At 51.6% G+C, this 57,671-nt stretch carries 42 protein-coding genes and 1 pseudogene (1 of these 43 only partly in view); 17 read left to right on the top strand and 26 right to left on the bottom strand.

Annotated features, from left to right (window positions below):
- From mutS to HMPREF6485_RS03135, 9 genes are all read right to left on the bottom strand, one after another.
- On the bottom strand, positions 1-2,128 hold the 5' portion of the coding sequence (gene mutS, locus HMPREF6485_RS03180; protein ID WP_004344633.1) for a DNA mismatch repair protein MutS. 542 nt of this gene lie to the left of the window's left edge; only the first 2,128 of its 2,670 coding nucleotides appear in the window; the start codon lies at positions 2,126-2,128; its stop codon lies beyond the left edge, outside the window.
- Positions 2,129-2,678: 550 nt separating this feature from the next.
- On the bottom strand, positions 2,679-3,758 hold the full coding sequence (locus HMPREF6485_RS03175; protein WP_004344632.1) for a hypothetical protein: 1,080 nt from the start codon (positions 3,756-3,758) through the stop codon (positions 2,679-2,681).
- A 138-nt stretch (positions 3,759-3,896) separates the two neighbouring features.
- Positions 3,897-4,733 carry a LytTR family DNA-binding domain-containing protein gene (locus HMPREF6485_RS03170; protein ID WP_044125778.1) on the bottom strand — a complete coding sequence of 279 codons (837 nt, stop codon included), beginning with the start codon at positions 4,731-4,733 and terminating at the stop codon, positions 3,897-3,899.
- A 211-nt stretch (positions 4,734-4,944) separates the two neighbouring features.
- The gene (locus tag HMPREF6485_RS03165; protein WP_004344628.1) at positions 4,945-6,534 is read right to left on the bottom strand and encodes a PAS domain-containing protein; all 1,590 of its coding nucleotides are present in this window, start codon (positions 6,532-6,534) and stop codon (positions 4,945-4,947) included.
- Between the two features lie 143 nt (positions 6,535-6,677).
- Positions 6,678-8,057: a glycoside hydrolase family 28 protein gene (locus HMPREF6485_RS03160; protein WP_004344627.1), complete on the bottom strand. Its 1,380-nt coding sequence runs from the start codon at positions 8,055-8,057 to the stop codon at positions 6,678-6,680.
- A 56-nt stretch (positions 8,058-8,113) separates the two neighbouring features.
- Positions 8,114-8,926: a DUF3108 domain-containing protein gene (locus tag HMPREF6485_RS03155; protein ID WP_248622330.1), complete on the bottom strand. Its 813-nt coding sequence runs from the start codon at positions 8,924-8,926 to the stop codon at positions 8,114-8,116.
- Positions 8,927-8,945: 19 nt separating this feature from the next.
- On the bottom strand, positions 8,946-10,943 hold the full coding sequence (locus HMPREF6485_RS03150; protein ID WP_004344625.1) for an Ig-like domain-containing domain: 1,998 nt from the start codon (positions 10,941-10,943) through the stop codon (positions 8,946-8,948).
- A 167-nt stretch (positions 10,944-11,110) separates the two neighbouring features.
- Positions 11,111-12,646, bottom strand: a complete 1,536-nt coding sequence (locus tag HMPREF6485_RS03145; protein ID WP_004342020.1) for a GH3 auxin-responsive promoter family protein — start codon at positions 12,644-12,646, stop codon at positions 11,111-11,113.
- Positions 12,647-13,486: 840 nt separating this feature from the next.
- Positions 13,487-14,344: an enoyl-ACP reductase FabI gene (locus tag HMPREF6485_RS03135; protein ID WP_004342023.1), complete on the bottom strand. Its 858-nt coding sequence runs from the start codon at positions 14,342-14,344 to the stop codon at positions 13,487-13,489.
- A 303-nt stretch (positions 14,345-14,647) separates the two neighbouring features.
- Here HMPREF6485_RS03135 and HMPREF6485_RS03130 point away from each other — a divergent pair, with 303 nt between their 5' ends.
- Positions 14,648-15,703 (top strand): class I fructose-bisphosphate aldolase, encoded by a 1,056-nt coding sequence (locus HMPREF6485_RS03130; RefSeq protein ID WP_044126227.1) that lies wholly within the window; start codon positions 14,648-14,650, stop codon positions 15,701-15,703.
- A 67-nt stretch (positions 15,704-15,770) separates the two neighbouring features.
- Positions 15,771-16,517, top strand: a complete 747-nt coding sequence (gpmA, locus tag HMPREF6485_RS03125; protein WP_004344620.1) for a 2,3-diphosphoglycerate-dependent phosphoglycerate mutase — start codon at positions 15,771-15,773, stop codon at positions 16,515-16,517.
- Positions 16,518-16,719: 202 nt separating this feature from the next.
- Here gpmA and rnc read toward each other — a convergent pair whose 3' ends face one another.
- The 3 genes from rnc to HMPREF6485_RS03110 form a co-directional block, all read right to left on the bottom strand.
- Positions 16,720-17,835 (bottom strand): ribonuclease III, encoded by a 1,116-nt coding sequence (gene rnc, locus HMPREF6485_RS03120; protein ID WP_004344618.1) that lies wholly within the window; start codon positions 17,833-17,835, stop codon positions 16,720-16,722.
- Positions 17,825-19,087: a beta-ketoacyl-ACP synthase II gene (gene fabF, locus HMPREF6485_RS03115; RefSeq protein WP_004342030.1), complete on the bottom strand. Its 1,263-nt coding sequence runs from the start codon at positions 19,085-19,087 to the stop codon at positions 17,825-17,827. The genes rnc and fabF overlap by 11 nt, the downstream gene beginning before the upstream one ends.
- Before the next feature lie 118 nt (positions 19,088-19,205).
- Complete coding sequence (locus HMPREF6485_RS03110) at positions 19,206-19,442, bottom strand: acyl carrier protein (protein WP_004342032.1); 237 nt, start codon at positions 19,440-19,442, stop codon at positions 19,206-19,208.
- A 223-nt stretch (positions 19,443-19,665) separates the two neighbouring features.
- Here HMPREF6485_RS03110 and HMPREF6485_RS03105 point away from each other — a divergent pair, with 223 nt between their 5' ends.
- From HMPREF6485_RS03105 to HMPREF6485_RS03090, 4 genes are all read left to right on the top strand, one after another.
- Positions 19,666-20,271 (top strand): DUF4254 domain-containing protein, encoded by a 606-nt coding sequence (locus HMPREF6485_RS03105; protein WP_004342036.1) that lies wholly within the window; start codon positions 19,666-19,668, stop codon positions 20,269-20,271.
- A 45-nt stretch (positions 20,272-20,316) separates the two neighbouring features.
- The gene (locus HMPREF6485_RS03100) at positions 20,317-21,375 is read left to right on the top strand and encodes a glycosyltransferase family 9 protein (RefSeq protein WP_004344616.1); all 1,059 of its coding nucleotides are present in this window, start codon (positions 20,317-20,319) and stop codon (positions 21,373-21,375) included.
- Positions 21,376-21,977: 602 nt separating this feature from the next.
- Positions 21,978-22,967 carry a quinolinate synthase NadA gene (gene nadA, locus HMPREF6485_RS03095; protein WP_004344614.1) on the top strand — a complete coding sequence of 330 codons (990 nt, stop codon included), beginning with the start codon at positions 21,978-21,980 and terminating at the stop codon, positions 22,965-22,967.
- A gap of 8 nt (positions 22,968-22,975) precedes the next feature.
- Complete coding sequence (locus HMPREF6485_RS03090) at positions 22,976-23,872, top strand: glycosyltransferase family 2 protein (RefSeq protein ID WP_004344613.1); 897 nt, start codon at positions 22,976-22,978, stop codon at positions 23,870-23,872.
- A gap of 570 nt (positions 23,873-24,442) precedes the next feature.
- On the opposite strand, the gene HMPREF6485_RS03080 is transcribed toward HMPREF6485_RS03090, so the two are convergent.
- From HMPREF6485_RS03080 to HMPREF6485_RS03055, 6 genes are all read right to left on the bottom strand, one after another.
- Entirely contained in the window at positions 24,443-25,465 is a 1,023-nt protein-coding gene (locus HMPREF6485_RS03080) for an acyltransferase family protein (RefSeq protein WP_004344610.1), read from the bottom strand.
- Positions 25,466-25,538: 73 nt separating this feature from the next.
- The gene (gene porZ / locus HMPREF6485_RS03075) at positions 25,539-27,566 is read right to left on the bottom strand and encodes a type IX secretion system anionic LPS delivery protein PorZ (protein WP_004344609.1); all 2,028 of its coding nucleotides are present in this window, start codon (positions 27,564-27,566) and stop codon (positions 25,539-25,541) included.
- The gene (locus HMPREF6485_RS03070; protein ID WP_004344608.1) at positions 27,559-28,461 is read right to left on the bottom strand and encodes a glycosyltransferase family 2 protein; all 903 of its coding nucleotides are present in this window, start codon (positions 28,459-28,461) and stop codon (positions 27,559-27,561) included. The genes porZ and HMPREF6485_RS03070 overlap by 8 nt, the downstream gene beginning before the upstream one ends.
- A 68-nt stretch (positions 28,462-28,529) precedes the next feature.
- Positions 28,530-29,150, bottom strand: coding sequence for a non-canonical purine NTP diphosphatase (locus HMPREF6485_RS03065; protein ID WP_004344607.1), 621 nt, complete (start codon positions 29,148-29,150; stop codon positions 28,530-28,532).
- A gap of 16 nt (positions 29,151-29,166) precedes the next feature.
- Positions 29,167-30,138, bottom strand: coding sequence for a YitT family protein (locus HMPREF6485_RS03060; RefSeq protein WP_004344605.1), 972 nt, complete (start codon positions 30,136-30,138; stop codon positions 29,167-29,169).
- A gap of 21 nt (positions 30,139-30,159) precedes the next feature.
- Entirely contained in the window at positions 30,160-33,063 is a 2,904-nt protein-coding gene (locus tag HMPREF6485_RS03055; protein ID WP_044126225.1) for a leucine--tRNA ligase, read from the bottom strand.
- A gap of 240 nt (positions 33,064-33,303) precedes the next feature.
- Between HMPREF6485_RS03055 and HMPREF6485_RS03050 the strand changes: the two genes are divergently transcribed.
- From HMPREF6485_RS03050 to HMPREF6485_RS03010, 7 genes and pseudogenes are all read left to right on the top strand, one after another.
- Entirely contained in the window at positions 33,304-33,954 is a 651-nt protein-coding gene (locus tag HMPREF6485_RS03050; protein ID WP_004342051.1) for an MgtC/SapB family protein, read from the top strand.
- Positions 33,955-34,040: 86 nt separating this feature from the next.
- The gene (locus HMPREF6485_RS03045) at positions 34,041-36,560 is read left to right on the top strand and encodes a hypothetical protein (protein ID WP_004344602.1); all 2,520 of its coding nucleotides are present in this window, start codon (positions 34,041-34,043) and stop codon (positions 36,558-36,560) included.
- Positions 36,561-37,138: 578 nt separating this feature from the next.
- A pseudogene (gene rhuM / locus HMPREF6485_RS03030) lies at positions 37,139-37,972 on the top strand (RhuM family protein); the annotation flags it as partial.
- 143 nt (positions 37,973-38,115) lie between these two features.
- Positions 38,116-38,484, top strand: a complete 369-nt coding sequence (locus tag HMPREF6485_RS03025) for a hypothetical protein (protein ID WP_004344599.1) — start codon at positions 38,116-38,118, stop codon at positions 38,482-38,484.
- 19 nt (positions 38,485-38,503) lie between these two features.
- On the top strand, positions 38,504-40,852 hold the full coding sequence (locus HMPREF6485_RS03020) for a pectate lyase family protein (protein ID WP_004344598.1): 2,349 nt from the start codon (positions 38,504-38,506) through the stop codon (positions 40,850-40,852).
- Between the two features lie 413 nt (positions 40,853-41,265).
- The gene (locus tag HMPREF6485_RS03015) at positions 41,266-42,486 is read left to right on the top strand and encodes a C10 family peptidase (protein ID WP_082231294.1); all 1,221 of its coding nucleotides are present in this window, start codon (positions 41,266-41,268) and stop codon (positions 42,484-42,486) included.
- Between the two features lie 5 nt (positions 42,487-42,491).
- The gene (locus HMPREF6485_RS03010) at positions 42,492-43,094 is read left to right on the top strand and encodes a hypothetical protein (protein WP_004344596.1); all 603 of its coding nucleotides are present in this window, start codon (positions 42,492-42,494) and stop codon (positions 43,092-43,094) included.
- Positions 43,095-43,248: 154 nt separating this feature from the next.
- Here the strand turns inward: HMPREF6485_RS03010 and HMPREF6485_RS03005 are convergent, their stop codons facing one another.
- The 7 genes from HMPREF6485_RS03005 to HMPREF6485_RS02975 form a co-directional block, all read right to left on the bottom strand.
- Positions 43,249-44,376, bottom strand: a complete 1,128-nt coding sequence (locus HMPREF6485_RS03005) for a DEAD/DEAH box helicase (RefSeq protein WP_004344595.1) — start codon at positions 44,374-44,376, stop codon at positions 43,249-43,251.
- A gap of 402 nt (positions 44,377-44,778) precedes the next feature.
- The gene (locus tag HMPREF6485_RS03000; RefSeq protein WP_004344594.1) at positions 44,779-45,747 is read right to left on the bottom strand and encodes an aldo/keto reductase; all 969 of its coding nucleotides are present in this window, start codon (positions 45,745-45,747) and stop codon (positions 44,779-44,781) included.
- Between the two features lie 9 nt (positions 45,748-45,756).
- Entirely contained in the window at positions 45,757-47,643 is a 1,887-nt protein-coding gene (locus HMPREF6485_RS02995) for a 4-hydroxy-3-methylbut-2-en-1-yl diphosphate synthase (protein ID WP_004344592.1), read from the bottom strand.
- 46 nt (positions 47,644-47,689) lie between these two features.
- Positions 47,690-48,199, bottom strand: a complete 510-nt coding sequence (gene purE / locus HMPREF6485_RS02990) for a 5-(carboxyamino)imidazole ribonucleotide mutase (RefSeq protein ID WP_004344591.1) — start codon at positions 48,197-48,199, stop codon at positions 47,690-47,692.
- A gap of 51 nt (positions 48,200-48,250) precedes the next feature.
- Positions 48,251-48,877, bottom strand: a complete 627-nt coding sequence (locus HMPREF6485_RS02985; RefSeq protein ID WP_004344590.1) for a phosphatase PAP2 family protein — start codon at positions 48,875-48,877, stop codon at positions 48,251-48,253.
- A gap of 37 nt (positions 48,878-48,914) precedes the next feature.
- Positions 48,915-50,426 carry an RNA polymerase factor sigma-54 gene (gene rpoN, locus HMPREF6485_RS02980; protein ID WP_004344589.1) on the bottom strand — a complete coding sequence of 504 codons (1,512 nt, stop codon included), beginning with the start codon at positions 50,424-50,426 and terminating at the stop codon, positions 48,915-48,917.
- A gap of 63 nt (positions 50,427-50,489) precedes the next feature.
- Complete coding sequence (locus HMPREF6485_RS02975) at positions 50,490-51,134, bottom strand: hypothetical protein (protein ID WP_004342062.1); 645 nt, start codon at positions 51,132-51,134, stop codon at positions 50,490-50,492.
- Between the two features lie 218 nt (positions 51,135-51,352).
- Here HMPREF6485_RS02975 and HMPREF6485_RS02970 point away from each other — a divergent pair, with 218 nt between their 5' ends.
- The 4 genes from HMPREF6485_RS02970 to HMPREF6485_RS02955 all read left to right on the top strand — a co-directional run bounded on the left by HMPREF6485_RS02970 (position 51,353) and on the right by HMPREF6485_RS02955 (position 56,480).
- A complete protein-coding gene (locus HMPREF6485_RS02970) occupies positions 51,353-52,645 on the top strand; it encodes a histidine-type phosphatase (RefSeq protein ID WP_004344587.1) in 1,293 nt (430 codons plus the stop codon).
- A 218-nt stretch (positions 52,646-52,863) separates the two neighbouring features.
- The gene (locus tag HMPREF6485_RS02965; protein ID WP_004344586.1) at positions 52,864-54,051 is read left to right on the top strand and encodes a glycosyltransferase; all 1,188 of its coding nucleotides are present in this window, start codon (positions 52,864-52,866) and stop codon (positions 54,049-54,051) included.
- A 68-nt stretch (positions 54,052-54,119) separates the two neighbouring features.
- Positions 54,120-55,133 (top strand): glycosyl transferase family 90, encoded by a 1,014-nt coding sequence (locus HMPREF6485_RS02960; RefSeq protein WP_004344584.1) that lies wholly within the window; start codon positions 54,120-54,122, stop codon positions 55,131-55,133.
- Positions 55,134-55,940: 807 nt separating this feature from the next.
- On the top strand, positions 55,941-56,480 hold the full coding sequence (locus tag HMPREF6485_RS02955; RefSeq protein WP_004342066.1) for a hypothetical protein: 540 nt from the start codon (positions 55,941-55,943) through the stop codon (positions 56,478-56,480).
- A gap of 152 nt (positions 56,481-56,632) precedes the next feature.
- On the opposite strand, the gene HMPREF6485_RS02950 is transcribed toward HMPREF6485_RS02955, so the two are convergent.
- Positions 56,633-57,451, bottom strand: a complete 819-nt coding sequence (locus HMPREF6485_RS02950) for a class I SAM-dependent methyltransferase (RefSeq protein ID WP_004344583.1) — start codon at positions 57,449-57,451, stop codon at positions 56,633-56,635.
- Positions 57,452-57,671 lie beyond the last annotated feature (220 nt).

Genomic DNA, 57,671 nt, shown 5'->3' with positions numbered 1-57,671 from the left:
AGAGCACCAACGACCGCCCCGACACGTTGTTGAGGATGTTGGAAGCCTCCGTCATCTCCACCATGAACGTGGACTCGCCGAGCGAGATGTTGTCCGATGCGCCCACGCGGGTGAAGATCTTGTCCACCAGACCTATCCGGGCGCTCTCCGCCGGCACGAAACAGCCCACTTGAGCGAGCAGCACGATCAAGGCCGTCTGCCGCAGCAGGGCCGACTTACCGGCCATGTTGGGGCCCGTGATCATCATCACCTGCTGCTTCACCGTGTCGAGATACACGTCGTTGGGCACGTATTGCTCGCCTATCGGCAACTGCGTCTCGATCACGGCATGCCTCCCCTGCTTGATGTCGAGCACCTCGCTCTCGTCAATCGTGGGCCGCACGTAGCGGTGCTCCTCCGAAGTCTTGGCAAACGACAGCAGGCAGTCGAGATGGGCCACGAGGTTGGCGTCGATCTGTATTTGCGGAATGAATTCCTGCATGGCCAGTATGAGTTCGTTGAAAAGCTTGGTCTCGAGCATGATGATTTTCTCGTCGGCCCCGAGTATCTTCTCCTCATATTCTTTCAGTTCCTGTGTGATGTAACGCTCAGCCTGCGCCAGCGTCTGCTTGCGCACCCACTCCTCGGGCACTTTGTCCTTGAACGTGTTGCGCACTTCAAGATAATAGCCGAACACGTTGTTGAACCCCACCTTCAAGCTCGTGATGCCCGTCTTCTCGATTTCGCGCTGCTGTATCTCAAGCAGATAGTCCTTTCCGTGGCGGCTGATGGAGCGCAGCTCGTCGAGTTCGGGGCTGTAGTTGTCGGCAATGACATCTCCCTTGTTCAGCAACTGCGGCGGATCGGGCTGTATCTCCTTGTCAATGCGGTCGCGCAACGACTCGCAGAGGCTCAGCTGCTCCCCCACCCGCTTCAAGGCCTCGTTGCCGGCCGAGAGACAGGCCATCTTCACGGGGCGTATGGCTGTGAGGGCGTTCTTCAGCTGCACCACCTCGCGCGGACTCACCCTGCCCACGGCCACCTTGGAGATGATGCGCTCGAGGTCACCCATGCGGTGGAACTCCTCGTCCACACACGCACGGAAGTCGGGCTTCTTGAAGAAATAGTCCACAATGTCGAGCCGCTCGTTGATGGGGCGCACGTCTTTCAGCGGAAACACCATCCAGCGGCGCAGCAGCCGGCTGCCCATCGGCGTGACCGTGCGGTCGATGACATCGAGCAGCGACAGGCCGTCTTCCTGCATGGGTTGGAGGAGTTCGAGCGACCGGGCGGTGAACTTGTCGAGCCTCACAAACTTGTCTTCCTCTATGCGGGCAAGGGCCGTGATATGGCCGATGTGCGTGTGCTGGGTGAGTTCCAGATACTGCATGATGGCTCCCGAGGCTATGACGCCGTTTTTCAGGTGGTCTACACCGAATCCCTTGAGCGACTTCGTGCCGAAATGCTTCAAGAGTTTCTGCCGCGCACTCTGGTCAGTGAACACCCAGTCGTCGAGCTCAAAGGTGCAGAAACGCGTACCGAAATAACGCTCGAAGTCCTGCTTGCGGGCCCGGTCGTAGAGCACCTCCTTGGGTTGGAAGTTGCCCAGCAGTTTCTCCACATAGTCGTAGGTGCCCTCCCCGGTGAGAAACTCGCCCGTGGAGATGTCCAGAAAGCTCACGCCGCAGGCCCCCTTGCCGAAATGTACAGCCGCCAAGAAGTTGTTCTCCTTGTAGTTGAGCACATTGTCGCCCATGGCCACGCCCGGCGTCACCAGTTCGGTGATGCCCCGCTTCACCATCTTGTCCATCTCCGAAAGGCCCTTCTTGCCCTTGATTTGCTCCCGCTTCTTCTTCGGGTCTTCAAGCTGGTCGCAGATGGCCACACGCTTCCCCGCTCTGATGAGCTTGGGCAGGTAGGTGTCGAGGGCATGATGGGGAAATCCCGCCATCTCGGTCACGGCTGTAGACCCTCCGTTGTTGCGGCGCGTGAGTGTGATGCCCAGCACGCGTGCCGCCTCCACGGCATCCTCGCAGTAGGTCTCGTAGAAGTCGCCACAGCGAAACAGCAACAGCGCCTCGGGGTGCTTCGACTTCATGTCGAAAAACTGGCGCATCATCGGAGTAAGTCCTTTTTCGTTTACAGCCATCTGTTTTTTAAATTTAGTTTAGCATGCAAAGATAACGTTTTTAGCCGAGACGGGCAAAACTATCCCCTAAAAAGCTGATGCACCCCAGCCATAAGCCCCATAAAACCTTTACAAAATCACTATCTTCAAAACACGCCAACCAGCACGGAAAAGCCCCTCCCGCACACTCCGAAATCCTTCTTATCCGCCCACCACGCCCCTTTGACCATGCGAAAGGGCCACAGTGAGCGAGCCATTCGGCCTCCGCGAGCGTCCAAAAGAGCCTCTCCTACGCCCTCATCCGGCCTCTTTCAGAGCCCTTTTTGCCCCTTTTAGCTTGTCAATAAATCAGAAGTATTTAACTGTCAACGCATTACAAGTCCCTCATTTTTTCCGTATTTCAAGCCGAGAGAGCTTCCGACCGGAAATATCGCCAAAATGGAGGCCTAAAACATGCAGTATTTTTTAACAATCGAAAAATCAAAAAGAGCGTTCAATAAAGTAAGGAAAAAACGCATACAAAGAAAGAAGCAACTGCGCCCACATCTATTCGCCACTCGAATTCTATGTGTCAAAAACATGGTTCCCACTTCAGTATCGTGGGCGCGTCATAGCCTCTGGTCAGCAACAAATACTGAAAATAATCGATAGTCGACTTTCCCTTTTCCGCAGTCATCTCTCCCACCATAAATGCTACAGGTGACTTATATCCCACAAAATCATCGCCATCTTTGTAGGGAGAGCCTTTTACGTTCAGCCGGTATAAGCAGACGCCCCTCTCGGGCGATGCCTCTCTCAAGTTTTCCACATTCGTGAAATATAACAATGGCCCGTCGGCATTGGCCAGTTTTGTTTTTTCGTCTCTCGGAGTAGGAAAGGGAGACTCTTTCGGGAGATAACACTCGCTGTCGAGCGTGATGTGGGCTATGCTGACCACCTTGTTGGAGGGCTTCCGCTCCAGACAAGTGCCCAAAGACGCAACATGATGCCCCTTGACCACATAAGGGGAACGGTAGATATGCCCCACCCCTGTGGAACAGTAAACCACCCTACCTTTTATGCCTTTCATACAAGCCATGAAGTTGGCCAACATTGCAGAGTCGCGCATTCCTTTATAGTCTTTCTGTCTGCCAAGGAGGGAATGTACGATAATTCGGTGGGCTGAATCGAGACTGCTATTGAAGTTATACAGCCGTTCCCACTTACGGATGAAATCTTCGGTATGGTGCTGCGGAATATTTTCTTTTTCATATTGCAAAAGTTTCCCCAACAAGCCCCTATTCTGACTGGGAGCGTCGAGGAAGCGATTAAGCAGTTCGGCTTCTTCTGTATATATCTCGGTGAAATAGTCTCTCACGCCATAGTTGCGATTCAGATACTCCAACATGGATATGGCAAAATCTTCGGTCTTGGCATATCCGTGAATCTCTCCAAACATATAGATTGTTGTTTTCGATGTATCGGGAGCCTCGATAAAATTCTGCGGAATCTCCAGTCTGCCATTAAGGGCAGTGCTGTTTCTCCGTAGATATTCGATTTTTTCAGTCGACTTACTGCCCGAATAGTAGAGCCAGACACCCCAGATGTAAAGCAGTGGGAGCATAGCCAGAATAATAAATACGATAACTGCGATTCTTATAATTTTTACCATATTCAGATGTTTTGATTTCTGATGCAAAAATAAAAAGGAAATTCAAACCACCCAAATACTCAATCCATACAACTAAGAAAAGTGACAGACGGCTATCGCAATGGCCATTTGACTAAGTTTTGTGACGGATGACTATGCCTATAAATACGATTTCAACTTAGGGACATAAGTACGGGAGACTGGAACTGCCGCCGGACAGTCGGACAATTTCAGTTGATAACCATTCGAATTACCCTTGGCATCGGAAATGTTATTGATGTTAACGACAAACGAGCGGTGGCATTGGAAGATGTTGTGATAGTCCAAATCTGACAATAGGGCTGCCATCGTCAGTCTCATCGTCCTATGAAGCAATTCTCTGCCTTGCTTATAGTAAATGGTCACATCATTTTTCTGCGACTCGGCATAGAGAAATTCATTGAGCCCTATCCGGAGGTCGGAGCCTCTCGCTGCCGTGTCGTGTATCGTCACAATGATGTCTTCCTGCTCCTCCGTGTTTTTCTGTAGCATCCCTGCCAGCTCCGTCTTCAGATAACGATTGTAATTGACGAGAAAGGTCACGATGCCCAAAATGATGCCGATAATGAATGTCCAATAAAGGAAAACGAGAATCACTTTGGCAAAATACTGGGCCCCGATATGAAAGACGACGATGGAATAGATGGCATTGCACAGGCCCAGAAAAAGCCAAAACAGGATGCAGGAAAGGCCTGCGTCGGCTATTGTCCAGATGCTTTTTCTGGCAGCCAAGCGGCTGACACATTTCTGATAGGCAGCCTGACTGATATAGGTGATAAGACTATATCCAAGAACAACTCCCAACAGATTTCCTCCATTCTGCTCATAGATATTGAGGCCAAAGGGAACAAGGAAATAAAGAATCAGGAAGACGATGGCTGAAAGCAGCAGACTATCTTTCCAATTGCCCGGCTTAAATGGATATTTTCGTTGGAGTATTTGGAGCATGGGTGGCATTCAAATTCGTTGTTTGATGACAAAATTACGAAATTTTCCAATAATATTCCATCGTTTATCAGTAAAAACACCCATCATAACCGTGCATGACTGAAAACATACGAAGGTAAGCCGGAAGAAAAAACGGCATGGGCCGTTGGGAAAAAACAAAAATAGCCGGCCCCAAATGAGGTCGGCCATTCCGGTTATAATGCAGAATAAATATACTTGTTTACCCCCCGATGAGCCGCTTGAGCTGCCCGATGAGGGAGTTGAGTTCCACGCCCGAGCGCTCGCTCATCATCCGCACATCGGCCTTGGCAGCGATGATTTTCCCGAGCGGTGAACTGAGCATCTTAAACTCCGGGGCTATCTCCGGAAGCCGCTTTTTGAGGTCGGGATATTGCTTCAGGAGGTCTTTCAGGCGCGTTTCGGGCGTGATGGCGGTGACGGATGGCGCGGGAGAGGAGTCGGACGGACTCTCCGCTTCGGCTTCGGGAGCGGTAGGAGTAGAGCTGCCGGGCCCGCTTCCCTTTGCTTCGGGGGCGGCGGAAGCCTTGTCGGAGACATTTTCGCCAGCCCACGTGAGCAGCGTCTGTGAACCTTCGAGGGCGCGGATATGTGTGCAGTCTTGCATCATCTCAAGCACACCGCGGAACTTGCCGTCTTTGTCGCGCACGGCCACATAGACAATGTAGATGAACAGGCCGGGCTTGTTGATCCAAAACTCTGCCCTGTCTTGCTCGCCGCTGCGCAGCTTGTCAATCACTTCACGCACCACGTGGGCACTCTTCTTGGGGTGGCAGTTCATCACCTCGCGGCCTATCACGTTTTTGCTGCGCGGAAAGATGCGGTGGTCAGTATCGGAATAGAAGCACACGAGTTCGTTTTCGTCGACAAACGAGATATCGATGGGCAGATGCTTGTAGATGAGGTTGATCTGTTCGAGGGTGAGCCGGCCGGTGGTCACATCGAGCTTGTCGCTGCCTCCGGAAGTGTAGCCGTATTTGCCCAACAAGGCCTGCAAATCGGCCGCAAAGCCTGCGGGAACCGCTTCCGGGGCCTTTTCGGCAGTGTGGGCAGTCTCCTCAGGAGCCACATCGAAGAAAGCGAAACCTATCTCCCGGTCGCCCTCCTTCATCTCCTCAAACTCCTTAGGGCTGATCATGGCCATCGAAGTGGGATAGAGAATGGCCTCCTCCTTGTGCATGAGGTCGCGGCAGTAGTCGAGCAGTTCTTGCTGCTTGGCGATGAACTCTTCCTCGCGCATCTCTCCGAGCAGGCGCTCGGAGTCTCTGATGATGTCGCGCACGAGGTCGTCGAAAGTCCACATAGTGGTCGTAGGCCGTGTAAACCCCTTCTTCTCGAGCACAGGATAGAGCTGGTTTTGCTTGCGCTTGTAGTGTATGGGGTAAAGTTTGATACGGTCGTAGAGCTCCAGCCACTGATTCTTGATCATGGGATACTGCATCAGGTCTTCCACGGCCAAGAGCAGCCGGCGCATCTCCTCATTCTCCCGCAGATAGTGCATGATGGGGTGAGTCTCCGGCAGGTTGGGCAGCGAAGTGTCCATCAGTCCGTCGAGCAGATGGAGCGTCTGGTGGATGTCTTCCCTGATACACTCGTCGTCACTTTCCTCGGTCATGGTCTGCTCGACATAGGCAATGTGGTAGGGGTTCACCTTTCCCACCTTTTCGGCCAGTTCCCGACGGGCCTCTTCGAGCGTGAGGTCTCCTGCGTGATACCGGTCTTCGATGTCGTGAAGCCTTTTCATCTTCTCCTGTTCTATCTCGGGGAGATAGTGTTGCATTTTATTTTCCATACGACTTTTATTGTTTGATTCCTTTCCGAATGCAAATATACGCACTAAATCCGTTGACTGTCAGTCACAAATGTTACTTCGGGTAGTTAAATAAACACAAAACTCGACTCTTTCCAACACTCTTGACCGAGCACCACACCGCCCTATCTCTCAAACAGCCGGTCGCCATCGGTCACCTGTGTAGGCACTCCGGCCCGGCCTCCCAAGTGACAATCTTCAAGTGTCACCTGCACGGCATCGTCGATGCTCACGGCATTTTTCACCTCTCCTATCTCCACACGGCGAATCGTGACATCCCGAATGGGCTTGGCTTTGGTGCCTTGCAGCACAATGCCGGCTGCCCGGGCCCTTCTGCAACTCACCCCGTCGACGAGCAGATGTTCCACTTCTGAGAAATGACGGCTGCCAAGTCCTTCGCCGGCATACATGCTCGTGACGTATATAAGATCTTCCACCTCATCGAAACGACAATCTTTCATGTAGATGTTTTTCACGTATCCGCCCCGGTCTGGATTGGTCTTGATGTAAAGACCGCGCTTGCAATAGCCCGCAAAGTCGCAATCCTCCACAAACACATTCCTCACTCCGCCGCTCATCTCGCTGCCGATGACCACGGCGTGGAGCCCCTTGAAACGGCAGCGACGGATGATGATGTTCTCCGACGGGTGCGCATGGGTCCAACCGTCGTTGTCGCGCCCGCTCTTGATGGCTACGTTGTCGTCGCCATTGTCGAAACTGACATCTTCGATGAGAACGTTACGCGAAGACTCGGGATCGATGCCGTCGTTGTTCACGAGCTTGGCATCGTAACGCAATCCTCGGCAAATGACATTCTCGCTTTGCAGCAGATGGATGCACCAAAAGGGACTGTTGATGATTTTCACACCCTCAATGGTCACGTTCCGGCATCCGAAGAGTTGTATGAGTTGGGGGCGCAGCCAATGCCCCTCGCCGAAGTTGCGCTCTGCCAACGGCCTCTCCTCGTGGTTCATGCGGCGCGAAAGGGTCTGCCCCTCTTTCTGCCGGGCACGCCAAGTGGCGAAAGTGGCAGCACAGTTGCCGTCGATCAGTCCCTTGCCCACGATAGATACATCGTGCAGGTTGCGACCATAGATCATCGGACTGTAGTTGTTGAGGAACGTTCCCTCCCAACTGGTTGCCACTGTAGGCAGATAGAAGCGGGGCTCAGGGGAGAAACGCAACGTGGCCCCCTCGCGGATGTCGAGGCACACACCGTCGACCAGATGGATGGGACCGCACATCAGAAACACGCCACCGGAAAGTACTATCCTAGCCCTACCCCACTTGCGAGCCTGCCGGAGGGCTTTTATCATGGCCGGACGGGCATCGGTCTTTCCGTCGGTCTTGGCTCCGAGACGTGCAAGGTCGATGACGCGGGTGGGCATAGAGGCTCCGGTGATGTGACGGAGAATGGAATCACGCGTGGCCGCAGGATAGTCAAGGGCCCACGCTTTGGTTGCCACCAGCAACAGCAATGCCGGCAAAAGTCTGGTGATTTTCATTTGTTCTGTATTAAAAAAATAAAAGGATGACAGCACACGGCTGTCATCCGGAATTCTTATCTTACCAACGAAGTGACTTTACTGTTATTTCCTTTCATGCTCACAAGGAAGGCCTTGGCCGACCCAAAGCGCAGAAACATGTCGAGACGCACGGGGATGTGATTGGTATCATCGGTGACATAAAATCGCACGATTTCCTTCCACCGGTCTTTGGCAAACTCCATATACGACAGCTCCAGACAGTGATAGGTGTGCCCGTTGTCGGCCTTCACCTTCGACCGGCCATGAAAACGCAACTGCGCATTCTCCCGGTTGTTGCCGTCGACCATGGGGAAGTTGACCACGTAGCCTGCCTTCCAGTTGGCTGGATTGAATGACCGGGCCCGCAAGAAGATGCTCAACATGTCGTAGACACAGTCTTGGTAGTTGTGTTGCTGCCAGTGGTGCTCGCCGTCGGCATCCATCCGGTGCTGCTTCACGTATGCTCCGGTGCCGGGATAGGAATAGAACACCTCGTCCACCCGGTAGCGGTTGCCTTCAAGGGCACCCTTCCGGAAATACAAAGGGGCCATTTCCTGAGAGACATAACAAAGCAACGTGTCGCGCATGATAAAGATCTTGTCGGCCCTACTGTTGCCACGCGTGGTGAGACTGGCCCGATAGGCCTTGTTTCCTTTATAGGTGGTGTTGACGATAGACATGCTGGCCGTGCCGGCTTTCAGCCATACAAACTTCCAATTATAATAAAGGTTATAAGTCAGGTATTCCCCACTCGTGAAGGCTGTGTTGCGGAATGTACACTGTGCACCGGCCCTTGGCGAAAACGCCAAAAGCACGCATAGCAACAGGGAAAATCGGAGTCGTTTCATCATCTGTATAGTTTTAGTGTCATAACTTGAGTTCATCGGGCAGATATTTGATGCCAAGTTCCTTGGCCCGCTTGGCATTCTGGCTTTTGATTTTCTTCTCTTTGTCGGGCTTCTGCTTGGTGATGGCACCCGGTTTTTGCAAGTTGAGCGTCCGGGCCGTGGGATTCCACGACTCGGTGACATCCCATTTGGCGCGGCATTCTATCTTTTCAGGATAATAATACACCGGCTCGGGCTGCCTGTCGTCGGCATACGAGCCTGTGTCCCAACGGCCGTTGCGGTTGAGATCTACATACATACGCATGTAGTAACCGCCCGGAGCGACATAGAAAAATTCGGCCACGCCGTTGCCGGTAGTCACTTCCTTGACCACTTTCTCGGAGTTGTCGAGCAACTGCACCACAGCCTGTTCACCGTTCAAGCCCTGCAATGTGACGAGCAACGAACTGTAGGCATCGAGCGACCTCACCTTAAATCCTTTCTTCACCGCTACCGACGCCTTGCCGTAAATGTCTTGGAAGGCAGCACTGTCTATCTCCAGACTGTATTCGATATTGGGCCGCCACTCGCCCTTCAGTTCATATTCGCGGCTCTGCAGTCTGTCAAACTCCATCGGAGCGCGGTACCAGAGCGTGTCGTGCTTGGCATAAAGGTGAATGGCCGAGGTGTCTATTCGGGCCAGTGGCGTGGGGAACGAGAAACGGATGTTCTTGTCGGGATCGAGCTCCGACTGCAACTTGATGTCCACTTCCAGTGGCCTGACGGGCATAACGGAGTCGAACGGTTCCCCGCGCTTGCGCCGCTTCTCCTGCTGCTTCTCCCACTTTTCATACTCTTTCTCCCGCTGCTTGAGCCGTTTGGCATAGGGTTGCTTCGACAATATCTCAAGTGTGTCGGTGTGGGTGACGAGTTTTCCGAGGCTGTCGGTCATGAGATAGCTCATGGCCACGTTGAGCGTGTCTTGATTGACAAGTGCCGTGTCGCGCAGCCAATAGGTCACCGTGTCACGCTTTTCGCCGGCCTCCACAACAAAGGCGTTGCGGTCGTCGAAATTAAGCCCCCTGACCACGGGCAGCGAGTCGCTGCCATAGCTGAAGAAAAGCGTGAAGTGGTCGGGCTCCTTGCGCTCGTTCTTGATATACACCCGGTCGGTATTCGTCTGAGTGAAGGCCGTGAGCACGATGTTGTCGGGCACGAAGTGAGTGTAGGCCGTGGGCGTGATGGTCTTGATGTGGAGCGAATCGGTCCAAAGGGTGTCCTGCCGGGTGTCGGGATAGGACGAAGGCGTGATGATGTCGTGGTTGAACGCTATCTTCTCGCTTTTCTGATTGAAGAAGTAGTTGCCGTCAGCATCTTGCAAGGCAAACACCCGATAGGAGCCTGCGGCAATGCCCTTGATGACGAAGCGGCCCCGGCTGTCGGTGCGCGAAACGCGAATCATGGGTTTTGTGGTGAAGAGCGTGTCGCTCTTAGTGCCTATCTCACTCTCCGGAATGGCAGGATAGAGCCCCACGAGAATACCCTTGATGGGCTCCAGATTTTGGGCTTCGAGCACATAGCCCGACACTTCCATCGTGTCAATGGCCTCCCCCGTGGAGAAGCTGTAGGTGTAGTTGCCCATCGGGTTGTTCTCGTTGTTGTCGCTGATGGCATCGGAGAAATCGATGGTGTAGGTGGTGTTCGGTTTCAACGAATCAAGCAACTCCACCTGTATGTGCTTTCCGCCGGCCTTGATTTCGGGCACTTCGAGTTGCGGGGGCGAAACGACGACCTTCTCCGTGGGGTTGTCGAGCTTGATAAACTCGTTGAAGTAGATGCTTATCTTCTTCGATTTCACATTCACTCCCCCGTCTGCCGGACTGGCCCCTACCACCCTCGGCGGTGTCTCGTCATACCATCCGCCGTCGGGCTGGCCCATGCGGGCGCAGGAAGAGAAAAGTAAAACAACGGAGAGGCAGAAGGGGAAAAGCCATCCTCCTACTTTCCTGTATTGATGATTGTATGCTCCTTTTTCCATCCTTTTTCCTTCTATTTCGCCTGCCGACTTTTATTTTATATTTTACCTTTTGTCTTCTGAAATCTATATACGCCCTGTCGGGCGTTCGGGCAGGCATAAAGCACTGCCCCTACAGTTGCTGAAAGCAGAGGCCGCGACTGCCGGGAGGCAGCATCCCGCAGTTTCTTTTATCCCTCTGCCTCCTTACTTTTTAAAGCTTGATTCATCTCCAACAGTTCGTCGATGTTCTTCCGGCTGTTGCTCAAGCGCGGCACCTTATGCTGCCCTCCCAACTTGCCTTTCGCTTTGAGCCAGTCGTTGAAAAGTCCCGGTCGGGCCTTTACAATTTCCAAGTGCTGCAATGTGACATCATGAAAACGCTTGGCCTCATAGTCGCTGTTGATTTCCTGCAACTTGCCATCGAGCAGTCGGGCAAATTGCTGAAGGTCTTCCGGCTCTTTGGAAAACTCGATGAGCCACTGGTGGCGGCACTTGGCGTTGCGGTCCATGTAGACCGGTGCGGCTGTGTATTCGTTCACCTGTGCCCCCGTCTGCTCGCAGGCGTAGGCCAATCCCTTCTCGGCATTGTCCATGATGAGCTCCTCGCCGAAAGCATTGATGAAATATTTGGTGCGCCCGGTGATGACAAACTTATAGGGATTGGTGCTCGTAAACTCCACCGTGTCGCCTATCAGATAGCGCCAAAGTCCGCAGGAAGTGGTGATGAGCATGGCATAGTTTCTGCCAGTCTCCACGCCCTCTATCGGCACCACCGTAGGATTGTCGCTGCCAAACTCGTCCATGGGGATGAACTCATAGAACACGTCATAGTCGAGCATGAGCAGCATCGACTTGTCGGCCGGGTCGTCCTGAATGCCGAAGAATCCCTCGCTGGCATTGTAGGTCTCCATGTAGCTCATGCGGGGCGCAGTGATGAGCTGCTCATACTGCTTGCGATAGGGAGTGAAGGAGATGCCGCCGTGGAAGAACACTTCCAGATTGGGCCACACCTCCTCCAGATGCTGCTTGCCGGAGAGTTCCATCACGCGCACCAACACACTGAGCATCCACGACGGCACACCCGAGATGTTGGTCACATTCTTGTGCAGGCACTCGTGGGCTATGCGGTCGCGCTTCACTTCGAAGTCGCTCAACAGGGCCGTCTGCTTCTTCGGCACGCGCACCAGATTGGCCAGCGGATTGATGTTTTCTATCAGGATGGCACTCAAATCGCCCACAAGCGACCCCGGCAGATTGTAGTTGAGCGAGTGGCTCCCGCCGAGAATGAGACTGCGCCCGTCGAAAAGCCGGCTGTCGGGGTGGTTGCGAAGATAGATCGCCACCACATCCTTTCCTCCCTGATAGTGGATGCGTTGCAGCCCGGCATGGGAGACGGGGATGAATTTAGACTTGTCATTGGTCGTGCCCGACGACTTGGCATACCACTTCACCGTGCCCGGCCAGAGCACATCGCCCTCCCCGTGGCGCATACGGTCGATGCTTCCTTTCAGTTCCTCGTAGGTGTTTACAGGCACGTTGGCGGTAAATTCTTCGTAGCTATGGGTGTTGTTTAGCAAATGCTTGATGCCGTATTCAGTGTCGCTCCCCTTCTCCAAAAGATGCTGAAGCACGCGATGCTGCAACTCGGCAGCGGCCGTGTAATGCTTCTCCAACTCTTTCTGGCGGGGCTTGAAGACATTGCCTACTATGCTTGTTAAACTCATTGCTGTCAATGTATCGTTTAAATTGCAAAAGTAATCTAATCTTTTGAGATAATGGCACAATTTTCAAAATTTAATAATCGTGGCGGGAAGAGGAGTAGATCGGGAAATAACCACTGTCCGGGTATAAGAATGAAATCATTTGAATATTTTATCCCCGAAATGGTATAGGCGGCAATAACAACTTTAAAAACAATTCCATTCAATGTCAATATATTTCGCATCACATTTGCATTTGGGCGAAAATATGACTATCTTTGCATAAGCAAGGGGAGCGCAATGGCGTTCCCCTTTTTTTAGTTTCCATTCAACCTACAGACCCCCAACCCCCTAAAGGGGGCTTTTCAATGCTGTTTGGGCGGAATTGTAGCCCAAACAGCATTGTGAAACGGCCTCTTTTGCATTCTCAGATGGGCCGAACGAGCTTCCGACTGTGGCCGTTTTGCAATGTCGTTTGGGCTTAGTGAGAAAACTAATGGGGATAATCGGGCTGATAAGGCGGATGGAAATAGACAAACGAGGGAATACAACAAAAAGGCGTGTAAGGCTTTTTTTCAATCTGAGTAAGTTTTGTGCTATATGCTTTCTGTCGGCGAATAGTGCGGATTATGCGAATCTATTCCCGCAACCTACATTCGCTTCACCAGCTTCATTCGTCGGCAAAGAAAAAGTTTTGGCCAATGGGTCGAATGAAGAGAATGTATTTTCGCCGTTTGACCCATACGATTCGCCGTAAATCAATAGAAACGACAGCTGCCGATGTAGAGTACATCGGCAGCCGGATAGTTTGTTGTCATCGGATGATGCACGCATATTCCTGTCCGGGAATATGCACGAGGGCGGTTATCCGTAGATCACCTTTCCGTTCTCATCCTCGTAGGGAGCAAGGTCCTTGCTGTACTGGTTCATCGCCCGCAAGCTCATGCCCATGTTGGAGAACCCGCCGTCGTGGAAGAGTGTCTGCATGGTCACCTTGCGCGTGAGGTCGCTGAACATCACCACGCAATAGTCGGCACACTCGTCGGCCGAGGCGTTGCCCAGAGGCGACATCTTGTCGGCGAAGTCCATCATGTTGTCAATGTCCTTGATGCCTTTGCCTGCCGTGGTGGCCGTGGGCGACTGCGAGATGGTGTTGATGCGCACGTTCTTCTCGCGGCCATAGATGTATCCGAAGCTACGGGCGATGCTTTCGAGCAGACTCTTGGCATCGGCCATGTCGTTGTAGCCGAAGAATGTGCGGTGGGAAGCCACGTAGGTCAGGGCCAGCACCGAACCGTAGTCGGCAATGGCATCCACCTTCTTGGCTGCCTGCAACATCTTGTGGAAAGAGATGGCAGAGATGTCCAGCGTCTTGTTGAGCCAGTTATAGTCGAGGTCGTCGTAAGTGCGGTGCTTGCGCACGTTGGGGCTCATGCCGATGGAGTGGAGCACGAAGTCCACCTTACCGCCAAGGAGTTCCTGTGCCTTCACAAAAACATTCTCCAGATCGTCGTAGTTTGTCGCATCGGCAGCGATGATGGGGGCATCGATTTTCTTCGAGAGTTCGTCGAGTTCACCCATACGCAGGGCCATTTCCGTGTTGCTCAACACGATTTTAGCACCTTCCTCGGCACAGCGTTCGGCCACTTTCCAAGCAATGGACATGTTGTTCAACGCTCCGAAAATGATACCACGCTTGCCTTTCAATAAATTGTATGCCATATTGTATCCTTTAAAAATTCGGCACAAAAATACTGATTTTATGCCTAATAACCAAGAAAACGGCCATAAATCAGCCTTCTCGCCCCGGGAAGGAAGGCAGAGTAACAGAAGAACTTTTGTCTGCTATGCTACTTTGTCCGAGAATTAAAGACAGAGCAACGGAATATTTTTTGTTCACTCTGTTACTTTGTCTTAAATACCGAAAAATACTTTCTTTTAGGTATTGCTTTATCAAGAAATTTGGTGTAGTTTTGTGATATAATTGCAATTACACGTATCGTAGAACTTAAAATGATTGGAATTATGAACAAAAAGATTGCTAATTTGTTAGGCGACAAAGCGGAATACTATTTGTCGCACGAGTGTAAGACGATAGACAAGAGCATGGTCTATGAGCCGGGAGCAGACATCATCGACCGCGTGTGGATGAACAGCGACCGGAACGTACGCACGCTCGACAGTCTGCAAAACCTGTTCGGGCACGGTCGGCTGGCCAACACCGGCTATATGTCCATTCTCCCCGTAGACCAAGGCATAGAGCACTCGGCCGGTGCATCGTTTGCCCCCAATCCCATGTATTTCGACCCCGAGAACATCGTCAAACTGGCCATTGAGGGCGGGTGCAATGCCGTGGCCTCCACCTTTGGCGTGTTGGGGGCGGTGGCTCGTCGCTATGCCCACAAGATTCCGTTCATCGTGAAACTGAACCATAACGAACTGCTCACCTATCCCAACAGCTACGACCAAGTGATGTTCGGCACCGTAAAGGAGGCTTGGAACATGGGAGCCGTAGCCGTGGGAGCCACCATCTATTTCGGTTCGGAGGAGAGCCGCAGACAGATTGTGGAAGTGGCGCAGGCATTCGAATATGCCCATGAACTGGGAATGGCCACCATCCTATGGTGCTACTTGCGCAACAACGGCTTCAAGAAAGACGGCACCGACTATCATGCAGCTGCCGACCTCACCGGACAGGCCAACCACATCGGCGCTACCATCAAGGCCGACATCGTGAAACAGAAACTGCCGTCGAACAACGGCGGATTCAAGGCCATCGGCTTCGGGCGCACCAGCGACCGTGTATATACCGAACTCACCACCGATCATCCCATAGATCTCTGTCGCTATCAGGTGGCCAATGGCTACATGGGGCGCGTGGGACTCATCAACTCAGGCGGAGAGTCACACGGGGCTTCCGACCTGAAGGATGCCGTCATCACGGCTGTGGTCAACAAACGAGCCGGCGGAATGGGTCTCATCAGCGGTCGAAAGGCTTTCCAAAAGCCCATGAACGAGGGTGTGGAACTGCTCAACACCATTCAGGATGTGTATCTTGACAAGGACATCACGATAGCATAAACTGGTAAAAACGATAGACTAAAAACTTCAACTTGAATAGTTAAACGGACAACAAAAAGAATTTTTTATGAAAAGAATCGTATTATTGCGCCACGGTCAGAGCCGGTGGAATCTTGAAAACAAGTTTACGGGATGGACCGATGTAGACCTTAGCGAACAGGGAATGGCAGAGGCACTGCAGGCCGGAGAGGACTTGAAGAAGGCCGGTATCACATTCACACATGCCTATACTTCCTATCTCAAACGGGCCGTGAAGACACTCAACTGCGTGCTCGACAGCATGGACCTCGACTGGATTCCCGTAGAAAAGACGTGGCGGCTGAACGAGAAACACTACGGACAGCTGCAGGGACTCAACAAAAGCGAGACAGCCGAGAAGTATGGCAACGAGCAGATACACATCTGGCGGCGCAGCTACGATGTGGCACCGGAGCCTTTAAAGGACACTGACGAGCGGAGTGCCAAACGGGATCCGCGCTATGCTTGTGTACCTGACGCTGAACTGCCACGCACGGAGTCGCTCAAGGATGCCATCAAACGGGTAATGCCCTACTGGGAATGTGAGATATTCCCGAAACTGAAACAGGAAGACAGTCTGCTGGTGGTGGCTCACGGAAACAGTCTGCGGGGAATCGTGAAACACTTGAAGAACATTTCCGATGAAGCTATTTCCGAACTCAATCTGCCAACGGCTGTGCCTTATGTGTTTGAGTTTGATGACGAACTGCGCCTGACGAAAGACTACTTCCTCGGCGACCCGGAGAAAATCAAGAAGTTAATGGCTGCCGTGGCCAATCAAGGCGTGGCAAAATAGCACGCGCCGGCCAATCGCTTGCCGACCGGAAATATCCATATCAAAAGTGTCGGCCGGCGAGTGTGGTCGGACTCTTATATAAACATCAACAGCCGGTGCTCCTTGTGGAACACCGGCTGTTGATATTTATTGTCTTCTCTCCCGCTATATGCAAAGACGGGAAATGGCTTTCAGTATGTTTTGGGAGAGCTTGAACAGGGAGCTATTCTTCCCCAAAAGCGGCTGCCTCGGCGGCTGCAATGATCTCCTCTCGTGATTTATCAGCAGGATTAGCCGAAATGTCGCTCAAGTCAAACTCTTCTTCTCCGCTTCCATCAGCCGTCGGGGTTTTCTTCCATTTTTCGTCTGATTCTTCCTCGTCTTCTTCTGCCTTGTTGGCATACATGGGCGAACGGCGCTGCTGGCGGGGACGATCTTCAAACACTTCCTCACGAAACACATTCTCGTGTTTCTCTTCCTGACGCGGTTCTTCAGACTGGGAAATGATAAAATCGTTCTTTTCCTCCGTGTCCGGAACATTCTCGACGGGTTCTTCCTCCATCTTCGTGCGGTCGGCCTTGGCAGCAAACACGGCATCGATGTATTGCGGTTCACGCTTCAACTTCTCCAGTGTGAGTTTCGAAGCTGTCTGCTGACTCTCTTTCTTGGAATAGCCCTTGCCCGTACCACCTTCACAACCTTCTATCACGGCTTGATAGGCAAACATGGGATTTCCGTCCTTGTCTTTCCCTTGCGAAAGCAGCTTGAAATCCAGTTTGACGCGATTTTTCTGTCCCCACTCAATGAGCTTGCTCTTGAAATTCACTTCCTTGTAGGCCACCTTGTCGATGTTGATCATCTGCGAGAGGATGCGCTTCTGCATGAATTTCATGCAAGCATCATATCCCCGGTCGAGATAGAGTGCGCCTACGAGGGCTTCAAACGCATTTCCTCCCAAATAGCTGTTGTGAGAGGAATTGTGTCCGTTGGAAAGGATGAGCTGCGAAATGCCCATCTCCTGAGCCAGCTTGTTGAGTGTGTCACGCTGCACGAGCTTGCTGCGGGTGTTGGTCAGGAACCCTTCGCGCTTGCCCGGAAAATGCTTGAAGACAATATCGCCCACGATGGCATCGAGAATGGCATCGCCCAGAAACTCCAACCGCTCGTTGTTGACGGGTCGCCCCTTGGCGTTGCGACGCATCACGCTCTTGTGCATGAGAGCCTGCTCATAGAGCCGGATGTCGCGGGGATAAAAGCCGATGATGTCGTATAAAGACGTATAAAGCTCTTTATCCTTGCGAAAAAAGAGCTTTATACGGTCTAAAAAGTTATCCAACATACTTCTTGAATACTACACATGCGTTGTGGCCACCGAAGCCGAACGTGTTGCTGAGGGCAGCACGCACCTCGCGCTTCTGCGCCTTGTTGAAAGTGAAGTTGAGGTTGTAGTCGATTTCGGGGTCTTCGTCTCCCTCTTCGTGGTTGATGGTGGGAGGAATGATGTCATTCTTCACAGCCAGCACACAAACCATAGCCTCTACCGCACCGGCTGCACCGAGCAAGTGGCCCGTCATGGACTTCGTTGAGCTGATGTTGAGTTTGTAGGCAGCGTCACCGAAAACATCCTTGATGGCCTTGGCTTCAGAGATGTCGCCGACAGGAGTCGATGTACCGTGGACATTGATATAATCGATGTCTTCAGGCTTCAAACCGGCATCGCTCAGTGCATTCTCCATCACGAGTCTGGCACCCAATCCCTCAGGATGGGAAGCTGTGATGTGGTAGGCATCGGCACTGGCACCCTCACCTACCATTTCTGCATAGATCTTTGCACCACGGGCCTTGGCGTGCTCAAGTTCTTCGAGAATCAGGCAGCCTGCACCTTCGCCCATCACGAAGCCGTCGCGACTGGCACTGAAGGGACGAGAAGCGTGCTCGGGATCATCATTGCGTGTAGACAGAGCATGCATGGCATTGAATCCACCCACACCGCAGGCGCAGATGGCAGCCTCGGCACCGCCGGCAACAATGGCATTGGCCTTGCCCAAACGAATCTGATTGAAAGCATCGGCCAGTGCGTTGCTCGAAGAGGCACAAGCGGAAGTGGTAGTATAGTTGGGTCCGTGGAAGCCGAACTGAATGGAAATCTGTCCGGAAGCGATGTCGGCAATCATCTTGGGGATGAAGAACGGGTTGAACTTAGGGCCGTCTTCCTTGTGCTGGCCATAATAGGTCACCTCGTCTTCAAAGGTCTTGATACCGCCAATACCGACACCGAAGATCACACCTATGCGGTTTTTGTCTTCTTTCTCCAGATCCATGCCGCTGTCTTTCACAGCCTGCATGGCCGTAATCATGGCCAACTGGGTGTAGCGATCCATCTTGCGAGCCTCTTTACGGTCGAGATAATCATTGATGTTCAGGCCTTTCACCTCGCAGGCGAAATGTGTCTTGAACAAAGAACTGTCAAATTCCGTAATAGGTGCAGCGCCGCTCTTGCCGGTCACGAGGCTTTCCCATGTTTCTTCAGGGGTATTGCCCACCGGTGTAACAGCACCAAGACCTGTTACAACTACTCTTTTTAATTCCATCGTAAATCTGATAAAAAAAATTAGGAATTAGAGATTAGTGATTAGCAGGTACCTCGCCCGAGGTCCGTCTAATCCATAATCACTAATCCCTAATCGCGAAAAATCTTCTTTGCCTCAATTATTTGGCGTTCTCCTCAATATAAGCGATAGCGTCGCCAACAGTAGCAATCTTCTCAGCCTTATCGTCAGGAATGGAGATGGAGAACTCCTTCTCAAATTCCATAATCAGCTCTACTGTGTCCAAAGAATCAGCACCGAGATCGTTGGTGAAACTTGCTTCGGGCTTTACTTCTGCCTCGTCAACACCAAGTTTGTCCACGATAATAGCCTTTACTTTGCTTTCAATTTCTGACATAATTGTAATTTTTAGAATGTTAAAGAATTATTTTCCTAATTAAAATCGGGTGCAAAGAAACACAATTTTATTCACATCAGCAAATATTTTAAAGAAAAAAGCACTCATGCTTGCACAAACACCCCCAACGTGTGCATAAAAATATGCTTTTTCAAGCAATTAGTTGCTCATTTAAAAGAATTTAGCTACATTTGTGCATTAAATCAATTAACGGAAGAACAATATGTCTTTTACACAACAAGCCAATAAAATTTTCAATCGGGCCATTACAGATTATCATGTCAAAGACGACATAGAAACGCCTATTGAAAATCCTTTTGATGATGGCACCATTGAAAACCGCCTGTATCTGAAATGCTGGATCGACACCGTGCAGTGGCATTTCGAGGATATCATCCGTGACCCGAATATCGATCCCAAAGAGGCACTGGTGCTCAAACGGCGCATCGACAAGTCCAACCAAGACCGCACAGACCTTGTGGAACAGATAGACACCTACTTCCGCGAACTATATAATAAGGTGGAAATACTGCCCGATGCACGTATCAACACCGAGAGTCCGGCATGGGCTGTAGACCGCCTCAGCATCCTCGCACTAAAAATCTACCACATGAAAGAACAAGCCGAACGGAAAGATGCTGCCCCCGAACACACCGAAAAGTGCCGGGCCAAGCTCGCTGTGCTGCTCGAACAACAGGTAGATCTCTCTACAGCTATTGACCAACTGCTCGAAGACATCGAAGCCGGACGCAAATACATGAAAGTGTACCGGCAGATGAAAATGTACAATGATCCTTCTACCAATCCCGTGTTATACCGGAAAAAATAGTTTTAAACACTCCTCGTCCACATCGGGGGAGGAATCTATAGAACTATGAAAACAGAACATATCCTCATTATCCGCTTTTCGGCCATGGGCGATGTGGCCATGACTGTGCCCGTGGTTTACTCCTTGGCGCAGCAGTATCCGCATGTTCGGGTCACTGTCTTGAGCCGTTCCTTTGCCCGCCCGTTCTTCGAACATCTGGCACCCAACGTGGGGTTCATGGAGGCTGACATCAAGAAAGAATACAAAGGGGTAAAAGGACTCAATGCCCTCTACCGGCGGCTCATGGCCAAAAACTTTACTGCTGTGGCCGATTTCCACGATGTGTTGCGCTCCAAATACCTGCGCATGAGATTCAATTTGGGACAATACAAGGTGGCACACATCAACAAGCACCGCGCAGGAAAGTGTCGGCTCACCGCTATCCATGGCAAACGGCTCGTACAGCAGCCCACTTCATTTCAAAATTATGCCGACGTACTGGCCCGTTTGGGCTACCCGGTAAAGCTGAATTTCAAGTCTATATTTCCAGATGGAGGCGGCAACATCCGGTTGCTTCCCACTCACATAATAGGTGAAAAGAAAAAGTTTCAACAATGGATAGGCATTGCCCCTTTTGCGGCCCACGAAGGTAAAATCTATCCTCCACAGCTCATGTCGGCTGTCATCGGCCTGCTTATCCGTCGCCATCCCTCCTGTCGCATCTTCCTTTTCGGGGGCGGTGAAAAGGAAAAGAAAGTACTCGACGAATGGGCTGCCCACTATCTCAACTGTATCAATGCTTCCGCTGCCCTTCACGGACTGGAAGAAGAACTCATCCTGATGAGCCATCTCAATGTGATGGTCAGCATGGACAGTGCCAACATGCACTTGGCTTCGCTCACCGCCACCCCCGTGGTGAGTGTCTGGGGGGCCACCCACCCCTACGCCGGTTTCATGGGCTGGGGGCAAAATCCGCAACATGCCGTGCAGACCGACCTTGACTGCCGCCCGTGCAGCATCTATGGCAACAAGCCCTGCATGCGCGGCGACTTCGCCTGCATGAACAACATACTTCCCGAACAGATTGTGGAAAAGGTGGAAATGGTACTACAAAACAAGAAATAAAATTTTCATTCGATTTGCTGTCATGCTGTCATTTTTCTTCTAAAAGCTTATCCATTAGCTATTTACCATCCATTAAAAAATGACAGCATGACAGCAAACTTCTTTCACAACAGACACACTATCACTTTTTGGGGGCCAAGATATTTATGTTTGGTTCATATACTTTTCGATGACAAACAATAGTATAAAAATAAAGAACAACCCATCAAGTTATTCACCGATTTGTGGATAACTGTCGGGAAAACCCTACTCATAACCCGACCAATAACTCTGTGGATATCCACACTCGAAAGGACAAAGCATGAAAACTGTGGATATCCACACGGTTGTGAAACCATTTTGATAAACTTTTCCACGAAATTCCCTCATAAAAAGATATAAACTTATTAACTTTGCACCGAATGGGGATATTGTGGATAAACCTGCTAAAACATTATGAATCAACCGAAAGATATGATACAGGCATGTTCATAAGAAAGCACCACACGTTGATTACTGAATAAGCAAGAAAAAGACTTGAAAGTTATCAACCTATCAACGGCATATCATACTTCCCATATCTTTTTAAAAATTAAAGTGAAAGAAAAGATAATAATAAAAAGATGGTGAAAACAGAATGGATGGAAAAGGGATTTGTCGACGAACCCGTTGACAAGACTTTGGATTTGAAGACCGAGATCAGAAAGCTGTGTAGGGAGAAAGATGCGATTATCCTGGCCCACTACTACACTGTGGGTGACATCCAAGAGATAGCCGACTTCGTGGGCGACTCGTTGGCGTTGGCCCGTAAGGCGGCTGAGACCGACGCACGGATGATGGTGATGTGCGGTGTGCATTTCATGGCCGAAACCTGCAAACTGCTCTCTCCCGACAAGGTGGTGCTGTGTCCCGACCTCACGGCAGGCTGTTCGTTGGCCGACAGTTGTAGGGCTGAAGACTTGAAAAGATTCAAGGACGAACATCCCGGCTATCAGGTGGTGAGTTATGTCAATACCACAGCTGCCGTGAAGGCACTCACCGATTGTGTGGTCACTTCGGGCAATGCCAAGCAAGTAATCGATTCTTTCCCCGAGGATGCGAAAATCATCTTCGGGCCCGACTATAATCTTGGCAACTACATCAACTCCGTGACGGGGCGCAAAATGCTGCTCTGGAACGGAGGCTGCCATGTGCATGAGAAGTTTTCTGTGGCAGAAATTGTAAAACTGAAGCAGCTTCATCCCGAGGCTGTGGTGATGGCCCATTTGGAGTGTAAGGCCTCTATTCTGGCCATTGCCGACGTAAAAGGCAGTACGGCCACCATGCTCAAATATGCGCAGGAGCACGATTGTAAGGAATATATCGTGGCCACGGAGGCCGGCATCTTGCACGAAATGGAGCGTACCTGCCCTGAAAAGACTTTCTATCCCGTGCCGCCCGAAGTGAGCGAAGGAGGACTTGGTTGCAGTTGCAACGAGTGCGAATACATGAAGAAAAATTCTCTTGAGAAGATATACAACTCTCTGAAATATGATTGGCCTACGGTAGAAATCGATCCGGCAATAGCGGCAGAGGCCGTGAAGCCCATCGAGCGGATGTTGAGTTTGAGTTGAGCGAAGCTATGATCTCGGTCATTGTACCTGTCTACAATTCCGAAGACACTCTCCGCCCTTGTGTGGAGAGCATCTTGTCGCAGTCGTTTACCGATTTCGAACTGATACTTGTGAATGACGGGAGCACCGACCTTAGCGGTAGGATATGTGATGAGTGTGCCGCGTTTGATGCCCGTGTACGGGTGAAGCATCAGACGAATGGAGGGCGCACCCGGGCCCGGCATGAGGGTGTAAAACTCTCCCGGGGCGAGTGGGTGACTTTTGTCGATTCAGACGATGCTTTGGCCACAGATGCCCTCCGGCTGCTTTCCGGGCGTGCTACGACCGATGTAGACATTGTTTTCGGCAATGGTTACACACTACCTTGTATGGCAAGAGATTTCATTCCCATGGCCGAATTTCGCCATCGTGCCGTGCGTGGTGAGGGCACCATCGGTGTGCCGTGGGGCAGTCTCTACCGACGCACGTTGCTTTCTGACTATGTGTTTGACTTGCCTCGCGACATCTATATGGGAGAAGATTACATCTATTGGCTTCGCATGGTGTTTGCCACCGCTCTCCCCGTAGCCGTAGTGCAAGCCCGGGTGTATGATAAGGGCCCCGAACATACGAGCAATGTATTTCAATGGACAGCCGACTATTGCGCCCGTTTGCACGGCTTGCGACTGTCGGCCATTCCGGTCGACAGTCACGGAGAATATATGCATGACATGATAGCCGACCGCTTGGTAAATCTTTTCTCTGTTGCCGTTTGCCAATCGCGCAGCCATTGGGCAGGCAGTGCTTTCTATCAATCGCTCATGGCCGACATCCGTGCTTGCCACTATTCCCTCACCCTCAAGCAGCGGCTGTTTCTCCATTGTCCGAGTCGTCGCATCCGTAAACTCTGTTCTTTACTCTCCTGAAAATTCCATCGTCTTATTTTTCTTCCCAAAGATGTGACCGGATAAATGTATATTTTGATATTTAATGGCTTTTTATGGTTTTGACTATCCTATAGTCTTAACTATTAAATATTTCGAAAAAGCCTTACACGGAATTTTTCCATGCCTATTTCTCTTCTCAATTCTTTCCAACTTATTATCTCCATCTGCTCCATCAAAAATCTCACTCGGCCCAACCGACATTTCAAAAGAGCCACACTTGAAAGCCCATTCGGGCCCTTTTGCAAAGCCATTTGGGCCGAAAATTTCCCTTTAAGTGGGCTGGGGGGGTGTTGTTGATTTAGGAAACTAAAAAAGGGAAGCACGCACGTGCTTCCCTTGCTATTGCAAAGATACTACATTATTTGTCCGAATGCAAATTGGTAGTGAAAGTTGTTGACAGATTTAATACTTTATTTTTCCTGCTATAATTGATGTATAAGTGCTTTACAGCTGCCTTCCGACGATGTTTTTTCCAGATGTTTCCCATGTTATGATCGCTTATTCATTGTTCTAAGATTATTTTTTTCAGAAATGATAAGTGGCAAATTATCAGCCTTTTTTCTTCATTTGGCCCACAGTGATGGGAAAAAAGCGGTAGACTATCCAAGCGATGGCGGAGGTGAACAGATAAACCAGCAGGAAGACGAGGAGAACTGTGGGATAATCGGTCGGGCCTGTAAAGGGTAGAAAGCGGCTGATGACGGTCGAAAGCACGAGGGGCACACCACCGCAGAAGAAGTAGTAGACCAGCGAATGGGCTCCCGTCCAAGCTATCGGACGGCAGGCAGGAAGCTGCTTGAACAGACTGGTGACGAGGAGGAAGGTAAGCAGAATGTCGATGAAAAACACGGGATAGTTGCCGATGTGCAGCGGCCAGAGCATGAAGCTGATACCCATGTAGGTTTCATATACCTTTATAAATAATAGTAATAGAAAGAATAATGAGGAGTATGATGGGGTGTTGAAACGGTTGAAAAGCATTTCTTTCGCATGATACAGATAGCCTGCATAGAGGAAAGCAAGGGCCTGCAGGGCATTGTCGGCTTGCCAGAAATAAGGTTGAGAAGTAGTGGGAAAACATGTGGACAAACCGAATGCTCCGAAAGAGAGTAGGAAGAGCGGGAAGAGTTTTCCACGGGTGATGTGTAAAAATCCGGCAAAAAGCACTTCGGCTACGGCCAGTGCAGCCACAAACCAAGAGGCTTGGCCACTCACAATGTCATAGGCGAGTGAAGCGAGTGAGGTGAAATGGTCGTGAACCAAGGCTTTTGGCACGGCTATGAGCGAAGTGAAGATGAAGTAGGGAAGAATGATGCCGCGAGTTATCGAAACCAATTTGGCACACAGGGAAAAGCCTTGCGGTTTGAAGAAAAGATAGCCGGAAAGGAAGAAAAACACGCACAGGGCATTGGGCACATAGAGTGTGTAGGGAATGATGTTGGTTCCGGTGTAGTAGATTTCGGTGTGGTCGAGAAGGATAGCCAGCATACAGCCGCCGCGCAGCATGTCTATCCACAGTTGGCGAGGCTTGTGTCCGGTGTCCGATGAGCAATCGACGCTTGGTTTGTTCATGGTCTCTTGAGTTCTTCTGAAGAATGTTTTTCTGATTCTATAAAGGTATCAGAAAAACATTCTTTTCATCAGTCTATCTTACAATGGCTATTTTACACACCACTCCCTTGTCGCCCGAGGCTGTGGCCGTTTGCACCATATACACGCCCGAGGCCACCTTGCGGCCTTTCAGGTCGCATCCGTCCCAAGTGAAGATGCCGCCGTTGCTGCGGCCATTGGCCACGAGCACGCCGTTGGAAGTAGTGATTTTGACATCTGCATTGTAGCTGAGTCCCGTCACGGTGATAAGTCCCGTGAAGTCAGGTCGCACGGGATTTGGATAGGCCCACACGTTGTCTTTGGTCATGGTCTCGTTGGTGGCGGTAGCATCGCTCATGTAGGAGCAGAGACCCATGCCTGTGCCGAAGAACACTTCGCCCGTTTGTTGGTTGATGGCTATTGACTCGACGGAGTTGGAAAGCAATTTACTGTTTTCAGCCGTGAAGTGTTGCAGTTGGACCAAGTTGTCTTCGCTGATGAGATAAACTCCGTCTGCGGAAGTGCCAAACCATTTTCTTCCCGCCCCGTCAATGGCCATACAGGTGATGTCGGAACCCGAAAGCAGATAGTCGGCAAGGTTGGTGCCGTCGTTGCGGGGCACTTTCACTTGTTCAAAAGTAGTGCCGTTGCCGGCTATACTTTGTGCGGTGAGCATCAGTGGGCCGTCGCTTGTGCCTATCCAGATGTTGCCTTTCAGGTCTTCCACCACACAGTTTACACCGCCATTGGCCACGATCATGTTGCCGTCTTGATTGACGAGCGACTTGTAGGGATTGAGGCCACCCGTTGAAGTTTGGTAGGCAAAGAGCGAGGGAGTGCGGTAGTGGTCGTTGCAGAACCATAGCAGACCTCGGCTGTCGAACATCATGCCCACGATGTTTTCGAGCGATCGGGTGTCGTCATACATCAATTCGGAGTGATGCAGATTCGTCCATTTCCCGTCGGTATATTCCACCAATGAGGTGGAAGGGCTGATGCTGTTGAACATCCAAAGTTTTCCTGTCTTGTCAAAAGTCAGCGAGTTGACAATCACATAATCTTTATTGTTGTTTCCCACAGTGGAGGCCGTATGGAGACATCCGTTGGTGTTGTCGTTGGAGTAGGCTTTCATGAATCGTCCGTTGTTGAATTCATATACGCCGGTGCGGCCCCCTGCAAACACATGATCGGGATTTTTAGGGTCGATGTCAAGGCAGGAAGTGTCCACGTATCTATAGCCCGTTTTTGTTGCTATGTCGTCTTCATAGATCTGCCACTCACCGTCTTTGAGCACTTGGATGGTTCCCGGGCGGTTCAGTTCGTCCATACCCCATCCCCCTCCACAGGTGTAAAGTCGTCCCTGATGATATTTCATGAAACCGAAATAGTTGTATTTCGGGCCTCCCGGAGCAAGAGTAGAGGCTATTTCCTTTAATGCTTTCTTGTCTTCAACAGTCTTGGCTGTGTATTCCCCTTTCCGAGTCCAGTTGGATTTGTCAAGGAGATTGGCTGTCAATGGAGCAGAATAATGTCCACGTGCAGCACTCATGGCATGGATAGCGTTGCCGTCAATGTAAGTGTAGTCTACTTTGAAACCGAGGTTGTAGGTGTCGCTGATTTCGGCATTGTCCATATTCATTTTCACAATGCCGAATCCTGTGGAGAGGTAAGCGAGACTGCCGGCTTGAGAGATGTCGTTAATGTTTTTGTCAGCCATGAGGTTGGCATTGCGATAATCGCTTACGTTGGTCACTCGTCCTTTATCATCCATGAGGTCGATATTGAAATTCTCATACACGATGATGAGTTTTCTGACCGTCTTGTTATAGCTGATTTTCGAGATATTGCAATCGTTCAAGCCATTTATTTTGCTGAATGTGGTGATGCTTTTGTCACCGGTGTTGTAGGCATACAAACTTCCGGAGGCCAGTACATAAAGCTGTCTGCCGGCCTCTTCCACATCCTGCACTTGACTGTAAGAGAGGTAGGCCTTCCATGTTCCTATGCCGGCGGCGGTTGCGGAGAAGGTATGGAAGGCACTCAGCAGCGCAATGGCCATCGATGCTATCAGTTTTCTAATCATGTCGGTATTGTCGGATTTCGAGATGTATGAAATACATCAGTTTATAGATATTAAACCCCATAACGCTTGGATTATTGCCCAAAAGCTGTTGTTTCAGTTTGTTATGGAATATGGAATGGAGAAAGCCGATGAATGGAATGAGGTGAAGCCGTTTCAATTTTTCATTGAAATCGAGTAAGGAAGAATAACCTTTGAGTCGGTCTTTAAAGTGCAGAAGAGTACACAGCGACTCTTCTGTCTTGTTTAGAAAAATATCGTTGGGCTCAAAGTCGTCGAGTGTAATGGGGTTGTCGATGTGGACGATGGATATATTCTTTAGTTGTAAGTCTTTTCCCAAGAGTACATCTTCGTAGCCGTAGCGGGTGAATTTTTCATCGAAAGGGCAGTCGGTGAAGACTTGTTTCCGGATTAGGAAGTTGGTTGTTCTGAATGCCCGGCTTGCGTTCTTCTGTCGGTTGTGGGCACAATGTGCCTTCTCGCAAGCTTTCTCATAGCGGTATCTGAGGTTGTTTTTCCACTTTACGGGATCTCCTCCTATACGGATACCGCCAACCACCACATCGCCCGGAGTTCGGAGGTAGTTGTCAATGAAAGAAGAATGATCGAGCTTGAGGTCGCCATCGATGAAAAGCAACCTGTCGTAGCGGGCTTGTGAGGCCAGAAAATTGCGGATGGCGGCACGACCTACATTACGCTCCCTCACGATGTATCGTACCCCCGGAAGTGTCTCTATGGCTTTGTTTTCTTCAATACATTGCTTGTCTGTAGAGCCATCATCGGCCACGATAATCTCGAAAGGTACGTGTGTCAAAAGACACTGTCGTTGCAGTTCGGCTACGAGTTGTGTGCAACGGCAGTTGTGAGTGGGCAACAGTATGGATATACCTTTCTCCAATTTTCCTCCTTATCTTTCTCTTTCCTGTACTCAAAACCACCTTATTAGAATGGCGTGACCACCATCTATTACTTTGTTTTGTCTCCGGTGAGATATTCGGCCAACTTAGCCACAGCCCTTGCCCGGTGGCTTATCGTGTTTTTGACATGCTCCCCAAGTTCGGCAAAGCTCTTGTCATAGCCTTCGGGGACAAACAACGGATCGTAGCCGAACCCCTCGCTGCCATGCTTCTCGGTGGCAATACGACCCTCTACAATGCCCTCAAAACGATGGATTTGGGGAATGCTCGTGCAGCCACAGGGACACACATCCTTCTTTTCTATCAGGGCGATGACCGTGCGGAAGCGTGCCTTACGATTGTCTTTGCCGTCGAGTTGTCGCAGGAGTTTGGCCATATTGGCCTCCGAATTGTGGTCGGTGCCTTCGGCATAACGGGCACTGTGGACACCCGGCGCACCGTCTAAGGCCTCCACTTCCAGTCCCGTGTCGTCGGCAAAGCAACTGATATGGTAGTGGTCATACACGTATTGCGCTTTCTGCAAGGCATTCTCTTCGAGCGTTTCGCCCGTCTCTGGAATGTCTTCGTGGCAGCCTATTTCAGCCAGTGACACCACCTCAAAACCGTTGCCGAGTATCTCTCGTATCTCTTTCAGCTTATGGGCGTTGTTGGTTGCAAATACAATTTTCATTCTCTTGTCTTGTTTATTACTGTTGTGCAGTGTCGTTTGCGCTGTTCTTCTGTTTCTCTTTCGGCAGTTTCACTTTCATTTCGTCAAACCCTTCACCGTAAACGCCGATGACACTCGATTGGCTCACGAAAGCGTTGGGGTCTATCACTTTGATGAGTCGGAAGATGTTGGTGCTCTCATATTTTTTGGCCAATATGCAAAGCACCTTTACCTCTTGCCCCGTGTACCACCCATGACCGTCGAGAATGGTCACGCCATGTCCCATCTCTGTGCCGATGGCATTGGCTATCTCTTGGTATTTTTGGGAGAAAATCATAAACTGTACACTCTCCCGCCGGGCGTTCATCACATAGTCGAGGACGAAATTCTCGATGACCATCGTGCACAAACCGAACACGATTTTGCGCCACACATCGATGATTCCGAACTCGGGCTTAGCCAAAAACACGGGAAACGAACTGCCGATGATGAGCAGATCGACGAATATGAGCACACGCCCCAACGAAATATTGTGATATTTGTTGACGATGGCGGCAATGATATCCGTGCCTCCGGTGGAGCCGTTGTGCAGGAACACCACGGCAAGTGAGGAGCCTGTGAACACACACCCGATGACCAGCGACATGAAGTCCTGTCCCGGCCCCAGCACCTGAATGAGTTTGCCGGTGGAGTCGGTCATGAAGTCTTGGGCGAAAGCCAACAGTACAGAGAGCATCAGAATGGCATAGATAGTCTTGACCATGAACTTCAATCCCAGTATCTTCAACGCCACGAGTAACAACAGGAAGTTGATGATGAAATAGGATATAAAGATGGGGATGCCGGTACCATAGAAGATGATAGCGGCAATACCCGTCACGCCTCCCGTCACTATCTCATAAGGAAGCAGGAATACAGTCCACCCGAAAGTGTACAGGAGGAGTCCGAGCGTGATGTAGAAATAATCTTTGAACTCGTTTTTGAAGTTCTGACCGATGCTCCACTGCATAAGCTACAAGGTTATGTTAGTTTATTTTTTCAATACAACGTTGACTATCTTCTTCGGAACGATGATCACTTTCAGCATCTGTAAGCCTTCAAGATACTTTCCGCTCCTCTCGTCTTCGAGCACGGCTTTCTCGATGTCGGCATTCTGTGCATCCATTGGGAAAGTCTTTTGATAACGCGCCTTTCCGTTAAACGACACGGTGAGTTGCATCTCGCTCTCAACAAGGTAGCGTTCTTCCCATGCCGGCCACTGTGCATCGCACACGCTTCCTTCGTTGCCGAGTGCTTCCCAAAGTTCTTCGGCGATGTGCGGAGCAAACGGAGCCAGCAGAATGATGAGTTCTCTCAACACTTCCCTGCTGTGGCACTTGCTCTGTCCCAGTTCGTTGACGCAAATCATGAAAGCCGAAATGGCCGTGTTGTAAGAGAAGTTCTCGATATCCTGCGTGACTTTCTTGATGAGTTTGTGGAGCGACTTCAACTGATCCGCTGTAGGTGCGTCCAGCGTTATGAGCGACTCTCCCGTGCGGTTGTCATAGAACAGATTCCAAAATTTCTTGAGGAAACGGTGACACCCGTCGATGCCGTTGGTGTCCCAAGGTTTGCTCTGTTCCACGGGCCCGAGGAACATTTCATACAGCCGCAGGGTGTCGGCACCGTACTTTTCGACAATCATATCGGGGTTAACGACATTGAACATACTCTTCGACATCTTCTCCACGGCCCAGCCGCATTTATAGATTCTGCCTGTTGAATCGCTTGTATGGGAGGCGTTTTGGGAGTCGGAGCCGTCTTCAAAGATAAATTCGGCATTGGCATATTCCGGTCGCCAAGCCTTGAAAGCCTCTATGTCGAGAATGTCGTTGTCCACGATATTCACATCAACATGGATAGGTGTGACATCGTATTGGTCTTTCCGGCCAAGGCTTACGAACACCGGAGCCTTGTCGTGGTCGTCACTGTTCACACGGTAGACAAAGTTGGAGCGGCCTTGTATCATTCCTTGGTTCACCAGTTTTTGGAACGGTTCCTCCTTGCAGCTGACCCCTAAGTCGTGCAGGAACTTGTTCCAAAAGCGCGAATATATGAGATGCCCCGTGGCATGTTCCGTGCCTCCGACATACAAGTCCACATTCTGCCAATATTCATCTGCTTTCTTGCTGACGAGTGCTTTGCCATTTTTCGGATCCATGTAGCGCAGGTAGTAAGCCGAACTGCCTGCAAATCCCGGCATGGTGAACAGTTCGAGTGGGAACACCGTGTGGTTGTCTATGCGGCTCTTGTCCGTCACCTCGTTCTTCACCGTGTCCCACGCCCATTTCTTGGCGCGTCCCAATGGCGGTTCACCCGTCTCTGTGGGCTTGTATTCGTCAATCTCCGGCAACTCCAAAGGCAGTTTGTCTTCGGGTATCATGTAGGGCATTTCGTCCTTGTAATACACCGGGAACGGTTCTCCCCAGTAGCGTTGGCGGGAGAAAATGGCATCGCGCAGACGATAGTTCACTTTCACTCGGCCGAGCCCGTGCCCTGTCACGAAAGTCTTGGTGGCCTCGATGGCCTCTTTTACGGTCATTCCGTTCAAGCTGAATCCGTCGAGTGCCGTCTTGCCATCGGCCGGCGAATTGGTCACAATGCCCTCTTTGGCATCGAAACTCTCCTCGCTCACGTCGGCCCCTTCGATGAGTGGGACGATGGGCAGACCGAAATGCTTGGCAAAGGCATAGTCGCGGCTGTCATGGGCAGGCACGGCCATGATGGCTCCCGTGCCGTAGCCGGCCAGCACATATTCGGAAATCCAAACGGGAATCTTGTCGCCCGTGAACGGGTTGACGGCATAGCTGCCCGAGAAGACACCCGTCACTTTGCGGTCGCTCATGCGATCCAGTTCAGTGCGTTTCTTCACGTAGGCCAGATACTCCTCCACTTCCTTCTTTTGGCTTTCGGTGGTGAGCCTTTCCACGAGTTCACTCTCGGGAGCCAGCACCATGAAGGTGACGCCGAAGATGGTGTCGGCCCGGGTGGTGAAGATGGTGAAGTCGAAATCCTGATTGGCCACCTTGAATTGCATCTCCGTACCTTCCGATCGACCTATCCAGTTGCGCTGGGTCTCTTTGATGGAGTCGGTCCAGTCCACGGTGTCCAGTCCGTCAAGCAGCCGCTGTGCGTATGCACTCACGCGCAGGCACCACTGTCTCATCTTCTTCTGCACCACAGGATAGCCTCCGCGCTCGCTCACGCCGTCCACCACCTCGTCGTTGGCCAGCACCGTGCCCAGTCCCGGACACCAGTTCACCATCGTTTCGCCCATGTAGGCTATACGGTAGTTCATCAGCGTTTGCTGTTGCTCTTTCTCGCTCATGGCTTTCCACTTGTCGGCGGTGAAGTCCAGCTCTTCGCTTTGGGCTGCGTTCAGTCCTTTGCTGCCCTGTTGTTCGAAGTGGGAGATGAGTTCTTCGATGGGCCTGGCCTGCTTCGTGTCATTGGAATAGTAGGAACCAAACATCTTCCGGAAAGCCCACTGAGTCCACTTGTAGTATGCAGGGTCGCAGGTGCGCACCTCTCTGTCCCAGTCGAAAGAGAAACCGATTTTGTCCAGCTGCTCCCGATAGCGGTTGATATTTTCCGTTGTCGTCTTCTCGGGATGCTGCCCCGTCTGTATGGCATACTGCTCAGCGGGCAGTCCGTAGGCATCGTAGCCCATGGGGTTGAGCACGTTAAGGCTTTGCAACCGTTTGAAACGGGCGAATATGTCGCTGGCAATGTAGCCCAGCGGATGGCCCACGTGCAGTCCTGCTCCCGACGGGTAGGGAAACATGTTGAGCACATAGAACTTTTTTCGTGATTCGTCTTCAACGACTCTGTAGGTCTTGTTCTCCACCCACTTCTGTTGCCATTTCTTCTCGATTTCTCTGAAGTTGTATTCCATTTTAGTCTGATTGATTTTCTTTTCGGATAAGTCGAGGGCCACGCGTGTGCGCCCATTGATAATGTGCAAAGGTACATAAAACGCATGATACCGCAAAAATAAAAGTTAATTTTCTGAATTTCTGTAAGTTTGACGGGGTGGACGGACACGGCGCAAAAGTTAAAACCATTCTTTGGCCGTTTCGTTTATTATGTTTATTTTTGTAGACCATAGTTTTTGTATATTTAATTTTTCTTGTTTATGGATATTGTCTTCGAATTGTGTCTCCGGCTGATCGTCGCCTTCGTTTTGGGCGGCATTGTAGGACTGGAGCGTGAATACAGGTCTAAGGATGCTGGTTTCCGCACCCACTTTCTGGTAGCCCTCGGCAGTGCATTGTTTACCATCATCTCCCAATATGGTTTTGCCGACGGGGTGAAAGACACCTCGCGCGTGGCCGCCCAAGTGGTCTCGGGCATTGGTTTTCTCGGTGCCGGCATGATCATCTTTCAGAAGAACATGGTGCGCGGGCTCACCACCGCTGCCGGCCTGTGGGTGACGGCAGCCATCGGCATGGCCTGCGGTGTGGGACTTTATGCCGTAGCCTTCTTCGTCACGGCCTTGATACTCGTAGGACTGGAGATGCTCAACGCCTTTATCCCCCATATCGGAACCACTCATTTGCGCATTTCGTTCACTTCGCCTTCCAAGGAGAGTGCCAAGCGGGTGGTAGACCAGATCAAAGGGCACAGCCTGAAGATCTATTCCTACGAGATGAAAGACCGCCGGACATCAAAGGGGGAAATCTTTGAGGTGAACATGGAAATCAAGATGAAGCGCGATGACCACAATGCCGTGTTGATGGACTACATGAACGAGTTTGACGATGTGACGATAGGAAGCATCGAATAAACGTTAAAGTTAGGTTAACTTCACCGCCGGCTGACGACCCAGCCGGCGGTTTTTCGTCTTAACCTTCATAAACCAAACATACACTGATGATAGATTTCAAGACATTATTTTCCGCTTCCCTGCTATTGTTGACAGGGATGGGCACAGCATACGCCCAACGCATAGATTTGGACAACGGCAGCCGGAAGACGGCTGATGGCTTTTCTTCGTGGGTGGTGAAAGAAGGCCGGGAGGCCTCGGCCCGTTTCGGCAATTTACAACTGACACTCTCCACCTCTGCCGATTGCCGATTGAAAAGTAACTGGTGGAAAGACGGTGTGAACAAGTACAACTGCTGCATCAACGACGGTGTGACGGTGCAGGCAGTGGACGACAGCGGGCAGCGAAAGCCCTCGTCCGGCGGAAAGACCATCAGGCTCACCGTCAGCGGATTGTCGCCCGGCAGGCACAGTCTGCAAGCCTACCACAACTATGTGGACGGAGAACCTTCCGCCCGGCTCCCTCTTCTTGCGGTGAAAGTGGATGGTCGGTGGCTGCTTCGTGGCATCTCCCAGTCGCAGCGGGCCGAGAAAGCCTCGGCGGCAGGGCGCAGCTATGTGGAGTTCAGCGTGAAGCGGGCCGACCGTCCCGTTGTCATCGAGTTTGCAACCATCCCCGGGCGGGGGGAGAGTTACACCAATACCGGTTTCTATATCAACTCACTGGAGTTTGACGTGACCGCCGCCGACCGATTGGCCCACGACCCCTACCCTACCGATGGCGACTTCCACGCCGCTGCCGACAGTGGCATCACCTTCCGTTGGCAGGCTGCCAAGAGTGCCTCAGCCCACATCTGCCACTTCGGAACCGACTCCCTGACGGTGGCCGACGGCACCGGTGGTGAACTGCTCCGTACCGCCTCTTTCACCCGTAGGGGGCTTTCTCCGTTGAAAACATATTATTGGCGCGTGGATGAAGTCATCGACGGCGTGACCTACAAAGGCAAAGTTTGGAGTTTCCGTCCCCGTCGTGATGCCTTCCCCGGGGCCGAAGGCTATGGCCGTTATGCCATTGGCGGGCGAGGTGGCATGGTGTATCATGTCACTTCGCTTGATGACGACCCCATCAATCCTGTCCCCGGCACTTTCCGTTATGGCATCTCCCGGCTCCACGGCCCGCGCACCATCGTCTTCGACGTAGGCGGCGTGATTGCCCTCAAGAGCCGGCTCACCTGTTCCGACCGCTTCGTCACCATTGCCGGACAAACGACCCCCGGACTCGGCATCATGCTCCGCTCCCACCCCTTCGGCATGGCCGGCGACGGCATCACGCGCTTCCTGCGCCTCCGTTTGGGTCATGAGGCCCTGCACGACCGCGACGGACTCGACGGCATGGGTATGGCCGGCAATGACCATAGTATCATGGACCACTGCTCTATCAGCTGGACCATCGACGAGGCGTTCAGTTCACGCAATGCCCGCCACATCACCTTGCAGCGCACACTCATTTCCGAGACACTCAATGTGGCCGGCCATCCCAACTACGGCAAGGGCATGAAGCATGGCTATTCGGCCACTATCGGCGGTGGCGAGGGTGGTGCGCAGGGCAGTTCGTTCCATCACAACCTGCTCGCCCACAACGAGGGACGCAACTGGAGCATGAGTGGCGGACTCGATGGGAGCGGGGCCTACGACGGCCATCACGACATGTTCAATAATGTGGTCTACAACTGGGGTCACCGGGCCTGTGACGGCGGCACTCACGAGGGTCAGTTTGTGGCCAACTACTATAAGATGGGGCCGGCCACCACGCAGCCTTTCCTGCTTGTGGCTCAGCTCGAAGGCACGGGTTCGGGCACGCAGTCTTACTTCGTTGCGGGCAATCTTCGTGAAAACCGCGACGGTTCGCTCACCCGCGACCGGGAGGGTGAGACCTATCGGTACACGCTCTCCCATGGACAGAAACTCTCGTGGGAGGTGTTCCGCCGAAAGCCTTTCTTCCCTTCGCTGGCCCGGGTGGAGACGGCCGAAACGGCCTATCGCAGCGTGCTCTCCGATGTGGGATGCAATGCACAGGGCCTTGACAATCACGACCGTCGGATGATACGCGAAACACTCTTGGGCACGGCCTCCACCACAGGCAGCTTCGACGGCGTGGCCGACGGGCTCATCGATTCGGAGACCGACAAGGGGTGCGAGGGCTTCGACGGACTGGACATTGCGCCGGCTGTCCGTCCCACGAGTTGGGATACCGACGGTGACGGCATTCCCGACTGGTTTGAACGGGCCCGGGGATGGGATGCTTCCACACCCAACAACAATGCCGACAGCGACGGCAACAGCTACACCGATCTTGAGGACTATCTCAACTGGATGGCTCTCCCCCACTTCATCGGTCTCCACGTGGGCGAGAAGCAACAGATAGCTTTGGCCACTTACTTCGCCGGTTTCCCAAATGGACGGTTTGCCGTGACCCCTTCTGCCGGCGTTGATGTCACCATCAAAGGGAGTTTGCTCACCTTCACGCCACGCGCATCGGGCCTTTCAACCCTTGAGGTGACAGCCACGCAAGACGGCGTTTCGTTCACGCGCAGTTTCAATCTGCATGTTGCTGAAACGGTCCGATAGCCTTCGGGATAGGCATGGATAGAAAACCGACGGGATAGCGCGTTTGGAACTCTCCTCCGGAGTCTGCATGGCGTGTCTTGTCTGCCGTCTCTGCCATTTTCTTGACACTCGTAGTTCTGTCCGGTTTTTTCTTCGCCGATTTGCATTCGGGCTTGTTTTTCATTATCTTTGCATTGGCAAGGGAAGCGCGTTGGCGTTTCCCTTTTTTTAGTTTCCATTCAACCTACAGACCCCCAACTCCCTAAAGGGGGCTTTTCAACCCTGCTTTGGGTTGCAATTCAGCCCAAACAGCATTGTGAAACGGCCTCTTTTGCATTCTCGTTCGGCCCGAGTGAGCTTCTGGGTGTGGCCGTTTTGCAATGTCGTTTGGGCTTAGTGGGAAAATTGATGGGTCGGCCGGGTCGAATAAAGCGGATGGAATCGGATTGGGAAATGGGCGAGAGAAATTTGCATGTCAGCCTTTTTCTAAAAGTTTAATAGTTCGTGATATATGCTCCCATTTCAGTTTTAAAGATAGGATTATTACCGGTTTCAGTTATTTTTTGTATCTTTGCCTTTTTCAATCAATGTTAGAGTGTATGAACGAGATGATAAACCTAAACGACAAAATCATTATTTATCAGAGTGAAGATGGAAAGACACAGCTTGATGTCAAGTTGGAAGGGGAAACCGTGTGGCTTACGCAGGCGCAAATGTCTGAACTGTTTCAAACGGACAGAACTGTAATTGTGCGCCATATTCGGAACATTTACAAGATAGGAGAATTGGAGGAAAAGGCAACTTGTGCAAAAAATGCACAGGTTCGTTCGGAAGGCAATAGAAAGGTAATACGAACGATTCCTTATTATAATCTTGATATGATTATCTCTGTTGGTTATCGTGTCAATTCTGTGAGGGGTGTGCGTTTCCGCCAATGGGCGAATACCATTCTCAAGCAATATCTCGTCAAGGGATATGCGGTGAATGAGCGAATTCGTAAACAGCAGATTGCGGAGCTTCGCCAGTTGGTGCAAGTGGTGGGCAGAACCATCCGGCAGCAGGCTGTTCCGCCTACGGATGAGGGCAGTGCACTCTTTGATGTGGTGGTGGACTATACCTATGCCCTCGATGTGCTTGACGATTACGACTATCAGCGGTTGGGCATAGCCAAGACCACCACGGAAGAGACTTTCCATGCCACCTACGAGAATGCGATGCACGAGATAGACATGCTGCGTGAGAAGTTTGGCGGTTCCGTGCTTTTTGGCAACGAAAAAGACGATTCGTTCAAAAGCTCCATCGGACAGATCTATCAGACATTTGGCGGTGCAGATCTATATCCGAGCGTGGAAGAAAAGGCCGCCATGCTACTCTATCTCGTCACCAAAAACCATAGCTTCAGCGATGGTAACAAGCGTATTGCCGCCACGCTGTCCCATCATTCCTTTGTGTCGAGATGACACTTCTGTAAACGTTTACGTTTGATTTGCAAGGCTGCGGATAGAGGAGATTGGACATTTCCTTGTATTTTTGTCCGGTATAAGAAGATTATCCTAACTATTAAAACCTAATTTGAATGAAACAACTTCGTTTAATGCTTGCAGTCACCATGTCTGCATGTTGTCTCGGTGTGTGGGCAGAGGGCAAGCAGACAGTCACTGTCAACGGATTGGCAGTGGAAAAGAGCGTGAAGAAAATCACGTTTTCGGGCGGAAATGCGACGCTGGCCTACGCTGACGGTAGCGAGCAGACCGAGGACATGGGGCTGCTGCGCCTTTCTTTCACTTATTCGCAGACCACCGGCATCAGCCGGTCTACGACTGCCGAGGCAAGACCGATGGTCTCCCGGGTGTACAACCTCAACGGGCAGTATGTGGGCGCATCGCTCAGCGGTTTGCCAAAAGGCATCTACATTGTGAACGGCAGGAAGGTGGTCGTGAAATAAACTAATTCAACAAAGACAAATGAAAAGATATTTACACAAGAGCGTTTTACTCTCCCTGCTCCTCTCATGGACAAGTGTGGGCATTCATGCACAGTCGTGGAACTTCACTTCTCTGCCGGCTACAGACGAAGCCTGTCTGAAAGCCGATGCGCAGAATTGGAAATATGACAGCAGCAAGAAACGCTATTCCTATAACCAAGCCATCACCGATGGCGAGCTTATGGCCAACAAGCAGGTGCTCGGCATGACGCAGGGACTGCATTTTACGGCCGGTGCCGCCGACAAGATAAGGATAGATACGGGTAAGGAATTGCAGTTTAACGGGACAAATATCGTGCTGACCGTCCCCGGACTCAAGGCCGGACAGCAGGTGACCATCGTCTTTGCATCGTCGAGCAAGAAAGATGCCCGCACGCTGGCCCTGTCCAATCTCACCGATACCAAGGGTTTCGCCAAGGCCAATGGCACCAACCGACAGACCGGTACGGGCACGGTGGCAACCGATGGCAGCGTGACATTCACCACGGCCGACGGCGGAATCAATGTCTATTCGCTCAAAGTGACCGACTTGTCGGGCGGAGGTGGTACCGGTGGAGCCGGTGGAACACTCAGCTCCGACCACTCTGTGGGCTTTTCTACAACTCGTAATCAAGCCATGGTCACTACTACCAATGGCGAAACGAAATACTATAATACCGACGAATTGAGCGACATCTCCATCGACGATGCCAAAGAGACGGTTGCCGTCAACGGCCTGTCTTTCAGCGATGTGTACACCCGTCTGGCTGCCGGTATTGCCTTTTCCAAGGCTGCCGAACAGGGAGAGAACGGCGAAATCACGGACAATGGCGTGACCATCACCGAGTCGAAAGGTTGGCTGGAGACTGCCTATGCCAAGTGGAAGCCCGTAGACGGAGCACAAACCTATCATGTCTATGTGAAGGGAGGGCAGTATGCCGGTTACACCCGGGTCGATGCCGAGTTGGTGCGGGCCTATACCGGCTATCTGAGAGTCGACATCCCGGGACTCAAAGCAGGCACCTACGCGCTGAAAGTGGTGGCTGTGAAAGATGGCGTTGAGAGACTTTCGGGCGAAGTGACGGGCCTCCAAGTGAAGAACTATAACCGTGAGGGCTTTGCCCACAAGGGTTTCTCGGGCGTGGGGGCCTATAACAATGATGGCACATTGAAGTCAGGAGCGGTGGTCATCTACGTGAACAAGGACAATGCTAAGACCGTCAGTGCCCGGCTGAGCAGCGGCACATTCACCGGTCTTCAGGCCATCTTGAACGCCTATCAGAAGGGAAATGTCACCACGCCGCTGGCTGTGAGAGTGTTGGGACTGGTGAAAAACGGGCAGACCGATGCTTTCGGAAGCAGTGTCGAAGGCATCCAAATCAAAGGAAAGAGGGCCGACAGTGAACTGAATATCACCATCGAAGGCATCGGTGAGGATGCCACCATCCACGGTTTTGGCTTCTTGGTGAGAAATTCTAAGAGCGTTGAGTTCCGCAATCTGGGCATCATGCGTGCCATGGACGACGGAATATCGCTTGATACTGACAACTCCAATATTTGGATTCACCACATCGACGTGTTCTACGGCAAGGCCGGCGGCGGCGACCATGCCAAGGGCGACGGTGCCATTGATGTTAAATCAAATTCTAAATTCGTCACCATAGACCACTGCCACTTCTGGGACACGGGCAAGTCGAGCATGTGTGGCATGAAGAGTGAGTCCGGGCCCAACTACATCACCTATCATCACAACTGGTTTGACCATAGCGATTCGCGCCACGCCCGCGTCCGCACAATGAGTGTGCATCTGTGGAACAACTTCTACGATGGCTGCGCCAAATACGGTATCGGGGCCACCACGGGCTCCAGCGTGTTCTCCGAGAACAACTACTTCCGCGCCACCAAAGACCCCATCTTGATTTCCCTGCAAGGCACCGATGCCAAAGGCTCCGGCACTTTCTCCGGTGAGTCGGGCGGCATGGTGAAGGAATACGGCAGCATCTTCGCCGAGAAAGGTTCCGGGAGCAACTACTCCCCCATCACCTACGCGGCCGACAACAAGAGTTTCGACTTCTATCAGGCTGCTTCGCGTGACGAGCAAGTACCCTCTTCCGTTGTGTCTCTCAACGGTGGCAACACCTATAACAATTTCGACACCAACCCCTCACTGATGTATTCCTACACTCTCGATGCCACAGCAGCCGTGCCCTCGCGGGTGACGGGCTACTATGGTGCAGGTCGTCTCAACCACGGTTCGCTGCAGTTTAAGTTCGACAACGCTGTGGAAGATACCAATGATGCTCCCATCCCCGCATTGGAGACACTCATAGACAGCTATACCGGCGAGTAAACCGGTTGTGATGTGAAGGGAGTTTTAGTTCTTATATAGATTAAGTTTGGCTCTCCTATAAATTATGCTTAGCCATCATGCAGGCTAAGTTCAGCTTTTATTCAAGCTAAGTTTAGCCTTCAAAGAAAAGTGCCGCAGCTCTGCACAATGCGTTCAGAGTTGCGGCACTTTCTGTGTGAAGCCTATGCGCGGATGGTGCACGCACTTCGCACAAGGTCGAAGGCAGGCATACAGTTTCTGTCAATGAATCCTCTAGTCTTTCCAATATCATGTTCGGATGATATTTTCCTTGTATTTTTAATAAAAAATAATGATAATGTTATTAAACGCCAAAGATATTTTATATATTTGCACAATGTTTAATAGAAAAATCTATAATTTATTATGAAGTGTTTTTAAGAAAAGCATTATTTATGCTGTTGACTACATTAAGCTTAATGTCATGTAGCCAAGATGAGCAAGTGAGTGTCAAACAAAGTAATTTACTTACTACCAGTCACAAAATTACTGTAGAAGAAGCTAAGAAGAATGTGATGGATTTTGTGTCTAAATTAAATCAGGACACTCGTGCTTCGTCTTTTTGGGGTGTAAATATTGGGACGGTAGAAGTAGTCTCAATTCCTAATGGAACTCGATCGGGTATTCCTGTAAATCTTGATTCTTTGTTTTACATCATCAATTTTAAAGACAATAAAGGCTTTGCAATAGCCTCTTCAGATGATCGGGAAGTACCTATATTCGCATTGGTTGAGGAAGGGAATTATTCTTATGATAATGATACTATTACTAATGCGGGATTTGAAGCATTTATGAGTGGGCTGATAGAACAAAAAGCGAGTTGTAGAGAGAGTGGATTATCTTATTATGTACTTGAAGAACCCGATATGCCAAGCGGTGGTGGAGATTATCCTGATGATAAATTTGAAATGATGGCACCATTGCTTGCTACTAAGTGGGGGCAAGGAGCCCCGTACAATAAATATTGCCCCGGTCCTTATACAGGGTGTGTGATTACGGCAATAAGCCAGATATGCTCTTACTTACAGACACCGAATACCATTCAATATAATATTGATGGAGAGGCAGGTGCTACTATATTGGATTGGCTAAGAATAAATAATGAATGTAGTAAGAATAATGGAGAATTAATTACTAATGAATTGGAAGATCATATAGCAAAACTCATGAGATTTTGGGGAGGTGCATTTGGAGCTAAATATAAAGCAGGAGGAACATCGGCAAATACAGAAGATGCCTTAAAAATAATGAGAGGTTATGGATTTAATGTTTCCAGCCTTGATGAATATGATGTCAATGCTGTAATAAATGATTTGAAGAAAGGAAATAGAATTGTTATTATGCGAGGTAATGGGCGTTATTATCATGTTGGGTTAGTCTTTAGGAAATATGTCGATGGGCATGCTTGGGTTGTTGATGGATATATCGATCAAATTAAAAATCGCAAAGAGACCAAATATATACATTGTAATTGGGGCTGGAATGGACTACATAATGGCTATTTTCTAAGTACAGCTTTGAATGCAGAAGAAAATCCTGCGTATGATGATGGCATTGTCTCTACAAGAAGTAGTAATTTTAGGTATAAATTAAAGACGGCAACATTTATAAAGTAAGTGATATGAGAAACTTTTTCAAGACGCTACCTATATTGGTATCTGTCGTAATAATGACGTTTATATCTTGTACAGAATCCGAAGGGCCTTTTGGAATTTCCGATTTTCATTTATTTGTCAGATTTCAAAACGCCGATGGGAGAAATCTTGCCGATTCGGCGAATGTATTGGGCAATGATGATATAGCAAGACTGAAAGCGGACACCGTGAAAGATTTGCATTTAAGCATCGAAAGAATGAATTCCGGTCGTAAGCCGGTGGAGTTGGGAATAGTAGATTGGATAAAAACAAAGAGTTCCATGAATAGTTCTGATTTACCAAATGTGGATTATGGAAAAATGGGAACAATGCTTGAACTCCAGTTTTTTGATAGGTCGATTTGGGATAAGAATGATATTCGCAATGAAGCCTATCTATTGACATTCAATAGTGATAAACTTTTTGAAAACGATGAGAATCATACGATAAAATTCTATATACATATCTATGGTCGTGGACAATATAGAACCTATCGGTGTGAGGTTGACGGTAAAGAAGTGCCGATAGATGATGTTATAAGCGATAAAAGGAATTATGGGCTTTATGGAGCTGTTATAGTTACAATATGATAGTGATGAAGCTTAGGGAGAAATCTTGATAACAGCACTTTCCCGTCATGCCGTCATACTTGCTGTCAGCTCTAATTTATTGATAATCTTTTAGTTAGACGTAAGTATGACGGCATGACGGGAAGATATGCAAAAACTATTTTCTGTATTTTTGTTATTTGAGTGGCGACTGGGCAATGGGGAGTTTCTTGCCCGTGAGTTTCTGGATATCTCTGACCATGGGCCGCTCCTCCTGCGTGCAGAAAGTCAGTGCCACACCGCTGTTGCCGGCCCGACCTGTGCGGCCAATGCGGTGGACATAGGTCTCGGCCACATCAGGCAAGTCGTAGTTGATTACCATTTGCAGGTTGGCAATGTCGATGCCACGGGCTGCGATGTCGGTGGCTACGATGACGCGCGTCTTCCCCGACTTGAAGTTGGTGAGAGCCCGTTGGCGGGCATTCTGCGACTTGTTGCCATGGATGGCTTCACACTCGATGTGGCGGGCCTTGAGCTTGCGGGCTATGCGGTCGGCCCCATGCTTGGTACGTGAAAACACGAGTGCCGAACGGTTGCCGTCGTTTTTGAGCACACTGACGAGAAGATCTGTCTTCTGCGGTTTCTCCACGAAGTAGAGCCGTTGTTCGATGGTGTCCACCACCGATGACACAGGAGCCACCTCTACCCTCGCAGGCTTGTAGAGCAGCGACTTGGAGAGTTTGGCTATGGTCTCGGGCATGGTGGCCGAGAAGAGCAGCGTCTGCCGGCGTTTGGGCAGCAGGGGGATGAGTTTCTTGATGTCGTGGATGAATCCCATGTCGAGCATACGGTCGGCCTCGTCAAGTACAAAGTGGCGGATGTGTTCCAGCGTGATGATGTGTTGCGAGATGAGGTCGAGCAGTCGGCCCGGAGTGGCGATGAGGATGTCCACCCCCCGTTCCAGTTCCTTCACCTGTCCGTTCTGGCTTACGCCTCCGAAGATGACGCAGCAACGCAGCCGGGTGAACTTTGAATAATCTTTAAAGCATTCCTCTATCTGTATGGCCAATTCGCGTGTGGGCGTGAGGATGAGGGCCTTGATGTCCCGCCGGCGGTTGTCGTCTGCGCTTTTAGCAAGTTGCTGGATGATGGGAATGGCAAAGGCAGCCGTTTTTCCCGTACCCGTCTGGGCGATACCCAGCAGGTCTCTGCCTTCAAGGCCTATAGGGATGGCTTTTTGCTGAATGGGGGTAGGGGTTTCATACTCTTTGAGTTCAAGCGCCTTCAGTATGGGCTTGGAGATATTTAATTCGTTGAATGTCATTTGTTTGATATTTGGCTGCCGCTCATGGCAGCATGTTGTTGTTAAAGAAAGGGATATGCCGTGGGAGAAGAAAGACCCTGAAAGCCTGCACGGAATGTTATCCTACTTGTGTGGGGTGGGAGAGAAAGGAACACGGGCGTGCGGTCAACTTGCGACATTCGGACGGCTAAGATGAAAACAGAAAAAGCATGATTCGTAAGAAGATGCTTCCCGCATGTTGATTTCTTCGGGTGCAAAGGTACGACTTCTTTTTGAAATACCGGCCTTTGGAGAGTGAAATATTCTATTTGTGTAGCTCCATTACATGATTCCATAGCTGCATTTCCAAAAACAAAAAAGGTTCTCCCGATGTTTTATGGGAGAACCTTTGAGGTATGTGTCTTGTTGCGTGATGCCATACACTTAGAACGGTTGGGCATGCACGCACTTCATGTTTTGTTCTAATTGCGCCACACTGCTTGCACCGACAAGCACGGAAGTGACACCCTGCTGATGCAGAATCCATGCCAAAGCCATTTCTGCAAGCGTTTCGTTGCGTTCATGGGCCTGTGCGTTCAGTTCCTGAAGATGGGCCGTCAGTTCGGGAGTAAGGGTTTCACGTTTGAGAAATCGGCCTTTAGCCATGCGGCTGTCGTCGGGCACACCGTTGAGATAGCGGTCGGTGAGCAGTCCTTGAGCCAGTGGTGAGAAACTGATGAAGCCGATGCCGTGGTCGTGGCAGAATTGCAGCCGACCTTCTTCCAGCGGTTGACGGTTGATGAGGTTGAGCTTGTCTTGGTAGATGAGCAGTGGCGTGTCATGCTCCCGAAGATACTGTTCGGCAACGGTGAGGGCCTCAAGAGGCCAACGGGAGATGCCGATGTAGAGTGCCTTGCCTTGTCGAACGATGTCTACGAGAGCCTGAAGTGTCTCTTCGAGTGGCGTGTTGGGGTCGTAGCGGTGGCTGTAGAAGAGATCCACATAATCTAACCGCATACGTCGTAGACTCTGGTCGATGCTGGCCATGAGGTACTTACGGCTTCCCCAGTTGCCGTAAGGGCCCGGCCACATGTCATAGCCGGCTTTCGATGAGATGAAAAGTTCGTCACGATAGGGCCGTAAATCATCGTCCATCAGTCGGCCCATCGTCTCTTCGGCCGTCCCGTAAGGTGGGCCGTAGTTGTTGGCAAGGTCGAAATGGGTGATGCCGTGGTCGAAGGCATAGTGGGTGATGGCCCGGCTGCGCTCGTAGGAGTCCACAGCTCCGAAGTTGTGCCAGAAACCGAGAGAGACCTTTGGAAGCATCACTCCCGAGTGTCCGCAACGGCGGTACAACGTTTCCGAGTCGTCGTAACGTTCCGGCGAGGGTGTGTAAATACCTTTAATATCCATTAGCTTATTCTATTTTCGGTCGTTTTTGATGAGAGCAAGCAAATGTTCTACGGCCACTTCCTGTGGGATGTTGCGCTCTATGCACACTTGCTTGCGATAGAGGCTCACACGATTGGGACCCGCCCCCACATAGCCATAGTCGGCATCGGCCATCTCTCCGGGCCCGTTCACGATACATCCCATGATGCCTATTTTGAGACCTTTCATGCCTTTGGTGGCCTCCCGTATTTTGGCAATGGTTTCCCGAAGATCGTAAAGAGTGCGTCCACAGCCCGGGCAAGAGATATATTCGGTCTTCGAGGTGCGCAGACGGGCTGCCTGAAGAATGCCGAAAGCTGTCTCGTCGACCGTCTCCGCAGGGATGTCACCATCGTTCATGAGCCATATTCCATCGGTGAGTCCATCAATCATCAGTGCGCCCATGTCGGCTGCCGCTTCGAGTTGGAAATCACTTTTTTCCTTCTCGGAATGGCGGTACATCTGGCAGAAGACGACAGGATTGGTCAGCCCGTTAACCGACAGTTCATGTACCAGTGCCCGTTGTTCTCCCAGTCGGTTTTGATGGTTGCTCATGCAGACCACCACCACTTCGGGATGGGCTTTCAGGCAGGCTATGTATTCCTCACTCGGCGCACCGAACGGGAGTACGAGAAATTTGGCATCGGCCTGCACCTGTGAGATGAACGGTGTGGCGTTGTAAGGGAAAATGGGGAATACACGACCTTTTAAATTCTCGATATTCCCTTCAGAAGCGAGATGAGCGTAGGCATCAAAATCTATGATATATTTCTGCTGTTTTTGCAACTCTTGCGGCAACGCCTGTCCGGTGTAGAGGTAATCCGGCCTTGTGTCCGCATTGCTCACCACAACGGCACACTTCTGTTCCTTGTCGGCAGACCGTGAGGCAATGACCACCGGCACCTGTTCGCCCCCAATGATATCCACAGCATGAGTCTTGCGACGCACCGGATGCAGCCAGTCGAAGTAGGGCGCAGCTTCTCCGGGAATCATCGTCTGGCCGGCTTTGCGGCCGATGTAGTCTACAAGATGCCGGGCCACGGGTACCTCCGCTTCCGGTTCTTCACTGAGACTCACTCGAATGGTGTCTCCGATGCCGTCGGCCAACAGCGCCCCGATGCCCACAGCACTCTTGATGCGGCCGTCCTCGCCCTCGCCGGCTTCGGTCACTCCGAGGTGGAGAGGGTAGTGCATGTCTTCTTTCTCCATTGTGTCGACGAGCAGACGCACCGAACGCACCATCACCACCGTGTTGGAAGACTTGATGGAAATCACCACATCCTTGAAGTCCTGTTGCTTGCAGATGCGCAAAAACTCCATGCAACTCTCCACGATTCCTTCCGGCGTGTCACCGTAGCGGTTGCGTATCCGGTCGGAGAGCGAGCCGTGGTTCACGCCTATGCGGATGGCCGTATGGTTTTCCTTACAGATGTTGAGGAAAGGCACGAAGCGGTCTTCTATCTTCTGCAATTCCAGGGCATACTCCTCGTCGGTGTATTCCAGTTTGATGAATTTGCGCGCCGGGTCTACATAGTTGCCCGGATTCACGCGCACTTTCTCGGCATAGCGTGCCGCCACATCGGCTACCTTGGGATTGAAATGCACATCGGCCACGAGGGGAGTGAGATAGCCTTTGGCACGCAGCGAGGCGTTGATGTTTTTCAGATTCTCGGCTTCCTTAGTGCCTTGTGTCGTCAACCGTACCAGTTCTCCGCCGGCCTTGATGATGCGTTCGGCCTGTTCCACGCAGGCCTCGGTGTCGTTGGTGTCGGTCGTGGTCATCGACTGGATGCGTATAGGGTTTTCTCCCCCCATGTCAATGGCCCCAATATGGATCTCTGTAGATTTGCGTCTTTGATAATTAAATAGGTCTATCATGTGATGATATATAGTTTAGAGGGATGTCGGGCGTGTGGACTGTGGGTCAGTCCACCTTGAACTTATAGTCTTTGATTTCGGAAAGTTCCCGATTGGCTTTTTCTATTTTGGCACCGAGACCGGCTTTCCAAGCATCCACCTTGCGTGCAATCTCTTCGTCGCCAAGGGCCATCATCTCCGCTGCGAGGATGGCAGCATTCTGTGCTCCGTTCACCCCCACCGTGGCAACGGGTATTCCCGGCGGCATCTGAATGATGGAGAGCATGGCATCAAGACCGTCCAACATACCCTTGATGGGCACTCCGATGACTGGCAGTGGGGTAGAGGCAGCAATCACTCCTGGTAGGGCGGCGGCCATGCCGGCTCCGGCTATGATGACCTTGACTCCACGAGCCTTGGCCCCTTTGGCAAAAGTTTCCACGGCATCGGGTGTGCGGTGGGCTGAGAGTGCATTCACCTCAAAGGGAATCTCATTGTCGTCGAGCCACTTGCAGGCTTTTTCCATGATGGGCAAGTCGCTTGTCGAGCCCATGATAATACTTACTAATGGTTTCATATAAAATGTATTTTGAAATTGCTCTTGGCTGTCGGGGCTTTCTCCCTCACACTATGCGATGGCCGGATGCAGTACGATGAGATAGGCCACCACGCTCCCCAACAGAAATCCCGTGACCACTTGGGCAAGCGAATGCTGGCGCAATATCATGCGGCTGGTGCCCACCATACCACTTACGATGAGCACCAGACAGAGCCACCAGATGGGGTTGAAAGTGAATATGCGGGCAAAGGCCAGCAGTGCTCCGGCCACGCCACCGATGGCAGCACTGTGGGTGGAGATTTTCCACCACACGTTGATGAGTGCGCACATCATCTGTATGACGAGCGCAGCCACGAGAATGATGCTGATAAAGCGTGGGATGTTGCGTGCATCCATGATGTAGAAGCACGTGAAATAGCACACGATGGAGATGATATAGGGTATCATGCGACGCTCCTTGTGTCCCAGTTCCATGGGTGTCCAGCCCTGATAGCGGCGGTAGAGATGGATGAGGAAGGAAGGCAGAAGCACCGTGAAGAGATACACCATGCCCAACACGAGCAGTTTGAATTGCATGGGCAGCACCCGCATGTAGCTAAAAATGAAAAGCACGATGAGCCCCACTATCGGCAGATAGAACGGTGTGAAGAGGACGCTCAGCACCCGTGCGGCCAAGATGATGTTTTTTTCTTTCATTGTTTTATCATTGCCTGTCCTGTTGTATTCTTCGTTTCTACTCTTTTCGCAGCCGCGCCACCGGAATGCCCTGCTGCTCGCGATACTTGGCAACGGTGCGTCGGGCGATGGGGTAGCCCAGTTTTTTCATCTCCTCGGCCAGCGTGTCGTCGCTCATGGGCTTCTTCTTGTTCTCCTTGCCGATGAGGTCTTTTAGGGCCAGTTTGATTTTCCGGGTAGACATTTCTTCGCCGTCTTCGGTGGTGTAGCCATCGCTGAAGAAGAATCGCAGAGGGTATGTGCCCCACTTGGTCTGTGCATATTTCACGTTGCTCACGCGCGAAATGGTTGAGATGTCAAGTCCCGTGCGGTCGGCCACGTCTTTGAGGATCATCGGTTTGAGGTCGGCCTCGTCGCCGTCGGCAAAAAACTTGTGTTGTATTTCGATGATAGCCTTCATCGTGGCATAGAGCGTCAGCCGGCGTTGCCGTATGGCCTCGATGTAGCTCTGTGCCTTTTCCACCTTCTCGCGGGCGTAGACGAGAGCCTCTTTGGTCTGCCGGCCGGCCGGATGCTTGTCGTTCTTGTAGTTTTCGAGCATTTCGGTGAACGAGGGTGAAACGTGCAGTTCGGGCATATTGCCACGGTTCAGGCTGAACGAGACGGAACCGTCTTCGTTAGTGTCTACGATGAAGTCGGGCGTGATTTGTTGCAAGTTGCGTCCTATGGTCTCTCCGAGCGAGGCACCGGGTTTCGGGTTGAGTCGCCGCAATTCGTTTTGCAGCGTCTCCGTCTGTGTGTCTGAGAGTTGCAGCCCGGCCTGTATCTTGTCCCAATGTTTCTTGGTGAAAGCGTCAAAATAGTTGGTGATGACCTCCTCCATGGCCCTGCGGAGCTTGTCGTCGGGCCTGCGGGCTATTTGTAGCAACAGACACTCCTGCAAGTTGCGGGCTCCCACACCGGCGGGGTCGAATTCCTGCAGGCGGTGGAGCACCTCTTCCAATTCGTCCGCACTGGCATCGATGTTGTGATAGACGGCCAGTTCGTCGCTGATGCTGTCGAGGTCTTTGCGCAACAGTCCATCGTCATCGAGCGACCCGATGATGTATTCCATCATGTCGTGTTGCTTCTCGGTGAGGTGCTGCATGTCCATCTGCTCTTTCAGCGTGTCATAGAAAGAGGTGGTGTCACCGTAGACGGTCTCCTCGTAGTCGGCATTCTGGTAGTTGCGGTTGCCGCCCACCTCGGGCATTTCGTCGTCCCGACCTATGTTGTCGAATGCGGCATCGAGTGCGTCTTCGCGCTCCTCACGTTCATACTCCGATGTCTCCCCGTCTTCCTGTTCGCTGCTGTCGCCGGTCGTGTCGCCACCATCAGCTCCCTCAAGGTCCAACGCATCATCGGCCGACGCACTCTCCAGTGCCGGATTGTCGTCGAGTTCGGCATTGATGTTCTGTTCAAGTTCGGTCAGGGGCATTTCCAACAACTTCACTTGCAGCATCTGTTGGGCCGAGAGCCGTTGTAAGAGTTGTTGTTTCTGAACCTGTGTTTGAACTAATTTCTGAGCCATGTGAATGAGTGTTTACGCCCGTTTGCGAGTGATGTGTTGCCGGTCGGTGCCGGTATGCTTGATTTATTTCCAGTATTCTTTCAGTTGCGAAGCAAGTTGGTAAAGCTTTTCGGGGTTGTCGTTGCCGAAGCGGTTCCACACCTCCTGACACGGCACGAGCAGCGGACTGAGCAGGAAGTCGGCACGGTTGAGGTAGGGGTCGCAGAATTGGTACACCTCCATCACCTCGGCAATGAGTTTCGGACTCACCTTGATGAGCTTTGCCAGATCGTTCACTTCCGGTGTTTCGGGCACCATTGTGATGGGAGTGAGTTGGAAGTAGAGGTCGAGAATGAGGATGAGCTTCACCGGTGTGAGCTCCGCACCGGGAGCGATGGGCTTCCAGTCTTTTTCAAACGATTCGTTCATCTCCACCCCTTGATAGAAAGCATCGGCATTGCCATATCCCTTCATGCGCCTGAGCAATTCCACTCCGCGTGCCAGCTTTTTCGGGCTTTTGCCATATTTCTCCCAAAGCCGCCCGATGCGTGGGGTGATCATCCGGAGCTTGAACATCTGCGCGTGGAGAAATTCGGGCGGGATATGCAGGTCGAGGCTCAAGTCCACGATGCCGCGCGAGTAGAGCGGTTTCACGCCCACAGGCTTCTTGAGATAGAGCTGCATGAGCAACAGCCAATACTCGTCCGACCACAGAGGATGTTTAGCCATAAATGCTTCGGTTTAGCTTTAATATGTGCAAAAATAGTGCCAGCGAGAGCAATGAGAGCTTGCTTTCAGATTGCCGAGTGCAGCCTATTTTCTGCAAAAATAGTGCTTTTCGTGCGTAATACAAAATAAAATGCCCGATTATTTGTTTTATTTATGCACCCTTTCGCTTTTCCGGTGAAGGGCGGCAGAATCTATTAACATGGTAAAGTTTAATATGTATGAAGAAAATCAGTTTGTTTCTCGTTGCCTTTGGTCTGTCCTTGGCCGTCTGCGCCCAAAGTGCGCGTGAGGAAATCCGCCGCAACCATTGTCTCTCCGCCAGCAATCATGTGGCCTATCCCGGCCCCGTGCAGCAGCGGCTGACCCCCGCTCCGTCGGGCTATGAACCATTCTATCTGAGCCACTACGGCCGCCACGGCTCCCGCTACCTCATTCGCGGCAGCGAGTATCTGCGTCCCATCCGCCTACTTGAACATGCCGACAGCACCGGTGTGCTCACCGCCATGGGCCGCGATGTGCTGCGCCGCATACGCATGATGTATGAAGAGTCGAAAGACCGTTGGGGCGAACTCACTCCGCTGGGGGCCCGACAGCATCGGGAGATAGCCCGCAGAATGTATGAACGCTTCCCGCAAGTGTTTGCCGATACGGTGGGCGTCGACGCGAAGTCGACCGTCGTCATCCGCTGCATCCTCTCCATGGAGAATGCCCTGCAAGAGTTGGTGCGGCTCAATCCGCGCCTGCGCATCACCCACGACGCGTCCGAGCATGATATGTACTACATGAACCAGACCGACACGGCGCTCAGCCACCACAAAGAGACGCCGGCCGTGAAGGCTGCCTACGACAAGTGGACGAAAGAGCACGTGAACTTTGACCACCTGATGAAGACGCTTTTCATCCAAAGGTCGTTTGTGGCCGATAGCAAGATGATGACAGAAAGCGATTTCGTGTTCCGCCTTTTCCGTCTGGCAGGCATCCTGCAAGACTCCGAACTGCGCCACAAGATAACCCTCTACGACATCTTCACCGACGACGAACTCTACACCGGCTGGCAGCAAAACAACATCTGGTGGTACCTGCATTACGGCAACACGGCCCTCAATGGCGGCATACAGCCTTTTTCGCAGCGCAACCTGCTGCGCAACATCATCCACGAGGCCGACTCCTGCCTGCGTCTGCGCCATCCCGGAGCCACCCTCCGATTCGGCCACGAGACGATGGTGCTGCCGCTCACCTGTCTGCTCAACATCAATGGCTACGGTGAGCAGATAGCCGACATTGACAGGCTGGAGGAGCACGGATGGGTGAACTACCGCATCTTCCCGATGGCGGCCAACCTGCAACTGGTGTTCTACCGCAACAACAAGAAGCCCGGAGACGTTCTCGTGAAGGTGTTGCTCAACGAGAATGAGGTGCGCCTGCCGCTGCCCTCCGACCTTGCGCCCTACTATCGCTGGAGCGATTTCCGCCGTTACTATCTGGCCAAGCTCGACGGCTACCGGCCGTAGACCATGGGTGTAGCCCTGCCACGATGCTGTTTCGATGGTGGCCGGTGCGTTGCGCCACGGACATGCCCCAACGCTTCCGGAGCCGGCGGAAAAGGGGACGGTGGCTCTGCCAAAAGCGAAAAACAGTGGCTAATAATTGCATATATGACTTCTTTTCCCTATTTTTGTAGACTGCTTTTATTCATTACAACACTTCAAGTAATCACTCGACAAGCTTAATGAAGATAGTACATATCAGCATGGCCGACTTCAACGGGGCCGGACTCTGCGCTTACCGCATCTGCAAGGCGCAGCGCGAGATGGGGATCGACAGCCAGATGGTGGTGCTCAACAAGCGCCACCACGACGACTTCATACACCAGTGCGGCAAGAAGCGTTATTTCTACCACAGTGTGTTGCGGAAGACGAAGAAGCTGTTGAGGCTGAAAGACGACGTGAACACCTGCCGCCGGTTGGGTGCCCAGTACCATGCGGTGTACACGCTGCCCGTGTCGTCTATTGACCTCAGCTACGAGCGTCTGCTGCGCGAGGCCGACTTGCTACACATCCATTGGGTGGGAGGCTATCTCGACTATCCCACGTTTTTCGAGGCTTTCAAGGACAAGCCCATTGTCTTCACCCTGCACGATGAAAATGCGCTCTATGGCATAGCCAACATCGAGCAGCAGCTCTTGGCCGACAACCCGTTGGAAAAGAAATACTACCGCATGAAATATGACAGCCTGCACAAGGTGAAACGGCTGGGTGTCGTGTTTCTCTCCCGTATGGCCTACGACCTTTACGGCCATCACGAGATGGTGGCCGACCGGCCTACAACCATCATCCACAACTCCGTGGACACCCGCTTCTACGAGCCCCACGACCGTAGTGAGGCCCGCCGCCGGCTGGGCTTGGCTCCCGAGACTCCGGTCTTTGCTCTCTGTGCCTGCAACATCAACGAACCACGCAAGGGGCTTGAGGTGCTCTCGCAGACGCTCCGGCGCATCTCTCCCGACTGTCGCGTGCTGGCCATAGGCAACAATCGAAGCCGGCCTCGGCGGCACTGGGACAACGTTGTGGAGACCGGACCGGCCTCGGGGCCTGAGGAACTGTCGTGGAGACTGTCTGCTGCCGACTACTTTTGTTTGCCGAGCGCGAAGGAGAACTTTGCCCAGGCACCCATCGAGGCTATGGCTTGCGGACTGCCTGTGGTGGCCTTTCCTTGCAGCGGGACGGAGGAACTCATCACGCCCGCCAACGGCATCAGATGTTCCGACTTCACCTCCGAGGCTTTGGAAGACGGACTGCGCAGGGCGATGGCGACGCGCTACGACCCTGCAGCCATCCGCAGCGATGCCACGGCGCGATTCTCGCCCAAAATTATATGTCGCCAATATCTCGACTTCTATAAGCGGGTGATGGCCTGACCATCGGTGGTAGTGTGCCCAAGGGCTGCATTACCGCCTTTTTTCATACCTTTTCTGCAATTCCTGTCATGCACTGTCCACGTAAAATATATTACACGCTCCATAGCGGCAAAAACTCCAAACTGGCCTACTACATCCGGTCGTATGCCGCCATCTTCACGCCCCGTTTTGTTTTGCGGGCTCTCCTTCGACGCGACCTTCGGGTCCTCGCCGGCCATCCCGACGAGGCCTACATGGAGGAGCGGGCCTCCTATTATTGCCGGCTTGCTCCCGGCGTGCCCTTCGACAGCGACCGGTTTGCCGCCGAGTCGGTGGCGCTGAGCGACCAGAAAGTCACGGGGCAGAAGGTGTATTACCTTGACTCCTACCGCTATGCCAAGGCTTTCGATCCCTCGCTGCGCTGGCTGCTCCTGCCGGGCGACATTGTGCATGTGCCCGCCTTGCCGAGCATCACCAAGAGTAGGCCGCTCACGAGCGACAATGCCAACTCGGTGTTGATGAAGCTCGACCGTGTGCGCCACTTCCTCTTTGTCAACGACCTCAAGCCTTTTGCCGCGAAAAAAGACAAAGTTATCTTCCGCGGACTGATAGGGCAGGACGGCGGCACCGACCTCAAGCAAAACCGCTACAACTTCGTGACGCGCTATTTTGGCCATCCGATGTGTGATGTGGGGGTGATAGACCGCCAGTATCCCGAGTGGAGGACGGAGAAAATGACCATCGGCGAGCATCTCGACTATAAGTTTATCATGGCACTTGAGGGCAACGACGTGGCCAGCAACCTCAAGTGGGTGATGTCGTCAAACTCGGTGGCGGTGATGCCGAGACCCACCTGTGAAACGTGGTTCATGGAGGGCCGACTCAAACCTGACTACCATTACATCGAAATCAAACCCGACTTCTCCGACCTTGAAGAGCGCATCCGCTACTACATCGCCCATCCCGACGAGGCGGAAGCCATCATCCGTCATGCCCACGACTATGTGGCCCAATTCCGCGACAGCCGCCGTGAGCGTCTCATCTCCTTGCTCGTGCTGAAAAAGTATTTTGATTTCACCAATAAGAGACAGCCCACTCCCTGAAGGGGGGCTTTGCCATCCACCTGTTCGTAGGAAGTTAAGCTCCCTTTAGGAGATTTTTTGGGGGAGGCGAAACAAGCGGAAGATAATGGATGGTAGGTGTGAATGACAACCTTGTCCTGCAAGTAGAGGCGGCGCTTTATGCCTGCCCGCACGCCCCTACAAGTAGGACATGGCCTAAGCCCCCTAAGTTTGGAGTCTCCTTGGGGCCATGCCGGGTATATAGCACGAACTATTAAATCTTTCGAAAAAGCCTTACAGCCAAAAGCACTCCTATCTTTTGGCTTTCTAAAAATATTCATCTCATCGCCCAGATCCGCCCCACCAATTTTCTCAGTCGGCCCAAGCGACCATCCAAAAGGGCCACACTTGGAGTCTCGTTTGGCCCGGATGACAACCTCAAAGAGGCCCTTTTACAAAGCCATTTGGGCCGAACGACACCCCCATCGCAGGGATGGAAAGCCCCTTTCAGGGGGGTGGGGGGCTTTTAGGGAGTTTAGAACTTAAAAAAGGGAAACACTTGCGTGCTTCCCTTGCTAATGCAAAGATACTACATGATTTGCCCGAATGCAAATGCGTTGCGAAAACTTCTGACATCAAGAGCATTCCACGAGCATTGTCTGTGTTGCTAAAGAGAAGTGCCCGGAGGGGGATTTCCCCCACAACGAAAGGCATTTCCCTATGCCTTTTTAGGCGAAACATCTTTCTTTGTCAGCCCCTTTGGTCTAACTTTGCGGCAGAGTCAAGAACTTGCTTGACCATAGAGAGTTTATGCAACGGACAATGTTTAACACCTAAAACCTTACGATTATGAAACGTTTGATGATAATGATGGCTTTAGCCCTGACGGTCTCTGCCTCGGCATGGGCCATGAGTTACGAAGAGGCGATGGCGGAAGCACGCTACCTGACCGACAAGATGGCCTACGAACTGGGGCTTACTTCCCGCGAGTACGACCGCATGTATCGCATCAATCTTGACTATTTGTTGAGCGTAGACGACTACGACGACCTCTACTCCTCGTCTTGGCGTGCCCGCAACTCGGCGTTCAGGGCCTTTTTCAACGGCCGTCAGTGGAATCTCTATGTGGGGGCCGACTACTTCTACCGCCCGCTTTCGTGGCGCAACGGTGCCTTCGTGCACAACATCTATATGCGCTATCCGCGTCGGCACGCGCCCCGCTATGTCGTCCCGTGTCCTCCACCTCCCCGCCGTTACGGTCCTTCACCCCGTCCTTACGGTCCCGATTGCCGCGATCGCCGACCGGGTTTCGGTCGTCGACCGGACTTTGATCGTCCCGGTTTCGACCGCCCAGGCCACCATCATCACCACCGGCCGTGGAGGGACTAATATTAAAATTCAGAGATTCAAGGATTCAAGGAATCAAAAGGTGAAAGACTTCGCCTGCGTGTAGGGGCAGCGCTTGATGCCTGCCCGCACGCCATTAAGAGGTAAAAAGATAAAAAAAGTAAAGGGGTAAAGGACTCCGGCTGGAGGAGAAATCAGATAATTTCAAATTTCAGGAGCGAACTAAATCGGAAACAAAGTTTAGGAAACAGGCCTACAGTGTAGCCCATCAGTCCCCAACGGCGGCGGAAGAAACTCATGTAGCTGCACTGTTCGATGAGCCGGAGGTTGGGTGCCCATTGTTCGAAGACATGGCCGTCTTCGAAGCCCGATCGTATCTCCACTTGAGAGTCTCTCAGCGAGTCGGGTTTCACCCCTCGTTTAGACATCATGGGCCCGCACACATCAAGGTAGAGTTCACCACCACCGAAACGCGAGGCTATGCGCGTGACAAACTCCTTCACCTGCTGTTCGTAGAAATACATCATCACCCCTTCGGCGATGATGAGAAAGTCGCTTGACGGATGGCGCGAGCGCAGTTCGTCCATCCAGTCATCGTCAAGCAGTGATGCCGTGAGATAGTGGTCGCCGTCTTCCTCGGGGATGAGTTTTCTGCGCAGTTCCATCACCTCCGGTAAGTCCAGCTCGTAGAATGTGGCCTTGCTGCTCTCTTTGATGCGCTGTCGGCGCGTGTCGAGTCCGCAGCCCACATTCACCACCACGGGGGCGTGGTGGGTGAGTATGAAGCGGCGTGTGGCATCGTCATAATACCGGCCCCTCACCACACAGCCCACGTAGCTCATCTTGGCCTTGTTGAGCTTGTTGTAGTCATAGTCTATCTGTTCCGTCAGCCTTTCGGCCATGTCGTCTTTCAGGATGTTGTCTTTCGTCCTGCGGCTCTCCATAGCCCTCATGTAGAGTGGGATGAGCAGTGTTTCCTGCACGATGTCTGTCAGTTGATATTTCTTTTCCATGATCGGTTATTCTTGTCAATAAGGTATATAAACGAGTTGCATCATCGGCAAATCAAGTGCTGCCGATGATGCAAAGATAAGGATAATCGGCATGGCCGACAATACCCAAAAATGATGAAAATGGAAAAGGCCAAAAAAGGCCCCCAAAAGATCCCCAAAAAGACCCCCAACCCCCTAAAGGGGGCTTTTCCATTCCACTTGTTCGCAGGAAGGTAAAGCC

Origin of the sequence: Segatella buccae ATCC 33574, from assembly GCF_000184945.1 — a bacterium.
In the GTDB taxonomy this organism is placed as follows: domain Bacteria; phylum Bacteroidota; class Bacteroidia; order Bacteroidales; family Bacteroidaceae; genus Prevotella; species Prevotella buccae.
The sequence above is the reverse complement of the archived record's forward strand: the minus strand, read 5'-3'. Positions and strand labels throughout refer to the sequence as shown.

Coding starts and splice junctions, on each gene's coding strand:
- HMPREF6485_RS03175 (WP_004344632.1), bottom strand. CDS start 3,758: ATGGTAAAAATTATAAGAATCGCAGTTATCGTATTTATTATTCTGGCT.
- HMPREF6485_RS03170 (WP_044125778.1), bottom strand. CDS start 4,733: ATGCCACCCATGCTCCAAATACTCCAACGAAAATATCCATTTAAGCCG.
- HMPREF6485_RS03165 (WP_004344628.1), bottom strand. CDS start 6,534: ATGGAAAATAAAATGCAACACTATCTCCCCGAGATAGAACAGGAGAAG.
- HMPREF6485_RS03160 (WP_004344627.1), bottom strand. CDS start 8,057: ATGAAAATCACCAGACTTTTGCCGGCATTGCTGTTGCTGGTGGCAACC.
- HMPREF6485_RS03155 (WP_248622330.1), bottom strand. CDS start 8,926: ATGAAACGACTCCGATTTTCCCTGTTGCTATGCGTGCTTTTGGCGTTT.
- HMPREF6485_RS03150 (WP_004344625.1), bottom strand. CDS start 10,943: ATGGAAAAAGGAGCATACAATCATCAATACAGGAAAGTAGGAGGATGG.
- HMPREF6485_RS03145 (WP_004342020.1), bottom strand. CDS start 12,646: ATGAGTTTAACAAGCATAGTAGGCAATGTCTTCAAGCCCCGCCAGAAA.
- HMPREF6485_RS03135 (WP_004342023.1), bottom strand. CDS start 14,344: ATGGCATACAATTTATTGAAAGGCAAGCGTGGTATCATTTTCGGAGCG.
- HMPREF6485_RS03130 (WP_044126227.1), top strand. CDS start 14,648: ATGAACAAAAAGATTGCTAATTTGTTAGGCGACAAAGCGGAATACTAT.
- gpmA (WP_004344620.1), top strand. CDS start 15,771: ATGAAAAGAATCGTATTATTGCGCCACGGTCAGAGCCGGTGGAATCTT.
- rnc (WP_004344618.1), bottom strand. CDS start 17,835: ATGTTGGATAACTTTTTAGACCGTATAAAGCTCTTTTTTCGCAAGGAT.
- fabF (WP_004342030.1), bottom strand. CDS start 19,087: ATGGAATTAAAAAGAGTAGTTGTAACAGGTCTTGGTGCTGTTACACCG.
- HMPREF6485_RS03110 (WP_004342032.1), bottom strand. CDS start 19,442: ATGTCAGAAATTGAAAGCAAAGTAAAGGCTATTATCGTGGACAAACTT.
- HMPREF6485_RS03105 (WP_004342036.1), top strand. CDS start 19,666: ATGTCTTTTACACAACAAGCCAATAAAATTTTCAATCGGGCCATTACA.
- HMPREF6485_RS03100 (WP_004344616.1), top strand. CDS start 20,317: ATGAAAACAGAACATATCCTCATTATCCGCTTTTCGGCCATGGGCGAT.
- nadA (WP_004344614.1), top strand. CDS start 21,978: ATGGTGAAAACAGAATGGATGGAAAAGGGATTTGTCGACGAACCCGTT.
- HMPREF6485_RS03090 (WP_004344613.1), top strand. CDS start 22,976: ATGATCTCGGTCATTGTACCTGTCTACAATTCCGAAGACACTCTCCGC.
- HMPREF6485_RS03080 (WP_004344610.1), bottom strand. CDS start 25,465: ATGAACAAACCAAGCGTCGATTGCTCATCGGACACCGGACACAAGCCT.
- porZ (WP_004344609.1), bottom strand. CDS start 27,566: ATGATTAGAAAACTGATAGCATCGATGGCCATTGCGCTGCTGAGTGCC.
- HMPREF6485_RS03065 (WP_004344607.1), bottom strand. CDS start 29,150: ATGAAAATTGTATTTGCAACCAACAACGCCCATAAGCTGAAAGAGATA.
- HMPREF6485_RS03060 (WP_004344605.1), bottom strand. CDS start 30,138: ATGCAGTGGAGCATCGGTCAGAACTTCAAAAACGAGTTCAAAGATTAT.
- HMPREF6485_RS03055 (WP_044126225.1), bottom strand. CDS start 33,063: ATGGAATACAACTTCAGAGAAATCGAGAAGAAATGGCAACAGAAGTGG.
- HMPREF6485_RS03050 (WP_004342051.1), top strand. CDS start 33,304: ATGGATATTGTCTTCGAATTGTGTCTCCGGCTGATCGTCGCCTTCGTT.
- HMPREF6485_RS03045 (WP_004344602.1), top strand. CDS start 34,041: ATGATAGATTTCAAGACATTATTTTCCGCTTCCCTGCTATTGTTGACA.
- HMPREF6485_RS03025 (WP_004344599.1), top strand. CDS start 38,116: ATGAAACAACTTCGTTTAATGCTTGCAGTCACCATGTCTGCATGTTGT.
- HMPREF6485_RS03020 (WP_004344598.1), top strand. CDS start 38,504: ATGAAAAGATATTTACACAAGAGCGTTTTACTCTCCCTGCTCCTCTCA.
- HMPREF6485_RS03015 (WP_082231294.1), top strand. CDS start 41,266: ATGCTGTTGACTACATTAAGCTTAATGTCATGTAGCCAAGATGAGCAA.
- HMPREF6485_RS03010 (WP_004344596.1), top strand. CDS start 42,492: ATGAGAAACTTTTTCAAGACGCTACCTATATTGGTATCTGTCGTAATA.
- HMPREF6485_RS03005 (WP_004344595.1), bottom strand. CDS start 44,376: ATGACATTCAACGAATTAAATATCTCCAAGCCCATACTGAAGGCGCTT.
- HMPREF6485_RS03000 (WP_004344594.1), bottom strand. CDS start 45,747: ATGGATATTAAAGGTATTTACACACCCTCGCCGGAACGTTACGACGAC.
- HMPREF6485_RS02995 (WP_004344592.1), bottom strand. CDS start 47,643: ATGATAGACCTATTTAATTATCAAAGACGCAAATCTACAGAGATCCAT.
- purE (WP_004344591.1), bottom strand. CDS start 48,199: ATGAAACCATTAGTAAGTATTATCATGGGCTCGACAAGCGACTTGCCC.
- HMPREF6485_RS02985 (WP_004344590.1), bottom strand. CDS start 48,877: ATGAAAGAAAAAAACATCATCTTGGCCGCACGGGTGCTGAGCGTCCTC.
- rpoN (WP_004344589.1), bottom strand. CDS start 50,426: ATGGCTCAGAAATTAGTTCAAACACAGGTTCAGAAACAACAACTCTTA.
- HMPREF6485_RS02975 (WP_004342062.1), bottom strand. CDS start 51,134: ATGGCTAAACATCCTCTGTGGTCGGACGAGTATTGGCTGTTGCTCATG.
- HMPREF6485_RS02970 (WP_004344587.1), top strand. CDS start 51,353: ATGAAGAAAATCAGTTTGTTTCTCGTTGCCTTTGGTCTGTCCTTGGCC.
- HMPREF6485_RS02965 (WP_004344586.1), top strand. CDS start 52,864: ATGAAGATAGTACATATCAGCATGGCCGACTTCAACGGGGCCGGACTC.
- HMPREF6485_RS02960 (WP_004344584.1), top strand. CDS start 54,120: ATGCACTGTCCACGTAAAATATATTACACGCTCCATAGCGGCAAAAAC.
- HMPREF6485_RS02955 (WP_004342066.1), top strand. CDS start 55,941: ATGAAACGTTTGATGATAATGATGGCTTTAGCCCTGACGGTCTCTGCC.
- HMPREF6485_RS02950 (WP_004344583.1), bottom strand. CDS start 57,451: ATGGAAAAGAAATATCAACTGACAGACATCGTGCAGGAAACACTGCTC.